Origin of the sequence: Geodermatophilus siccatus (assembly GCF_900103785.1) — a bacterium.
Classification (GTDB): domain Bacteria; phylum Actinomycetota; class Actinomycetes; order Mycobacteriales; family Geodermatophilaceae; genus Geodermatophilus; species Geodermatophilus siccatus.
In genome coordinates this window covers 113,769-170,774 of the sequence record NZ_FNHE01000002.1, presented here as the reverse complement: position 1 = coordinate 170,774, position 57,006 = coordinate 113,769, and the positions used below count along the sequence as shown (strand labels likewise).

Genomic DNA, 57,006 nt, shown 5'->3' with positions numbered 1-57,006 from the left:
TCGCCGCGCTGGCGGGGATCGGCTTCGACGGCGTCCTGACCACCTGCGTCTTCGGCTGGGACGACCAGGCCCGCGAGTCCGGCATCCGCATGCTCGACGCGATCCGCCGGCTGGTCGGCAAGCACTTCCCCGCCGGGACGCTCCCCGACGCCGACGCGGCCGGACCCGACGCCGGCACCTCCCGGCCGAACTTCCCGCAGACCCCGCTGCCCGACGACACCGCCCCCTGAGAGAGGCCCACCATGCCCACGCACATCCCGCACTGGATCGAGGGCGCCCGCCGCGAGGGCGCCAGTGGCCGCACCGGCGAGGTGACCGACTCGGCGACCGGCGAGGTCACCGGCGCGGTCGCGCTGGCCAGCGTCGAGGAGGTCGACGCCGCGGTCGCCGCCGCCTCGGCCGCCTTCCCGGGCTGGCGCGACACCTCGCTGGCCAAGCGCACCGCGGTGCTGTTCCGCTTCCGCGAGCTGCTCAACGCCCGCAAGCCCGAGCTGGCCGCGATCATCACCGCCGAGCACGGCAAGGTCCTCGACGACGCCCTCGGCGAGGTCTCCCGCGGCCAGGAGGTCGTGGAGTACGCCTGCGGCGTGCCCTCGCTGGTCCGCGGCGGGTTCACCGAGAACGCCTCGACCAACGTCGACGTGCACTCGGTGCGCCAGCCGCTCGGCCCGGTCGCGATCATCAGCCCGTTCAACTTCCCGGCGATGGTGCCGATGTGGTTCTTCCCCATCGCGATCGCCACCGGCAACACCGTCGTCCTCAAGCCCAGCGAGCAGGACCCCTCGGCGTCGCTGTGGATGGCGGAGCTGTGGAAGGAGGCCGGGCTGCCCGACGGCGTCTTCAACGTCGTGCAGGGCGACAAGGTCGCCGTCGACCGGCTGCTGGAGCACCCCGACATCCAGTCGGTGTCCTTCGTCGGGTCCACCGCGATCGCCCAGTACGTCTACGAGACCGGCACCCGGCACGGCAAGCGGGTGCAGGCCCTGGGCGGGGCGAAGAACCACATGGTCGTGCTGCCCGACGCCGACCTGGACCTCGCCGCCGACGCGGCCGTGAACTCCGGGTTCGGCTCGGCCGGCGAGCGGTGCATGGCGATCAGCGCGGTGGTCGCCGTCGGCGGGGTGGGCGACGACCTGGTCGCGCGCATCGCCGAGCGGACCCACACCCTGCGCACCGGCGACGGTCGCAAGGGCTGCGACATGGGCCCGCTGATCAGCAAGCGGCACCGCGACCGGGTCGAGTCCTACGTCGAGGCCGGCGAGAAGGAGGGCGCCAAGCTCGTCGTCGACGGCCGCGAGGTGACCCCCGACGGCGCCGAGGACGGGTTCTGGCTCGGCCCGACCCTGGTCGACCACGTCGAACCGGGCATGAGCGTCTACACCGACGAGATCTTCGGCCCGGTGCTGTCGGTGCTGCGGGTGGACACCTACGAGCACGCCGTCGAGCTGATCAACCGCAACGAGTACGGCAACGGCACCGCCATCTTCACCAACGACGGCGGCGCCGCCCGGCGGTTCCAGCACGAGGTGCAGGTCGGGATGATCGGCATCAACGTGCCGATCCCGGTGCCGATGGCCTACTACTCCTTCGGCGGCTGGAAGAACAGCCTCTTCGGCGACACGCACGCCCACGGGGCCGAGGGCGTGCACTTCTTCACCCGGGGCAAGGTCATCACCAGCCGCTGGCTCGACCCCAGCCACGGCGGCCTGAACCTCGGCTTCCCGCAGAACGCCTAGTCCACACACCGCACCGCGATCACGGCGCGGTGACCACCGTCCGGGCCTCCGGGGTGGTCACCGCGCCGTGGTCGTGTCTGGGGGGAGGGCCGTGGCGGACCAGCGGTCCCACCCCCGGGTGGAGCTCGGCCTGCATCTGCACCCGGTCCTCGAGCAGTGCCGGGAGCCGGAGGTGCTGGGGGCCGAGCCGGCCACCGGCACCTGCGACCGGCTCGGCGTCCGGCGCACCGGCACGTGCGTCCCTGGGACGGCCACGGCTGTCCGCCGTCGTCCCGGAGGCGCCGGTGCCGTCCCCGGACGACGCCCGGCACCCGCACCGCGTCGAGCCCCTGGGCCCGCCGCAGTAGGAGGCCCACCCGACGCCCGAGGAGGCCAGGGAGGCCTTCCGGCGGACGGTGGCCGGCGACCCGGTCACGCCGCCGCAGAGCTCCGGCGTCCGGCGCGCGCGGCTGGTGCTCGACGGCCGGTCGGTGGAGGAGCGGCTCGTCGTCCGCCCCTTCCCCCGGGTGGTCCGACCGGCCCCGGACGCGCCGGCGCCCGCCACCCCCGGGGAGGACCGGGGGTGGCGGGCGCCTGTGGGGCCGGGGTGCTCAGCCGCCCCGGACGCCGGCCGGGGCCTCGTGGACGAGGTGCGCGGCGTCGTGCGTCCGGAAGTCGTCCTCGAGCTCCTCGAGCGTGCGGCCGCGGGTCTCGGGGGCGAACTTCCTGGCGAAGAGCCACGAACCGACGTTGATCAGCGCGAAGAGCCCGAAGGTCGGGGTCGCGCCCAGCGCGGCGACCAGCGGCGGGAAAGCGAAGGAGATCGCCGCGTTCACCGTCCAGAGCACGAACACCGCGATCCCCATCGCGAAGCCCCGGATCGTCATCGGGAAGATCTCCGAGAGCAGCAGCCACACCAGCGTGCCGATGAACGTCTGCACGAAGAAGACGACCAGCAGCATCGCCGCCAGGATCAGGTAGCTCCGGAACGCCGACTCGGGGAGCAGGAACGACAGGGCGAGGACGGCGTGCCCGGCCGCGACCCCGGTGAACCCGGTGAGCAGCAGGGGTCGGCGGTTGTGCCGCCCGATGAGGACGATGCCCAGGACGGTCCCGATGATCGCCACGACCCCGACGGTGATGGTCAGGATCAGCGATGCGCTCGCCCCCAGGCCGGTCGACTCGAGGATGGTCGGTGCGTAGTAGTTCACCGTGTTGATGCCGGTCGCCTGCTGGATGGTGGCCAGGCCGCAGCCGATCCACAGGATCCGGCGCATCCACGGGTAGGCCCGCAGGTCGCGCATGGCCGCGCCCTTGTCCTCGCTGACGTCGCGCTGGGCGTGCGAGGCGATGATGGTGTACTCCTCGGCCGCCTCCGCCGGGGCACGGCCGAGCTCGAGGACGCGCCGGCTCTGGTCGAGCCGCCCGCGCACGGCGTACCAGCGGGGCGAGTCCGGGAGGAAGAACATCCCGACGAACAGGGCCACCGCGGGGATGGTGGCGACGCCGAGCATCCACCGCCAGACGTGCGGGTCCTGGATGACCGCGTCCAGCAGCGCGTTCATGGCGAAGGCGAGGAACTGGCCGGTCACGATCATCAGCTCGTTGATCGTCACCATTCGCCCGCGCCGGTCGACGGGTGCCATCTCGGCCAGGTAGAGCGGGCAGGTCACCGCGGCGGCGCCGACGCCGAAGCCGAGCAGGATCCGGCCGATGGTCATGACCACCACGTTGGGCGCGATCGCGCAGATCAGGGCACCGAACAGGAACAGCCCCGCGCAGACCAGCAGGCTGCCCTTGCGGCCGAGGGCGTCGGCGAGCTTGCCGCCGAGGAGGGCGCCGAACGCAGCCCCCGGGAACAGCAGGGAGCTGACCACGACCGCCTCGCTGAGCGGGGTGAGGTTCAGGTCCTCGCCCATGTACAGGAGGGCACCGGAGATGACCCCGGTGTCGTAGCCGAACAGCAGGCCGCCGAGCGTGGAGATGACGGTCAGCTTGATGAGGAAGCGGTTGTTCGCAGGTGAGCGCTGCGCACCGGCGGACGTCCCGCCGGAGTGGCCGCCGTGGGAGGAGTGCATCGCCGACATTGGCGCCTCTTCTCGGGATCAGGCCGGGTACGGCCTGGGATGCGGAATGACTGACAGAGCGGTGGCACGCCCAGCTCCCGCCGTTCTTCGATCGGCGACGCTAAGCGGGCAGAATGGCGGGTTGCAAGACGCGTGCGTGTTCGGGATCGCACATTCGCGGGTGCATGTCGCACATCCCGGTTCAGGGCGCGCGACGCCGGAAGAGGACCCGGCGACGAGTGCTGGCCGGACCCGAGCGCTCAGGCGCCGACGACATGAGCGACCACCCCCAGCCGTCCCAGCGCGGCGTCGAGCCCGGCGGGTGGCCGGCGGTCGCAGACCACCGCCGTCAGCCGGTCCAGCGCCCCGGTGAGTGCCGGCGCGGAGGTCTCGAACACCTCGCGGGTGACGACGAGGACGACCTCGTCGGCGATGTCCATGAGCCGGCGCTGCACGCTGGCCTCCGCCGGCGACTGCGCGTACAGGCCGCGGGAGTCGACGGCGGCCGGCGACACGAAGAAGGTCCGCGCCCGCAGCTGGGCGAGCGCGGCCTCCGTCGTCGGCCCCAGGAAGGCCGACCGCGCCGGGAGGTACTCGCCGCCCAGCGCGACCACCCGCCCCGCGCGCTCCCGGGTGAGGAACGCCAGCGCGGGCATCGAGTGGGTGATCACGCAGCCGGTGAAGGACCCCGGCAGGGCCCGGGCGATCGCCACGCCCATCGGGCCGGCGTCGACGGCGACGGTGTCCCGGCTGCCGACCAGGCCGGCGGCGTGCTGCGCGACCCGCTCCTGGTCCTCGGTGTGCTCGGCCTCCGGGAACGCGGCCCGCCGCAGTTCCCGCGGAGCGAGGCTGGCCCCGCCGTGGACCAGCCGCACCCGGCCGGTCGCCTGCAGGTCGTGCAGGTCCCGCCGGATCGTCATCTGGGAGACCCTGAGCTGCCGGGCCAGGTCGGCGACGGACAGGAAGCCGACGGTCTGCAGCGTGGTCAGGATCCAGGCCCGCCGGTCCGGCGCCCCGCGGCGCGGTCCCGGGGCGGTCACGGCCCGGCCCCCGGCTGCCCGTGCGGCGCGGTTCCCCCGCGGCGAGCCGGTGCGCCGCAGCCCCCAGCACCACCGAGGATGGACCGGTGACTCCCTGGCGCCGACGGGTCGGGCGACCCGTCCGAGGTCGCGCCGCCGCACTGGTCCGCCTGGTCCGCGGACGGGGCCGCACGGCCGCCTTCCGTGCGGCCCGCATGACGGGGGCGACGGTCGCCGCCTTCCTCGTCGCACAGGCGGCCGGGCTGCACACCCCGCCGCCCCTGATCGCCGCGCTCACCGCACTGCTGGTGGTGCAGGCCACGCTGAGCAGCACCCTGGTCAACGGTGTCCAGCGGGTGCTGAGCGTCGTGTCCGGGGTGGCCCTGGCGGTGCTGTTCGCCGCCGTCGTCGGGCTCACCTGGTGGAGCCTGGCGGCGCTGGTCGCGGCGTCGATCCTGGTCGGTCAGCTGCTCCGCCTGGGTCCGCACCTGGTGGAGGTCCCGATCAGCGCCATGCTGGTGCTCGGCGCGTCGGGCGCGGAGTCCGTCGGTGCCGGCCGCGTGGTCGAGACGCTCATCGGGGCGGCCGTCGGCGTGCTGGTCAACGTGGTCTTCCCGCCGGCGGTGCAGACCCGGTACGCCACGCAGGCGCTGGAGAGGTTCGCCGACGAGATCGCCTGCCTCCTGCACGACGCGGCCTCGACCCTGCGCGCCGGCCCCGTGACGCCGGAGCAGTCGACCCGCTGGCTGGAGGACGCCCGCCGGCTCAACCGGCACGCCCCGCGGGTCGACCGGGCGCTGGCCCACGCCGAGGAGAGCCGCCGGCTCAACGTCCGCGCACTGCGGGTCCCGCCGGTGGGCGGGGGGACGCGGACCGGCCTGGACGCCCTCGAGCACGCCTCCGTGTCGCTGCGCACCCTGTTCCGGGCGATCGACGACGCCACGCGGGAACGGACCGGCGTCGAGGAGGACCCCGGGTACGCCGACATCGTCCGCCGCACCGTGGCGAGCCTCCTCGAACGCATGGGCAACGTGGTCCGCGAGTTCGGTCGCGTGCTGGTCACGGAGGCCCGGGACGACGACGGGGCCCACGACGACGGGGCCCACGACGACGGGGCCCACGACGACGCCGGACCGGACCGGCTGGCCGGGGCGCTCGAGGCGCTGCGCAGTGGCCGGGCGCTGATGCAGGACCTGCTCATCGGGGACCCGCGCAGCCACTCGGGTCTCTGGGAGCTCAACTCGACCCTGCTGGCGACCATCGACCGGATGGTGGAGGAGTTCGCGGCGGTCGACCGGTCGCCGGCGCGGCGGGCCGCCGACCCCTCCCGGGCGCGGCGTGCCGCCGTGACGGCGGGACAGCGGCTGCGCATCGCCCGCCGGTCGCCGGCCGGTCAGGGGGCCGGGGCGCTGTCCCGGGAGGACGTCGGCTGATCCCGCGCCGGCCACCGGGACGGCACCGGACGTCGGCGCGCTCGACGGCGCGGGTGCGGACACGTGCTCCCTCCTGGGGACGTGGACGAGCGGGACGGAGGACGGGCGGCCCCGTCCCGGGTCCCACCCTGAGCGTGCGGAGGGTGGGTGGACGGGGTCCTTCTTCAGAGGTCGCCCTCGAGGAACTGGGCGCGCCCCAGGCCGAAGGACCAGTCCTCTCGGGTGTTCGAGGCGACGGAGACGATGAGGTCGTTGGATCGCAGGCCGGCGGCCTCCTCCAGCCGTCGCGCCAGCCCGGCGTAGAGCGCCCGCTTCTGGTCCTCCGAGCGCCCCTGCTGGAAGACCTGCAGGACGACGAGGTCGTCGGTGCGCTCGATGCCCAGGCCGGTGTCCTCGCAGATCAGCTGCCCGGGGCGGTGCTCGGTGATCACCTGGTACCGGTCTCCGGGCGGTGCGGCGAACACGTCGAGCATCACCTCCTGGACCGTGTCGGCCAGGAGGCGGAGCTCGTCGGGGGTGCGGCGACCCTCGACGACGTCGATGCGGACGAGCGGCATGGCGGACCCTCCGTGGGTGGCAGGCGAGCCGGCGTGGCGAATGTCACCACGACTATGTCAGGACATTAAGACTTAGTCGAGAGGTGATCCGGACCGCCCAGTCCGCCCGCGCGGGCGGCGCCGGTCGTCGCCGGGTGCTGACCAGGGGGCCGACGCCCTAGACTCCGGGCCGGTCCGCCGCCGCGGGACACACCCGCCGGGGTCCACCGCGGGACACGACGAGCCGGCGGCCGAGGAGGGGCCCGAGCCCCTCAGCGGCCCGGCACCAGGGGGTGGCGCCATGGGAGCACACACGACCGGCAGGCACCGGGTCGTCGTCGTGGGGGGCGGCTTCGCCGGGCTCAACGCCACCCGCGCCCTCGACCGCGCCGACGTCGACGTGACGCTGGTGGACCGGGCCAACCACCACCTCTTCCAGCCGCTGCTGTACCAGGTGGCGACGGGCATCCTGCCCCCCGGACTCATCGCGCCGGCGCTGCGCAGCGTGACCAAGCGGGAGCGCAACGCCCGCGTGCTGCTCGCGGACGTGCAGGACCTCGACCTGGACCGCCGGGTGGTCAGCGCCCGGGCACCGGACGGGCGGGAGCTCGACCTGCCGTACGACACCCTCGTCGTCGCGGCCGGGGCGACGCACTCCTACTTCGGCAAGGACCAGCTGGCCGAGTACGCCCCGGGCATGAAGACCATCGAGGACGCCCGGTACCTGCGCGACGGGATCCTGGCCAAGTTCGAGATGGCCGAGATCGCCACCGACCCCGCCGAGCGGGCGGAGTGGTTGACGTTCGTGGTGGTCGGGGCCGGGCCGACGGGCGTCGAGCTCGTCGGGCAGATCGCGGAGCTGGCCCACACGGTCCTGCCCCGGGACTACCGCTCCGTGGACACCCGCCAGGCCCGGATCATCCTGCTGGAGGGGGCCGGGGCCGTCCTACCCCCCTTCGCGCCCAAGCTCCAGGCGTACACCAAGAAGCGCCTGGAGGAGATGGGGGTGGAGGTACGGCTGAACACCCTGGCCGTCGACATGGACCACGAGTCCATCACGGTCAAGGGACCGGACGGGCTCGAGACGATCCGGACGCGCACCCGCATCTGGGCCGCCGGGGTCCAGGCCTCGCCGCTGGCCCGGGTGCTCGCCGACGAGGCCGGCGTCGAGACCGACCGGGCCGGCCGGATCCCGGTGGGTCCCGACTGCACCGTGCCGGGACATCCCGAGGTCTTCGCCATCGGCGACATGGCGTCGCTGGACAAGCTGCCCGGGGTGGCCCAGCCGGCCATCCAGGAGGGCAAGTACGTCGCCCGGGTCATCAAGGACCGTCTCACCGGCCGCCAGACGCCGCCGTTCCGGTACTTCGACAAGGGCACCATGGCCACGATCGGCTACCGCTCGGCGGTCGCGGACGCCTTCGGGGTGAAGGTGACCGGCTTCCTGGCCTACGTCATGTGGGTCTTCATCCACGTGATGTACCTGGTGGGCTGGGGCAACCGGCTCGGCGCCATCTACACCTGGGCCCGCGCGCTGTGGCTGTCCCACAACCGCGGCAACCGGATCATCGCCCTCGACACGGCGCGGCAGGACGTCGCCGCCGACCGCACCGGCCCGGTGCGACCGCCGGCGATCCTGCCCCGGGACACGCCTCCGGCCGCTCCTCCTGCGCCAGCTGCAGAGGAGGCCATCCCCAGCACCCCGCGGGAGGCCGGCAGCGCCTGACCCGGGCAGCGGGGCGCCGGGGTCAGGCGGCCGGGGCGTAGGCGGCGCGGAAGCCCTCCAACGCCGCGACCGGGTCGCCCGACGCCCAGCCCTCCAGGGCGACGACGCCGTCGTAGCCGAGCCGCGCCAGGGCGGCGGCGATCGCCGGGTGGGAGATCTCCCCCGTGCCCGGCTCGCACCGGCCGGGGACGTCGGCCACCTGGACCTCCCCAGCCAGCGGCAGCGCCCGCTGCACCAGCTCGATCAGGTTCCCCTCGCCGATCTGGGCGTGGTACAGGTCGAGGTTGAGCCGCAGGTGCGGGCTGCCCACCGCCTCCACCAACGCGATCGTGTCGGCGGCGCGGGCGAACGGCGTGCCCGGGTGGTCGACGGCGGTGTTGAGGTTCTCCAGGGTGAAGACCCGCCCGGCCCGCTCCCCCAGCGCGGCCAGCCGCTCCAGCGTGCGGGCGGCGGCGAGCCACATCGCCGGGGTCACCACCTCGGCGGGGACGACGGGCAGGCCCCGGCCGTCGAGCCCGGTCCCGTGCACGTTCAGCCGCGGGCAGTCCAGCCGCTCGGCGACGGCGAGGGACTGCTCGGCCGTGCGCAGCAGCTCCGCGGCGCCGTCGGGGTCGGCCAGGGTGCCGGTGACGTAGCCGGTCATCGAGGAGAACGTCGCGCCGCTGGCGGCCAGCCCGTCGACGTCCTTCGCCGTCCAGTCCCAGATCTCCACCTCGAAGCCGAGGTCGGCGATCCGCCGCACCCGCTCGGCGAACGGCAGGTCGAGGAAGAGCATCTCCGCCGACGCGGCCAGGCGGTACGCCGTCACTTCTCCACCTCGTCGATCCGCACCGGGCGGCCGGAGCGCACCGACTCCGCGGCTGCCAGCGCGATGGCCAGCGCCGCGCGGGCGTCCTCCCCGGTCACCGGGGCCGGGGCACCGGCGCGGACGGCCTCGACGAAGGCGCCCAGCTCGGCGGTGTACGCGCCGGGGAACAGCTCCTGGTCGCCCCGGACCGTCTCGACCAGCCGGCCGGCGGGCCCGGAGAAGGCCAGTCCGGTGCGCCGCCCGTCACCCATGGTCGCCATCCCGCCGGAGCCGAGGACCTCGCCGCGGACGTCGTAGCCGTAGGACGCCTCGAAGCACGCCTCGGCCACCGCCGTCGCGCCGTCGTCGAAGCGGACCGTGACCACCGCGGTGTCCAGCAGGCCGCGGTCCCGCCAGCCCGGTTCGACCAGCGCGTCGGCCACGGCGTACACCTCGACCGCCTCGGCGCCCGGGTGCAGGAAGCGCAGGGTGTCGAAGTCGTGGATGAGCGTCTCGAGGAAGATCGTGTCCGGCAGCACGCGCGCGGGGTCGAAGCCGCCGGGGTCGCGGGTCAGCGAACGCAGCAGCCGCGGGGTGCCCAGCGTGCCGGCGTCCAGCAGCGCGCGGGCGCCCCGCCAGTCGGCGGCGAACCGGCGGTTGAACCCGACCTGCAGGACCACGCCTGCGGCGCGGGCCGCGTCGATCGCGCGGTCGGCGTCCGGGAGGGTGACCGCCATCGGCTTCTCACAGAAGACGTGCCGCCCGGCGCCCGCGGCGGCCACCACCAGGTCGGCGTGCGACCGGGCCGGCGCGGCGATGACGACCGCGTCGACGTCCGGGTCGTCCCACAGCTGGGCCACGTCGGTGTACGCCCGGCCGGCACCGAGCGCACCGGTCAGCCGCTCGGCGGCACCCGGCGCGGGGTCGGCCACGGCGGCCAGCCGCGCGTGCGGCAGCCGCAGGGCGAGCGTCTCCGCGTGGAAGGCGCCCATCCGCCCCGACCCGATCAGGGCCACCCCCACGGTCCCGTTCGTCGCCACGGTCCCCATCGCGATCTCCCAGCCCTAGAACGTTCTAGACCGCCTCAGCCTGACGTCCGGCGCCTCCTCCGTCAAGGGGATGTCTCTAGAACGTTCTACTGTGTCCGACGCTAGGCTGGCCGGGTGCCCCCTGCCGGACCCGACCGGAGGCCGACCCTGGCCGACGTCGCCGCCCGGGCCGGCGTCTCCACCGCCCTCGTGTCGATCGTCATGCGCGACGTGCCCGGGGCCAGCGTCGCGACCCGCGAGCGGGTGCGGCGCGCCGCGGACGAGCTCGGCTACCGGCCCGACGCCCGCGCCCGCCTGCTCCGCAGCTCCCGCAGCCGGCTGCTCGGGGTCGTCTTCGGGGTCCAGCACGCCTTCCACGGCGACCTGCTGGCCGGGTTGTACGACGCCGCGGAACAGGCCGGGTACGAGCTGGCGCTGAGCGCCGTCACGCCGGGACGCGGCGAGCAGCGAGCGGTCGACAGCCTGCTGCGGGACCGCTGCGAGGCGCTGGTGCTGCTCGGGCCCTCGTCGCCCACCGCGCACCTGAGCGGCCTCGCCACCCGCCTGCCCGTGGTGGTCGTCGCCCGGTCCGTGCGGTCCGCCGCGGTCGACGTCGTCCGGACCGCCGACGACGAGGGCATGCACCTGGCGCTGGACCACCTGGTCGGGCTCGGCCACTGTGACGTGGTGCACGTCGACGGCGGTCGGGCACCGGGCGCCGCCGAGCGTCGGCGGGGCTACCGCGAGGCAGTCCGCCGGCACGGCCTCACCCCACGCGTCCTGCCCGGCGGGCTCACCGAGGACGACGGCGCCGCCGCGGCGCGCACCCTCCTGGCCGGGCCCCTGCCCGGTGCGGTCACGGTCTTCAACGACCGGTGCGCCCTGGGCCTGCTCGACGTCCTCCGCCGGGCGGGGCGCACCGTGCCCGGGGACGTCAGCGTGGTCGGGTACGACGACAGCCGGATCGCCCGGCTGTCGTCGGTCGACCTCACCTCCGTCGCCCAGGACGTCGAGCGGCTGACCGCGCTGGCCGTGCGGCGGGCCCTCGACCGGCTGGACGGGGTCCCCGTCGAGCAGCGTGAGCTCGTGGTCCCGCCCCGGCTCGTCGTCCGGAGCACCACCGCCCCGCCTCGCTGGAGCGGCCGTTCCCGCGGAGACGGCCGCGCCGGGCGGTGAGGGGGCCGACTACAGGTCCAGGACCAGGCGGTCGTCCCGGGCGCGGGAGACGCAGATCATCATGCAGTCGTTCGCCTCCCTCTCCTCGTCGCTGAGGACCGAGTCCCGGTGGTCGGGCCTGCCTGCGAGGACGGCGGTCTCGCAGGTGCCGCACGTGCCCTCCGTGCAGGAGGACAGCACCCCGATCCCGGCCTCCTCGACGACCGACAGGATCGAGCGATCCGGCGGCACGGTGAGGGTCAGCTCGCTCCGCTCGAGGACGACCTCGAACGCCTCCGACCGCACCGGCTCGGTCAACGGCCTGGCCGCGAACCGCTCGACGTGCAACGCACCGGCCGGCCAGGCGGCGCACCGCTGCTCGACGGCGGCCAGCAGCGGCTCCGGGCCGCAGCAGTACACGCGGGTGCCCGCCTGCGGCGTGCCCAGCAGCCCGTCGAGGTCGAGCAACCCGGTCTCGTCCTGCGGGCAGACGGTCACCCGGTCGCCGTGCTCCGCCAGCTCGTCGAGGAAGGCCATCGAGGCCCGCTGTCGGCCGCCGTAGACGAGCCGCCAGTCCGCGCCGGCGGCCTCCGCGGCGCGGATCATCGGCAGGATCGGCGTGATGCCGATGCCGCCGGCGATGAACAGGTAGCGGGGCGAGTCGACCAGCGGGAAGTTGTTGCGCGGCCCGCGCACCCGCACCACGTCCCCGGGCCGCAGCCGCTCGTGGACGTGGGAGGAGGTGCCCCGGCTCTCCGGCTCCCGCAGGACGCCCACCCGCCACACGTGGTGGTCGGCCGGGTCCCCGCACAGCGAGTACTGCCGGGTGGGGGCCCCCTCCAGCGCGGGGTCGTCGAGCAGCAGGTCGACGTGCGCGCCCGGCTCCCACGGCGGCAGGGGGGTGTCGTCGAGCCGCCGCAGCGCCAGGGTGACCACTCCGTCGGCCACCCGGCGCTTGTCCTCGACGCGGACGTCGGCCTCGAACTCGCTGGCCACCACCGTCACCGACGTCGTCCGGTGCTGCACGGTCTCCACGTGCGCCGGGTGGCCGTTCCCCCGCCGGGCCTCCGTGGAGACCGCGAAGGACAGCGGCAGGCGGTCCCAGACGTACATGTTCGGCGTGGTCTTGTAGCGCCTCGGCGACCCGGCCAGCGTGTAGTCGCCCAGCACCGGGAGCGCCTCCTCCAGGGCGACCTTGGCCTCGAGCCGGGCGAGCGGAGCGCCGAGGCACCCGTGCCGGCCCTCCCCGAAGCCGAGGTGCCGCATCCGCCCCCGGGTCACGTCGAAGCGGTCGGGGTCGGGGAACTGGCGCTCGTCGCGGTTGGCCGCGCCGTAGACCAGCACCACCCGGCCGCCCTCGGGGATGGTCACCCCGTGCAGGGTGACCTCCCGGGAGGTGGTCCGGCCGACCAGCTGCAGCGGGCTCGAGTGGCGGATGGTCTCCTCGACGGCGTCCGGGATCAGCGACGGGTCCCGGTGGAGCAGCTCCCGCTGGTCGGGGTTCTCGGCGAGCAGCTTGAACAGGGAGCCGGTCAGCCCCGCGGTGCTCTCCACCCCGCCGAGGAAGAGCACCATCATCAGGCCGAGGATCTCCGACGCCGGCGTGAGGTGTTCGTCGGCGAACGGCCGGCCGTCGATCTCCGCCCGCACGAGGGCGCTGACGACGTCGTCCCGCGGGTGCGCGCGCCGGTCCTCGAGCAGGTCGACGAAGTAGCGCTGGATGCCCTCGGTGGCGGCCCGGGCGACCGGGGTGAGCCGGGGGTCGTCGGGACGGCGGTCCTTGAGCTCGTGCACCCAGCGGTCGAGCTGTGCACGGCCCTCCTCCTCCGCACTCGGCAGCCCGAGCACGGTGAAGAAGACCTCGTTGGGCATCGGCCAGGCCAGCTCCTGGGCGAGGTCGACCGCGCCCCGGTCCCGCCATCGCGCCACGAGCCGGCGGACGACGTCGCGGACGGCTCCCTCCTTCTCGGCGATGCGACGCGGCAGGAAGTGCGGCTGGATGACCGCACGCACCTGGTCGTGGCGGGGGTTGTCGATGTCGGGCAGGAACCCGGGGCCGCTCTGGTCCTTGGCGGTGTCGTCGATGTCGATGCCCTCGTAGCTGAGGAAGGTGTCCGGATCGGTGGCGGCAGCCCGGACGTCCTCGAACCGGGACAGCGCCCACCAGTTCCACTTCTCGCTGTAGAAGACCGGCGCCTCCTCCCGCATCCACCGGTACACGGGGTACGGGTCGGCCTGGAACTCCGGGCTGAAGGGGTCGTACTCCATCGCGGTCGGGGCGGTGGTCATGTCGGTCTCCGCGGTCGCGTGAGGTGGCCAGGACGGCGCGACGGCGCCGGCGCGCCGGACGCTTTGAAGCGCTTCAAACGCCAGGGTGACGGGTGGCGCGCGTCACCGTCAAGAGGCCGTCAGGACGAGGTCGGCGGACCCGTCGTCCCCCGGACGACCAGGTGCGGGGGGACGACCACCTCGCGCTGCTCCGTGCGGCCCTCGTCCAGCCGCTCGACCACCGCCGCGACCGCCAGCCGGGTCAGCTGCGCGGAGTCCTGGCTGACGGTGGTCAGGTCGATGTGGGCCAGCCGGGAGAGCGGGCTGTCGTCGTAGCCGACGACGGAGACCTCCCCCGGCACGTCGACCCCGCGGCGCAGCAGGGCGTCGAGCAGGCCCACCGCGGAGGCGTCGTTGTAGGCGACCACCGCCGTCGGGCGGACGTCCGACCCGAGCAGGGTGCGCGCCGCGCGGGCGCCCGACTCCTCCCCCGGGTCCCCGCCCACGACCTGCAGGTGCTCCCCCAGTCCCCGGCGGCGCATGGCCCGCTCGTAGCCGCGCCGCCGCGCGGTGGCGATCGGTCCGCGACCGCCGTCGACGTGGGCGATGCGCCGGTGCCCGAGGCCGGCCAGGTGCTCCACGGCCTGCGCCACACCCTCGTCGTCGGCAGCCCGGACGACGTCGACGCCGTCGGCCGACACCGGGCGCCCGACAGCGACCACCGGCAGCTGCCGGGCCAGCGCGCTCAGCCGGGCGGCGGGCGCGTTCGGCCCCAGCAGGACCAGGGCCTCGCATCGCGAGTCGAGCAGCGTCTCCACCGCCCGTCCCTCGTCCCGGGTGCGGGTGACCGTGCTCAGGACCAGGTCGTACCCGTGCTCCTCGGCCGCCTCGTGGACGTCCTCGACCAGTTGGGCGTGGAACGTGCTGCGGACGTCCATCACGACGCCGATCAGCCGGCTGCGCCTGCGGGCCAGCAGGCTCGCGGCGCGGTCGGGCCGGTACCCCAGCCGCGCGGCGGCGTCCAGCACGCGCTCACGGGTCCCGCTGCTCGGCCCCGGGGAGCCGCGCAGCACGAGGGACACCGTCGCCGGCGAGACCCCCGCCTCGGTGGCGACGTCCTGCAGCCGGGGACGACGCACCTGCTCCTCGCTGCTCAGGTCGGACCACCCCGCTCCCTTGACACCACCACGGTCCGCTGCTGTGATCGACGCCTCATTAAAGCGCTTCAAGCGCCGTCGGGCGAGCCGACCACCGCGCGCAGCGTGCCACGCCGGCGGGGATCCCCCGCCCGTCGCGCCCCGTGTCCCGGGAGGACGGCCACGTCCCAGCAGCCCCTGTCCGTGGCGGTGGTCGGCCCCGAGACGGCCGGCCGCAGCTCCGCCGCCGGGTACCGCCAGGTGGACACCGTCCTCGGTGGGGGCCTCCGGGCCGTCGTGCAGTCCGGCGGCGCCGCCGTCCAGGTCCCCACCGCCCTCCCGACCCACTGACCGGAGGCCCGTCCCCGATGTCCCTCAAGCTGGGCGCCTACACCGCCTGCCTGCACGACCGTCCGCTGGCCGAGGCCCTCGACGTGCTGCAGGCCGACGGCCTGACCGCGGTGGAGGTCAACACCGGCGGCTTCATCCCCTCCCCGCACTGCCACGTCGATCTGCTGCTCGCCTCCGAGCAGGCCCGCCGGGACTACCTGGAGGCGTTCGCGTCGCGCGGGATGGAGCTGACCGGGCTGAACTGCAACGGCAACCCGCTCAACCCGCTGCCCGGCGTCGGCCCCAAGCACGCCGACGACCTGCGCCGCACCATCGAGCTGGCCGGGCTCCTGGGCGTCAGGGACGTCGTGACGATGTCGGGCACGCCCGGCTCCGACCCCGACGCCAGGTACCCGTCCTGGGTCGTCAACCCGTGGGACGGCGTCTACCTGGACGTCCTGGACTACCAGTGGGGCGTGGCCGCCGAGTTCTGGACGGGGATCGACGCCCTCGCCCGCGCCCACGACGTCCGGGTCGCCATCGAGATGCACCCGCACAACCTGGTGTTCTCCCCGGTCACGCTGCGCCGGCTGGTCGACACCGTCGGCGCGACCAACGTCGGAGCCGAGATGGACCCGTCGCACCTGATGTGGCAGGGCATGGACGCCGTCGCCTGCATCCGCGACCTCGGCCCGCTGGTGTTCCACGCCGCGGCGAAGGACGCGGCCATCACCCCGGGCGTCGGCATCCGCGGCGTGCTCGACACCTCGTTCACGCGGGTGCCCGCCGACGCCCCGGGCAGGGTCCCCACCGGCTACGGCTCCTGGTGCAGCGCCTGGCCGGAGGACCCGGCGTGGCGGTTCGTGGCCGTCGGCGTGGGCCACGACGTGGAATGGTGGACCGACTTCCTCCGCGCGCTGGCCGAGGTCGACCCGGACATGGCGGTCAACATCGAGCACGAGGACGCCGCGTACGACCGCCTGGAAGGCCTCGCCCTCGCCGCGGAGAACCTGCGCGCCGCGGCCGACGAGCTGTAGCGCCGGTCAGGCCCCGGCCCGGTGCGGCTCGACCGCCGCGCGGGGCCGGGGCGGCAGCCCGGCGAGCCGGTAGCACCGGTCGATCAGCGTCATGGTCGCGACCGCGTCGTCCGGACCGGTGGCGACCGGGGTCCCGCTGCGGACCGCGGCCGCGAACGCCTCCAGCTGGTAGGTGTACGACGACCGGGTGCCCAGGTGCTCGGTGCGTCCGCCGGCGGGGGTGCGGACCAGCACGCGGTCGTCCCGGTGGGGCTCGACGAACGCCGGCGCGGTCGCCTCCCCACGGGTGCCGACGACGCGCAGCGAGAAGTCCCGCTCCGGGTGCACCATGCTGCAGCGCACCGTCGCGGTCGCGCCGGACGGGAAGTGCAGGTCGGCGTCGAGCCACTCGTCGACGCCCGGGGCCCCGCCGCGCTCGCCGGCCCGCGCGGCGTCCGGCTCCGGCTCCCCGCCGGTCCAGGGCGCCAGGCTGCGCAGGGCGTGCAGGCCGTAGCAGCCGAGGTCCATGAGCGCGCCGCCGGCGAGCTCGAGCGACCAGCGCGGGTCGCCGTCGTCCGGCGGGAGCATGGCGATGGTGGCCTCGACGGAGACGACGTCGCCCAGCTCGCCGGCGTCCACCAGCTCCAGCAGCCGGCGCATCACCGGGTGGTAGGAGTGGTGGAAGCCCTCCATCACCGTGACGCCCGCGCGCCGGGCGGCGTCGCGGACCTCGGCGGCCTCCGCCGCGTTGGCGGCGAACGGCTTCTCGGACAGCACATGCTTGCCGGCCTCGATCGCGGCGAGGTTCCACGGGCCGTGCAGCGCGTTGGGCAGCGGGTCGTAGACGACCTCCACCTCCGGGTCGGCGAGGACGTCCGCGTACGAGGGCAGCACGCGCTCGACGCCGTGCGTGCGGGCGAACTCCTCGGCCCGGGCGCGGTCCCGGGCGGCGATCACGACCAGCCGGTTGCCGGTGGCCCGGGCGGGGACGGCGATGGCCCGCTCGGCGATGCGCGCGGCGCCGAGCACCCCGATCCGCAGCGGCCCGGTGGCGTCCGTCGTCACCGGTACAGGGCCGGCTGCTCGGGGAGCTCCACCGCCACGCGGCTCCCGGTGTGCAGGGACTGCAGCGCCGCGTCGGAGACGACCTGCGCGACGTGGCCGTCCCAGGCGCTGGGTCCCTGCGGCGGCCGCCCGCCGGCGACGGCGTCGACCCACTCGCGCAGCTCGACGTCGTAGGAGAGGGCGAAGCGCTCCCGCCAGTCGCCCGGGACGAGCCCGGCGACCGTGCCCTCGCGGCGGATGGTCACCGGCGCGGGCTCGGCCAGCTCGACGGTGCCGGTCTCCCCGGACACCTCGCAGCGGATCTCGTAGCCGTAGTGGACGTTGACCGACACCTCGACGTCGACGAGGACGCCGTCGGCCATCTCGAACAGCACCAGCAGCGGGTCCTGCAGCGCGCCGCCGCGGCTGCTCCTGCGCGGGGTCAGGACCCGCACGGCGGCGATCTCGGTCCCGAGCAGCCAGCGCATCTCGTCGATCTCGTGGATCGCGGTGTCGGCGATGGACATGTCGCGGGTGTAGTGCGGCGGCACCGAGGCGTTGCGGTGCGCGCAGTGCACGAGCAGCGGCGCGCCGATCGCGCCGTCGTCCACGGCCCGCTTGAGGGCCCGGTGTGCGGGGTCGTAGCGGCGGTTGAAGCCGACCTGGACCAGGCGGCGGCCGGCGGCGACCTCCGCCGCCACGATCCGCCGGCAGGCCTCCTGCGTGGGAGCCAGCGGCTTCTCGCAGAACACCGGCTTGCCGGCGGCGACGGCCGCGAGCACGTACGGCTCGTGCGTCGGCCCCCAGGAGGTGACGACGACGGCGTCGACCGCGTCCGAGGCGATCAGCTCCTCGCCGCTGGGCAGCGCCTTGGCGGCCGGCAGCTGCGCGGCCACGGTCGCGGCGCGCTCGGCGTCCGCGTCGGCCACCGCCACGACCCGGCTGCCCCCGGGGCCGCCGTCGAGCCGGCGGACGTGCTCCTGGCCGATCATGCCGACCCCGATGACCCCGACGTCCAGCCCCACGACGCCCTCCTCGACTCCGCTGCGCCCCGTCCGGTCCGCGCCGGTCCAGGTTGCGGGCTCCGCGATGTGCAGGTCAACGACCGGGGACCCTCAAGAGGCCCTCAGGACCTCGACGGGGACGTTGTACGGCGTGACCACCTGGACACCGGAGTGCCAGGACCGCGGGGTCCCCGGCAGCGCGCCGTGGGCCTGCATGACCACGTGGCAGGCGCGGCGCAGGTCCAGGGCGAGGTCGTGGTGCAGCACCGCGGACAGCCGCCCCGCCCGCAGCAGCGCGAGGTTCTCGGCGTCCAGGTCGTGGGCGACGAACGCGCGGCAGGCCCGCCCGGCGTCGGCGAAGGCCCCGACGGTCGCGGCGTTGCCGCCGGCGGCGTACATCGAGTAGACCCCGGCGATGCCCGGGTCGGCGGCGAGGGCGTCCCGGACCAGCCCGCGCAGCACGTCGTCCTCCCCGGTGGCGTCCACGAGGTCGACCTGTCGCCGCCCGGGGCGCAGCGACCGGGTGGTCGCCCGGAAGCCCATCTCCCGGTCGTCCTCGCCGCGGAAGGTGCCGGTCCCTCGGGTGACGAGGACGGCGGCGTCCGCCGGCAGCCACTGGTCGAGCAGGTAGGCCGCGGTGGCACCCGCCGCCCGGTTGTCCAGGCCGACGTAGGCGACCCGTCGGCTGGTCGGCAGGTCGGTGACCAGCGTGACCACGGGGATCCCGGCCTCGGCCAGCCGCTCGACCGCACCGACGACCAGCGGGGAGTCGGGGGCCTTCAGGACGACGCCCTGCGACCCGCGCCGCGCGATCCCGTCGAGCGTGGCCGCCAGCTCGGGAACCGGAGGGGCGTCGGCCAGGTGGAACCGCGCCCGGAACGTCGCCGGCCGGACCAGCGGCAGCTGCGACTCCAGGGCCGCCCGCACCGCGGCGGAGAACCGGTCGGGCGCGTCGACCACCAGGTCGAGGAAGAACGTCCGCCCGGTCAGCCGCACCTGCGAGCGCTGCCGGTCCAGGTCGGCGATGGCGCGGTGCACCTCCTGCACGGTGCTCTGCCGCACCCCGCCGCGCCGGTTGAGGACGCGGTCGACGGTCGCCTCGGACAGGCCGGCCTGGCGGGCGATCTCGCGGATCGGGTAGGGGTGCGGCACGCCGACCAGTCTGAGGGGTCCCTGAGGGGGCGCCCAGGTTGACCGGGCGCCGGGCGGCTCACGAGGCTGGCGGGATGACCACGGTCCCGGACGTCCAGCTGAACAACGGTGTCGCGATCCCCCAGCTCGGGCTGGGCACCGCCCGGCTCCCCGACGAGGAGACGCGGCGGATCGTCGGCGAGGCGCTCGAGGTCGGCTACCGGTTCGTCGACACCGCCGCCAGCTACGAGAACGAGCGCGGTGTCGGCCGGGCCCTCGCCGACTCGGGCCTCCCGCGGGAGGAGGTGTTCGTCTCCACCAAGCTGCGCGGCCGCGAGCAGGGCTCGGCCTCGGCGAAGCAGGCGCTGCGGTCGAGCCTGGACCGGCTCGGGCTTGACTTCGTCGACCTCTACCTCATCCACTGGCCGCTCCCCCGGCTCGACCGCTACGTCGAGTCGTGGCTGGCGATGGAGGAGCTGCTGGCCGAGGGGCTGACCCGGGCCATCGGGGTGTCGAACTTCCTGCCCGAGCACCTCGACCGCCTCGCCGCCGAGAGCTCGACCGTGCCGGCGGTCAACCAGATCGAGTGCCACCCGCGGGAGCCGCAGCTCGAGCAGCGCGCCGACGACGCCCGGCGCGGCATCGTCACCGAGTCGTGGTCGCCGCTGGCCAACGGCGGCGAGCTGCTGCGCCGGCCGGTGCTCGCCGAGATCGCCGCGCGGCACGGCCGGACCCCGGCGCAGGTGGTGCTGCGCTGGCACGTGCAGCAGGGGCTGGTGACCTTCCCCAAGGCGTCCTCCCGCGGCCGGCTGGTCGAGAACCTCGACGTCTTCGACTTCGCGCTCTCCGACGAGGACCTGGCCGGCATCGCCACGCTCGCCGACGGCACCCGGGTCAACGGGCAGCACCCCGACGTCTGGGAGGAGTTCTGAGGCCCGTCGGCTGACCGCCCGGGGAGCATCGCAGCCAGGAGCGGACCCGGCGCGGGAGCCGACCGGCAGCACCGCCGGATGACGGGTTCTTGAGGGATCCGCGGCCTTGTGGACCCCGCACCGGCCGGTCAGGCTCGACGACATCCCACCCCGCACAGGAAGGACGCCGCCATGGCCGCACCGGTCACCGCCCGCCGCACCCCCGGCTGGTTCACCGCGCAGGACTGCCGCCTCGAGGACTTCCGCGCGGTCGTCGAGACGACCACCGACCTGGCCGACTACCCGCACGCCGACGAGGTCCGGGAGAACGTCCTCGTCTACGGGTCGCGGCTGCGCGACTCCGTCGCCACCCCCGAGGGGCGCCGGGACGTGCAGGCCGAGCTGGCCCGCGCGCTCGCCGACGGGCCGGGGGTCGTCGTCTTCGCCGGCGCCTTCCCCGAGACCGGGGTCGTCGACCAGGCCACCGCCGTCTTCCAGGCGATGATCGACGAGCAGAAGGCGGCCGGTGTCGTCGGGGGCGACCACTTCGCCACGCCCGGCGCGAACGACCGGGTGTGGGGCGCGCTGGACAAGTTCGCCGTCCGCGACCCGGAGGCCTTCGCCGCCTACTACGCCAACGACGTCATCGCCCTGGTCTCCGAGGCCTGGCTGGGGCGCGGCTACCAGCTCACCAGCCAGGTCAACGTGGTGAACCCCGGTGGCAGGGCCCAGGTCGCCCACCGCGACTACCACCTCGGCTTCATGTCCGAGGAGCAGGCCCTGGCCTACCCGGCCCACGTGCACCGCCTCTCCCCCGTCATGACCCTGCAGGGCGCGGTCGCCCACTGCGACATGCCGGTGGAGACCGGGCCGACGATGTACCTGCCGCACTCGCAGAAGTACGCCCCCGGGTACGTCGCCTTCCACCAGCCGGCGTTCACCGCCTACTTCGACGAGCACTTCGTCCAGCTGCCGCTGCGCAAGGGCGACGCGGCGTTCTTCAACCCGGCGCTGTTCCACGGGGCGGGCACCAACCGGTCGGCCGACGTCCGCCGCATGGCCAACCTGCTGCAGGTCTCCTCGGCGTTCGGCCGGGCGATGGAGACCGTCGACCGGACGGCGATGTGCCGCGCGCTCCACCCGGTGCTGCGCGCCCGCAGGGCGGCGGGCAGCGACGAGCGGACCCTGCGCAACGTGGTCGCCGCCTCGGCCGAGGGCTACGCCTTCCCGACCAACCTCGACCGCGACCAGCCGATCGGCGGGCTGGCCCCGGAGACCCAGGCCGAGCTGGTCTGGCGGGCGCTGCAGGAGGACTGGTCACCCGAGGCGCTGGACGCCGAGCTGACCGCCCAGGCCGAACGGCACGCCAGCGCCCCGTGAGCGAGGGCCCTCCTGCTCCCCACCCCTCGCCGGCGCTCGGGGCGGGCCCCTGCAGGGGGGCCGTTCCAGCACGTCACCAGGCTCGGCGTGGGCCCCTGGGGGGCGGCCGTTCGGTGCCGGGGGGATCCAGGGGCGCCGGTGCGGCCGCCCGGGCAGGATGACCCGGTGCCCGCAGAGCACCGCGCCCCCACCACCGACGTGCTCCTGGTCCGCCACGGCGAGGTCGTGCCCGCGCACCCCGACCACCCCCACGCCCGGCTCGAGGACGGACAGGGCGACCCGCCGCTGTCGCCGCTCGGCCGCACGCAGGCGGAGGCGGTGGGACGGCGGCTGCGCGACGTCGGCGTCGACGCCGTCTACGTGTCGACGCTGCGCCGCACGCTGGAGACCGCGCAGCCGCTGCTCGGCGCCACCGGCATCCGGCCGAGGGTCGAGCCCGACCTGCGCGAGCTGCACCTCGGCGAGTGGGAGGACGGGCTGGTCCTCCAGCGCCTGGCCCAGGGGGACCCGGTGGCCGCGCGGGTCGTGGCCGAGCAGCGGTGGGACCTCATCCCCGGCGCGGAGCCGGCGGCGTCACTCGCCGCCCGGGTCCGCGCCGCGCTGCAGCGGATCGGAGCCGCGCACCCGGGCGAGCGGGTCGCCGTCTTCACGCACGGCGGGGTCGTCGCCCAGGCCCTCGCCCTGGCCACGGGCGCACCGCCGTTCGCCTTCCTGACCGGTCGCAACGCCTCGCTGTCGCAGGTGGTGCTCGCCGGGGAGCGCTGGAGCGTCCGCCGGTTCAACGACACCGCGCACCTCGCCGACGACCTCTCCCGCGTCGGCGTCCCCCTGACCTGACGGCGCACGACGGCGCCCGCCGTCCCCGGACCACGTGGTCCGGGCACGGCGGGCGCCGTGACCGCGGTCCCGTCCCGGGCACCGCCCTGAGTTCGCGAAGGGTGGGGAGGACGGGGTCCTCGTTCAGCGCTTCAGCTCGTGCGAGAGCTCGGCGAGCTCCTGGCCGCCGGCCATCTCGGTGGTGAGCTCCTCGAGCGAGACCTCGGAGCGCTTCTTGTCCAGCACCCGGCGGCCGAGCTTGAGGATGATGAAGTGGTCGCCCACCAGGTAGGCGTGGTGCGGGTTGTGGGTGATGAAGACGACGCCCAGGCCCGCGTCGCGGGCCGCGGCGGTGTACTTCAGCACCACGCCGGACTGCTTCACGCCCAGCGCCGCCGTCGGCTCGTCGAGGATCAGCACCCGCGCGCCGAAGTACACCGCCCGGGCGATGGCCACGCACTGGCGCTGCCCGCCGGAGAGCGTGCCGATCGGCTGGTTGATGTCCTTGACGACGATGCCCATCTTCTGCAGCTCGGCGTCGGCGATCTCCCGCATCGCCTTGATGTCCAGCGGCGCCATCGGGTACTTGCCCTTGCGGATCTCCGACCCCAGGAAGAAGTTGCGCCAGACCTCCATGAGCCCCACGACCGCGAGGTCCTGGTAGACGGTGGCGATCCCGGCGTCGAGCGACTCGCGCGGCGAGGAGAAGTGCCGCTCCTGGCCGTCGACCAGGAGCTTGCCCTCGGTGTGCCCGTGCAACCCGGAGATGATCTTGATGAGGGTGGACTTGCCGGCGCCGTTGTCCCCCAGGACGCAGGCGACCTCCCCCGCGTTGACCCGGAGGTTGATGCCCTCGAGGGCCCGGATGGCGCCGTAGCTCTTGCCGACGCCCTCCATCTCCACGAGGGGCGTGCCGGCCTTCAGGTCCGGTGCGGCGTGCTCCGCGAGCGTGTCGGTCACGTCATCTCCTCTGGGCTGCGTAGTTCTTGATGTACAGGTTGACCAGCACGGCGAGCAGCAACATCACGCCCAGGAAGGCGCGGAACCAGTTCGGGTCCCAGCCGGCGTACACGATGCCCTGGGTCGTCATGCCGAAGATGAAGGCGCCGAGCGCCGATCCCACGGCCGAGCCGTAGCCACCGGTGAGCAGCGCGCCTCCGACGACCGCGGCGATGATGTAGATGAACTCGTTGCCGACACCGAGGCCTGCCTGCACCGTGCTGAAGTTGAACAGCAGGTGCATCCCGAGGAACCAGGCCAGGAACGACACGCCCATGAACAAGCCGATCTTGGTCGCGCGGACGGGCACGCCGACCGCACGGGCGCTGGCCTGGTTGCCGCCGACCGCGGTGATCCAGTTGCCGGTGCGGGTGCGCAGCAGCAGCCAGGTGCCGACGGCCACGAACAGCAGCCACCACAGCACGGTGACCTTCAGCGTGATGAACCCGAGGGGGATGTCGCTGGCGAAGATCGCCTTCGCGGAGGTGAACCCGTCGATGGCGCTGGTGTTCGGCGTGGCCACCGTGCCGGTGACCAGCTTGGTGACGCCCAGGTTGATGCCCTGGAGGATGAAGAAGGTCGACAGGGTGATGAGGAAGCTCGGGATCCCCGTCCGCATCACCAGGTAGCCGTTGACGAAGCCGACCACCAGCGCGATGAGCAGGCTCACCACGACACCGACCCACATGTTCAGGCTGAACTGGTAGCAGATCATCGCCGAGGCGAGTGCCGTCGTGGTCACCGCGACACCGGCGGACAGGTCGAACTCGCCGCCGATCATCAGCAGCGCCACGCCGACCGCGACGATGCCGATGGTCGACGAGGCGTAGAGGACGGTCGCCAGCGCCGGCAGGGTCCGGAACGCCGGGGCGACGGCGTAGAAGAAGGCGAAGATGACGATCGCCGCGGCCAGCGCACCGATCTCGGGACGGCCGAGGACGCGGGAGACCAGTGATCGTTCGGCGCGACCCGCAGGTGCGGCCGGGGGTGCGGTGGACGGCTTCGCCGCCACGGATGAGCTCATGACTGCTCCAGTGCTGGGCGGGAGGGCGGGGGGAGCCGGGTCGCCCCGGCTCCCCCCAGCGGTCAGCGGGTGTTGTTCTCCGCGTACTGGACGATCGGGCCGATGTTGCTCTGGTCGACGACGGACGGGCCGGTCAGCACCGGGCCACCGCCGCCGATGTCGTTGCCGTTGGTGAGGTTCAGCCACAGCGAGGTCACGGCCATGTAGCCCTGGACGTAGGGCTGCTGGTCGACCGAGAAGAGGATGCCGCCGTCCTGGATCTGCTTGGCCACGTCGGCGTTGAGGTCGAAGGTCGCGATGTTGGCCTGGCTGCCCGAGTCGGTCTTGGCCTGCTGGGCGGCCAGGGCGATGTCGGCGCCCAACGCCACCACGTTGGCGACGGAGGCGTCCTCCTGCAGCTTGGCCCCGATGGTCTGCTGCACCGCCGGCAGGTCGCGGCCGTTGACGTAGAGGACCTCGGTGTCGGGCTGGCCCTTCGCCACGCCGGCGCAGCGCGCCTCGAGCTGGACCTGGCCCTGCTCCTGGATGACGCACACCGTGTGCCCGGGGCTCTCCGCCGCGAGCTTCGTGCCGACGGTCTGCCCGGCGAGGTCCTCGTCCGAGCCGAAGTACATGCCCACGCCGTAGTTGCTGTAGTCGTTGATCCCCGCGTTGAACGCGACCGTCGGGATCCCGGCGTCGACCGCCTTCTGCACGTTGGGCCCGATGGCGTCGGGGGTGGGCAGGGTGGTCGCCAGCCCGTCGACGCCCTGGTCGATGGCGTTCTGGATGAGCGTCGACTGCTCGCCGGCGTCCTGGTTGTTGGAGTAGTTCAGCTCGATGTTGTGGTTGGCGGCGGCCGCCTCGGCACCGGCTCGGATCTTGTCCCAGAAGGTGTCGCCGGGCGCCTCGTGCGTGACCATCGCGATGGTGTAGCTCTCGCCTTCCGCGGCGCCGCCGCCGCCGGCGTCCTGCGCGCCGCCCTGGCTGCTGCACGCCGCCAGCGTCACGGTCGCCGCGCTGACCGCCACCGCCGCCTGCAGCGACCTCCGGGTTTTCCTCATGCACGTCTCCTCGTCGGGATGGCCACCTCCCTGGTGGCCGCTGCCTGCCCAGTCCCTGGACGCCGCCCCCCGCGACGAGGTCCGTATGTCTGGACATAGTGACATGAGGAATGTGACATGGCCCACCAGCAGCGTCAAGGGTCCTCTCCGCGCCCGGCTGCGCACAGGGAGGACCGTCCGGTGCGCGGACCTCAGCCGGCCGGGACCTCGACGCGGGTGCCGCTCGCCGCGGAGGCGACGAGGGCGTCGAGGACGACCGCCGCGCGGACGGCGTCGCCCAGGTCGGCGCCGACGGACCGGCCGGCTCGGATCGAGGCGAGCAGGTCGCGCAGCTCGACGACCTTGAGGTCGTCGTAGCCCATCGCGGTCCCCGCGCCGGGCTGGAAGGCGGCGTACTCCCCGGCTCCCGGCCCGACCAGCACGGTGGCCACCGGCTGGTCCTGCGCGCCCGGTCCGCGGCTGAGCTGCAGCTCCCCCATCCGCCGGAAGTCCCAGGCCAGGCGCCCCGCCGTCCCGTGCACCTCGAAGCCGTAGGCGTTCTGCTCGCCCACGGCCACCCGGCTGGCCTCGAGCAGCACCCGGGCCCCGGTCGACAGGCGCAGCAGCGCGGCCACGTGGTCGTTGTTCTCCACCGGTCCGGGCACGCCACCGGCCGCGACGGCGTGCCCGGACGTCGCGCCGGTCGGGCGCAGTCGTTCGGGGACGAAGACCGTGGTGTCGGCGAGCACGGAGGTGATCTCGTCGTGCAGGACGTGCCGGACGAGGTCGACCGCGTGCGAGGCCAGGTCGCCCAGGACGCCGCTGCCGCCCCGCGCCCGCTCGTACCGCCAGGTCAGGGCGCCCTCGGGGGCGGCGGCGTAGTCGCTGAGGAAGGAGAACCGGGCGTGCGTGACCCGGCCGATCGCGCCCTCGTCGACCAGCCGGCGGGCCAGGGCCACCGCGGGGGCGTGCCGGTAGTTGAACCCCACGGTGCCCTGCACGCCGGCCGCGGCGACGGCACCGGCCACCGCCCGGGCGTCGTCGGCGGTGAGCCCCACGGGCTTCTCGATCCACAGGTGCCGGCCGGCCTCCGCGACGGCGACGCCCAGCTCGCGGTGCAGCCAGTTCGGCGCGGTCACCGAGACGAGCTCGACCCGCGGGTCGGCGAGCAGCTCGCGCCAGTCCGCCGTCGCGGAGGCGAACCCGAACTGCGCCGCGGCCGCCTCGGCGCGGCCGGGGACGTCGTCGGCGACCGCGACGAGCTCCGGGACCAGGCCCAGGTCCGGGAAGTGGTGCCGGAGGCGGGCGTGGGCCTGGGCGTGCACCCGGCCCATCCACCCGAAGCCGATGACCCCCACACCGATCGTCCCCATGAACGCTCCCTCCGCGGCCGGCCGAGGAGCGCGAGCCTAGGGCCGGAGGGGACCTGGCCGGGTCAGGAGGGACGCATCGGCCACCGCACCGTCCACGCGCCCGGGGCCCAGGTCAGACCAGGGGTCGCACGGTCAGGAGCTGTTCGGCCCGGCCCACCGGTCCGGTGCGGTCGTGGAGCACGGTCGTGGTGAGGCCGGAGCCGTCCGGGCCGAAGACGACGGTGGTGTCCAGGCCCACCCAGCGGCCCGCGGGCTGCCGGTGCAGGTGGACGGTCAGGTCGACGTTGGGGAACATCCACTCCTCCGGCGACTCCCGCACGGCGATGCCGTTGGCGGTGTCGACCAGGCCGGCGAAGCGGGCCAGCTCGCTGACCGGCTCGTCCGCGACCAGGGCGACCGGGCTGGCGAGCCACACGGTGGCCCGACCCGGCTCGGGTGCGCGCAGCGGGCGGACGTCGAGCGAGGCGATGTAGCCGCCGGGCCACACGCCCGACAGCTCCGCCGACGCCAGCCCGTCCGGCGGGGGCAGCGGGTCGGGAGAGCCGCCGGCCACCGCCGCGGTGTCGTGCCGCGCCAGGCGCCACGCACGGGCACGCAGGACCGGACGCCCGCCGGCGACGGCGACGGCCTCGAGCAGCTCGATGGTGCGCCCGGGGCGCACCACTTCCACCGAGACGTCGACCTCGGCGATCGGGACGACCCCGAGGATGTCGAACGCGATGCGGGCGGTGACCAGTCCGTCGGTCCCGCGCTCGGCCACGAACCGGTCGACCGCGTGCACGAGCAGCCCGTTGAGCGGGCTGATGTGCTGCTCGGTCACCGACCACGCGCCGCCGGTGTGCTCGGTGGCCCGGAACCGGCCGGGGGCGAGACGCTCGAAGTACGCCGGCGGCGCTGCGGGCGGGACGGGCGCGGGCACGGTCGGCTCCCCGGGAGCTGGGTGGCAGGGCCACGCGGACGGCGGTGCCCCGAGGATGCCAACCGGGGACGCGGGCGGTGCACGGTGGGGCGACTCACCGGTTGACCGACGCAACGATCTGGGACCCTGGAGGCCATGACGGTCGCCCGGTCCCCCCGCGCCCTCGTCCCGGTGCTGGTCTTCGTCGGCACGGTCGTCGCCGTCATCAGCAGCCTCGGTGCGCCGCTGGTGCCGGCGATCGCCGAGACCATGCGGACGACGCTGCCGAGCGCCCAGTGGTCGCTGACCGCCACGCTGCTCGTGGGCGCGGTGGCCACGCCGGTCGTCGGGCGGCTCGGCGACGGTCCGCACCGGCGCGGGGTCGTCCTCGCCGTCCTCGCGGTCGTGACGCTCGGCGGCGTGCTGGCCGCCCTGCCGCTGGGGCTGGGGTGGCTGATCGCCGGCCGCGCGCTGCAGGGGGTCGGGCTCGGGCTCACCCCGCTGGCCATGGCCACCGCCCGCGAGGCGCTCGAGGGGCCACGGTCGCGGTCGACCATCGCCGCGCTGTCGGTGACGGTGGTCTCCGGTGTCGGGCTCGGCTACCCCCTGGCGGGCCTGGTGGCCGAGCTCGGCGGGGTGCACGCCGCGTTCTGGGCCGGCGCCGGCGTGAGCCTCGCTGCGCTGCTGGCCTGCGCGGCGGTCCTGCCGCCGTCGACGGCGGCCCCGCGGGGGCGGCTGGACGTCGTCGGCGCGCTCCTGCTCGGGGCGGGGGTAGCCGGGCTGCTGTTCGCCCTCGGCCAGGTCGAGGCGTGGGGCTGGGCATCGCCGCTGCTGTGGGCGCTGGCCGCCGGCTCGGCGGTCGCGCTGGGGGCCTGGGTGGTCTGGGAGCGCCGGACGACCTGGCCCCTGGTCGACCTGCGCCTCGCCCGGGGACGCCCGGCGCGCACCGCCCACGCGGCGGCCCTGCTGGTCGGGCTGTCCAACTACCTGCTGCTCACGGCCGTGCCCGTGCTGGCCCAGGCCCCGGCGTCGGACGGCGCGGGCTTCGGCACCTCCATCGTCGTCGCCGGGCTCGTGCTGCTGCCGTTCTCGGCGGCGAGCGTGCTGGGCGGGCGGCTCGCCCGGCTGCTGGCCGACCGCGCGGGCCGGCACGTCGTCCTTCCCGTCGCGGCGGCGGTGCAGGGCGCCGCGTTCGTCCTGTTCGCCCTCCTCCGCACGGACCTCTGGCAGCTCTTCGTCGTCATGGCCGTCGCCGGCCTGGGGGTCGGGGCCTCGTTCGCGGCGTTCCCCGCGCTGGTCGTCTCGGCCGTCCCGCCCTCGGAGACCGGGAGCGCGATGAGCCTCAACCAGGTGCTGCGGTACGTGGGCTTCGCGCTCGGCAGCGCCCTCACCGCCACCGTGCTCGCCGCGGCCACGCCCTCCGGCGCGGGGGCGCCGGCCGCCGGCGGCTACACGACCCTCGCCGTCGTCGGCGTCGCGGCGTGCGCGACGACGGCGGTCGTCGCCTGGCTGGGGCTGGGGCGCCGCTCGTCCCCGGACCGGCCCGCGGACGCCGCGGCCCGGAGCGGGCAGCTCTCGGCGCGGTAGCCGGACCGGTCAGCGGCGCAGCGCCTCGTCCAGATCGCGGAGCAGCTCCCCCACGCGTCCTCCACCGGGCGGTGCCGCGGGACAGCGGCTGAGCACGTCGACGAGGACCGGTGTCGCGCGCCGGCGAGCTCGCTCGATGGAATCGGCACCGACACGTGGATCACCGCCCGCCGCGAGTTCGGCCGCTCTCGCGGCGTGCGCCGCTGCCCCCAGGACGTGCTTCACCTGGTGGGCGTCTCCTGCGCGCTCTCCGCGGCCCGACCGGTGACCTCACGGAGGTCCTGCGTGCTCAGGACGACGTCGCGGGTCCGGCTCGCCACGGGTACCAGCCTCGTCCACCGCACCGGACACCGACACCCGGCTGCTCGGCCGGCACACCGCGGCGGCACGGGCGAGCGCCCGGTCGCCTACCTCCCGGGTAATCGACCGGCGCCCGGACCCGCGGCAGCGTGTCGGCCATGACCACCACCGTTCGTCCCGTTCCCTCGCTGCTGCGGCTGGCGCTGCGCCTGGACGCCGCCGTCACCGCGGCCAACGGCGCCGCCTACCTGCTCGCCGCGCCGCTGCTCGGCGACCTGCTCGGCCTGCCCGCCGGCTGGCTGCGCGGCGTCGGCGTCTTCCTGCTCCTCATCGGAGCCGTCGTCTGCGCGGTCGCCGCCCGGCCCACGCCCCCCGCCGTCGGCACCGTCGTGGCGGCCAACGTGCTGTGGGCGGTCGGCAGCCTCGTCGTCGCCGGGACCGGCGTGGGCGGCCCCACCGCCGTCGGCGCGGCGTGGACCGTGCTGCAGGCCGTCGTCGTCGCCGCCTTCGCCGGGCTGCAGGTCGCCGGCCTGCGCCGGTCCTGAGCCCGGGCCCGGGGCGACCGGAGCGGCTACGGACGCACCTCGGTCGCCCCGGCTGCGGCGCGGTCGTCGTCGGCGCTCGTGTCGGGGATCGGAGGTCCCCGGCGCGCGTGGGCGGCGGTGATCGCGCATGCTCCGCCTCCTGGTCGCGGACCGACGCCAGTGGTCGCTCCCTCCCACGGACGTCGATCGGCGGCACTCGTCGAGGGTCGTCACCGTTGGGGATGACGGGAGCCTGCCGTCCAGCTCGGCGCGGTCGGGTCGTGCCGTGGCACGTCACTCCAGGAGGTCGAGGACCTCCTGCGGGATGGGCGGGCCGAGCGGCACCACCTCCGGAACCGGCTCCAGCGCCCACCGCGGCGGCTCGATCCCGTTCGCCTGTGCGGCGATCCGGGCGAAGTGACGCTCGAAGCCGGCGGGCGTGCACACCAGCAGGTACCGCACCGGGACGTCGCGGCGGTTGGCGAGCGCGTGCGCGATGCCGCGCGGAGCGAAGGCCAGCTGTCCGGCGGTGCGGGCCAGCAGGGCGTCGCCGACGCGGACGACGAGCTCGCCCTCCAGGACGTAGAAGGTCTCGTCGAAGTCATGGCTGTGCAGTGGCGGTCCCGCGCTGCGCGCCGGGACGACGTTCTCGACGACGGACAGGTGGCCGCCGCAGTCCTCACTGCGCAGGAGCACGGTGCTGCGGAGGTCAGGAGGCATGCTCGTCCTCTCGCTGTCGACGGTGGGCGGCGCGGTCAGGCACCGGCGGGCTCGAAGATCTCCACGGGGTTGCCGGAGGGGTCCTCGACCAGGACCTGCCTGCCCCCGGGCCCGCTGAGGACGTCGTTGCGGAAGGCGACGCCGGCCGCGCGCAGCCGGCTCGCCTCGGCGTCGAGGTCGTCGACGACGAGGTGGATGCGGTTCCAGCCGCCTGCCGCCGGCGTGCGACCGTCGGGCATGGGCCGCCGTGCCGTGCTGGCCGGGCCGCTGAGGATCAACCGGAGCGGGCCACGCACCAGCTCGGCGAGGGCGGGCCTGGCGTCGGCTGCCAGGACGAAGCCGAGCCGGCCCGTGTAGAAGGCGACGGCGGCGTCGACGTCGTCGACTAGGTAGCGGACGCTGCCGCGCTCCTCGGGCACGGCCACCTCCACCACCGCGCCACCCCGACGACCCACCGGGCCGGCCTCGCGCCGGGGAGGCGCCTCACGGTCCTGCCTGCGAGCCTGCACGGCGGTCCTCCTCTGCTGGCTGTCACATCGCCGCGGTCGGCGACGTCACACCACTGACGCACCGGGACCGGAGGATGTGACAGGTGAGCGAGGACGCGGTACGAGCGGAGCTGCTGCTGGCCGAGCAGTTCGAGGTGCACCGCGCGCACCTGCGGGCGGTCGCGCAGCGGGTGCTCGGCTCCAGGGACGAGGCGGACGACGCCGTCCAGGAGGCATGGCTGCGCCTGCAGCGCGCCGGGTCCACCGGCGTGGACAACCTCGGCGGCTGGCTGACCACGGTCGTCGGCCGCGTCTGCCTCGACGTGCTGCGCCGCCGAGCCGCGCGCCGCGAGGAGCCGTTGGAGCTGCACGCGTCGGATCCCGGGGGCGGGCCCGAGCCGGAAGGCGAGGCTGTGCTGGCCGACTCCGTCGGTCTCGCGCTCCTCGTCGTGCTCGACACGCTGACGCCGCCCGAGCGGCTCGCCTTCGTGCTGCACGACCTGTTCGCCGTCCCGTTCGACCACGTCGCGGCAGTCCTCGACCGCAGTCCGGCTGCGGCGCGCCAGCTGGCCAGCCGCGCCCGGCGCCGGGTGCAGGGAGCGGCTCCGGGCGCCGCCGGTCCCACGGACGCCGGGCGCCGTCAGCAGGTGGTGCAGGCGTTCCTCGCCGCTGCGCGCGACGGCGACTTCGCGGAACTGCTGGTCGTGCTCGACCCGCACGTCGTCCTCCGCGCGGACGCCGCCGTCCCCGCCCTCGGCGGGCTCGAGCGGCTCAGCGGTCGCGAGGCGGTCGCCCGCGCCTTCCTCGGCAGGGCCCGGGCAGCACGCGCCGCGCTGCTCGACGGCGCCCCCGGCGCTGTGTTCACCCCGGACGGCCGACTGCGCGGAGCGCTGGAGTTCGTCGTCCCGGGTGACCGGATCACCGCCGTCGAGGTCATCTCCGACCCCGCGGTTCTCGCCGCCCTCGACGTCGTGCTGGTCGAGACCTGAGCGCCGGCCGGCTCGCGACGGGTCGGGCTGGACGTGGCTCTCGCCGTGCTGGTGTGTGCCCGTGGAGCCGCAGGTGTGCGGCGCGGAGGTCGAGGATCCAGGCGAGCCCGTCGGCTGCCTCGGCCCGCCTCGCGTCGAGCCCGTTGACCACCGACGGGAACCGGGCTGCCCTGCGACGATCCGTCCATGACGGGTCCGCAGGGCGCTCCCCGAGCCGGAACCGGCGGCCGCACGATGCGGGCCGTGCGGCTCGTCCGCGCCGGCGGGTCGGTCGCGCCGCGGGTCGTCGAGGTGCCCGCGCCCGCGGCGCCGGAGGGCACCCAGGTGCTGGTCCGGGTGGCCGCGTCGAGCGTCAACGGCACCGACCTCGGGCTGCTGCGCGGGGGGCGGCTGTTCCGCGCGCTGAGCGGCGGCCGCGTCGCCCCCGGGTTCGACGTGGCGGGCGAGGTCGTCGCGTGCGGGCCGACCGTGACGGGCTTCGACGTCGGTGACCGGGTGATGGCCCTCATCGGTCACGCCGGTGGCGGGATGGCCGAGCTGGTCCTCCTGCCGCAGCACCGCGTCGCCCGCGGTCCTCGCGCGCTCGACCTCGAGCAGGCGGCCGGTGGCGGGATGGCCGAGCTGGTCCTCCTGCCGCAGCACCGCGTCGCCCGCGCGCCTCGCACGATCGACCTCGAGCAGGCGGCCGGGATACCGCTCGCCGGCCTGACCGCGCTGCAGGCCCTGCACGGCCGGGCCGGCCTGCACGCGCGGGCCGCCCCGCGGGTGCTGGTCGTCGGGGCGGCCGGGGGGATCGGCGGGTACGCCGTGCAGCTCGCCCGGCTCGCCGGCGCCTCCGTCACCGCGGTCGCCGACCCTGCCCGCGCGGACTTCCTCCGCGACCTCGGCGCCGACGTCGTCGTCGACCGGCACGGGGACGACGTCCTCGCCGGCGACCGGCAGTGGGACGTCGTGCTCGACGCGCCCGGCGCGCTGCGGTTCGCCGCGGTGCGCCCCTCGCTGACCCGTGACGGCGTCCTGGTGTCGACCCGGCCGCTGTCCCCCGACACGGTCAGGGGACTGCGCCTGCGCCACGGGCCCCGGGTGACCGCCGTCGCGACCCGGCGGTCACCGGTCGACCTCGCCCACCTCGCCCACCTGGTCGACACGGCCCGTCTGCGCGTCCCGCTCGACCGCGTCGTGGCGCTGGAGGACGTGGCCTCCGCCTTCGAGCACGCGGGCTCCGGGCAGCTCCGCGGCAAGGTGGTGGTCTCACTGGCCGAGCGGCCGTAGCCGCGGGGGGCGCCCCGCCGGGGGCTGGACCGCGGGAGGCCAGGGACTCAGCCGGCGTCGGCCCAGGACGCGACCACCGACACGTCGAGCGGGAAGTCGACGGGGAAGGCACCGAAGAGCAGCCGGCCGGCCGCCGCGGCGGCGCGGCGCACCTCCTCGGCGACCGCGTCGGCGAGGTGGTCGGGCGTGTGGACGACGACCTCGTCGTGCAGGAAGAAGACCAGGTGCGGCCGCTGCTGCAGCGGGCCGGCGCCGCCCAGGCGCCACAGCCGGTTGCGCAGGTCGGCCAGCCAGCACAGGGCCCACTCGGCACCGGTGCCCTGGACGACGAAGTTGCGGGTGAACCGCCCCCAGGCCCGGCGGTGCCGGTCGCGCTCCTCCCGGGAGCCGGCGACCTCGGCCGGCTCGCCCAGCGCGACGGCGCGCTCGGCCCACGCGCCGGTGGGGCGGGGCGAGCCGCGGCCGAGCAGGGTGTGCACGACCTCTCCGCGCTCGCCGGCCCGGGCGGCCTCTTCGACCAGCCCGATGGCCCGCGGGTAGCGGCGGGTCAGCCGGGGCATGATGCGGCCGCTCCCGCCCCGGGTGGCGCCGTACATCGCGCCGAGGATCGCGACCTTGGCCTGGGTCCGCGTCTCGACCGCGCCGCCGGCCACCATGCCCTCGTACAGGTCGGCGGCCCGAGCGGCCTCGGCCATCGCGTCGTCCCCGCTCATGCCGGCGAGCACCCGCGGCTCGAGCTGGGCGACGTCGGCGACGACGAGCCGCCAGCCGTCGTCGGCGACCGCGGCCGGGCGGACCTGGACCGGGACCGAGAGCGCTCCCCCGCCGCTGGAGGCCCACCGCCCGGTGACCACGCCGCCGGGCACGAACCACGACCGGAACCGGCCCTCGCGGACCCACGCGTCCAGCCAGGCCCAGCCGTTGGCGGTCAGCAGCCGGGAGAGCCGCTTGTACTCCAGCAGCGGGCCCACGACGGGGTGGTCGAGCTGCTCGAGCGTCCAGGAGCGGGTGTCCTCCACGGCCAGCCCCGCCGACTGCAGCGCCCGCAGCAGCGCGCCGGGCGAGTCCGGGTTCAGCTCGGGTGCCCGCAGCGCCGCGCGGACCTCCCGGGCCAGCGCCTCCAGCACCGCGGGGCGGGAGCCGTGCGGCGGGCGCGGACCCAGCAGCTCGGTGAGCAGGCGCTCGTGCACGTCGGCCCGCCACGGCAGCCCGGCGTGCGTCATCTCGGCCGCCACCAGCGCCCCGGAGGACTCGGCGGCCAGCAGCAGCGCCAGGCGGGCGGGGTGCGTCGACGCGGCGAGCGCGGCCTGCTGGCGCTCGTGCTCGGCGACCGGGTCCAGGCCGTCGGCCGGGTCCTCGAGCGGGAACAGCGCCGGGTCGGCGGGGGTCACCGGCTGCAGCGCGTCCCAGGCCGCGGTCTCGCCGGCGGTGAGCAGGGCCTGGTCGACGAGGGGCGAGCGCCGCAGCACCGCGTGGGTGAGCCGCAGGTCGGTGCAGCGCTCGACCCGGACGCCGGCGTCCAGCAGCGCCGGGTACCAGCGGGTGGTGTCGTCCCACACCCAGCGGACCGGCACGCGCTCCCGCTCCCGGACGAACCCCGCGAGCGAGCCTGCGGGCAGCCGCGTCTCGCCGACCGTCGTCCCGTCGTCGCCGAGCTCCCGGGCCGCCACCGCACCCTCGGCCCGGCGCTCGAGGACGACCCTGTTCACCCCCGCAGTCTCGCGGCCCGGTGCGACAGGTCGCGGGTGCGCCGAGGGGGCGTCGGTCACCCCTCGTCGGAGAACCGGTAGACCACGTCGTCGACCGAGTCGGTCGCGAACGCGTACACGAACCGGAGCGGCCCCTCGCCGGTGTTGCGGATGCCGTGCTCGGCGTTCCCGGGGACGAACACCGCCGACCCCGCCGTCACCGGGTGCTCGACGCCGTCCAGGACGACCACCCCGCTGCCCTCGACGAGGTGGTACACCTCGGCCTGGCCGTGCCGGTGCAGCCCCAGCCGCCCGCCGGGCGCCACCTCGGTCAGCCCGGTGTACAGCGCGGACGTCGGGGTGCGGTCGGCGCTGAACAGCACCCGGAAGGAGACCTCGCCGCGCACGGGGTCGTCCCAGACCTGGGGCTCCACCTCGTCGCTGTGCCGGACCTGTGGCTGCACGGTCCCCCCTCGCTCGTCGCTCCCCTGGTCCGTGGGAGGGGAGCCGCCGGGCAGCCACACGACCTCGCGGCGACGGCCGACCGAGGCGGCCGCCTCGCGCAACGCCCGGCCGACCGTCTGCTCGGTGGTCGAGGTCGACAGTGCCACCCGGGCGGCCTCGAGGTCTGTGTCGTCGATCTCCACCAGGCGCTTCGTCACGACGGTCACTGTGCACCCGCGGGCCGGTGCGTACGCGTACGGCGCCGGCGGTCACGGCCACCGTCGCCTCGGACGTCGTCGCGGCGCGGCCGTGCTGCCGCAGCCGCTCCGACCCGGGACGCGCACCGGCCGACGGGGCGGGATCCGCTGGCACGATGGAGCCCGGTGCGGAGGAGGCGGTGTCATGACCCTGCCCGGTCCCCTCACCCGCGGCGTCCGCCGGTTCACGCTCGGCTCGGGCCCGCTCAAGCGGACGAGCCACACGGTGGAGTTCGTGTCGCGGGTCGTCGTCCTGCTCGTGGTGCTGCTCTCGGTGCCGGCCGCCCTCGCCGTGGGGACCGCCGTCCGCTCCGACCTGGCGGCCGTGGCCCGGCAGCAGGCCGACGAGCGCACGCAGGTCCCCGCCGTCGTGACCGCCGACGCGGTGGTCCCCGCCGACGCGGCCCCGCGGGTCCGGGTCCCTGTCCCGGCGCGGTGGACCTCCCCCGACGGGACCCCGGTGGAGGGCCAGGTGCTCGCGCGTCCGACCACCCGCGCCGGCGACACCCTGGTGCTGTGGACGACGTCCGACGGGCGGCCGACCGGCGCGCCGATGACGCCGGCCGCGGTGCGGCGGAGCACGCTCGTGCTGGCCGGGCTCGGCTGGGCCGGCACCGTGGTGACCACCGTCCTGCTGCACGCCGCGCTGTGCCGGCTGGTCGCCTCGCGGGCCGACCGGTGGTGGACCCGCGAGTGGGCCCGCGTCGAGCCGACGTGGAGCCGCCGGGTGCCCTGACCGACGGCCGCCCGCGCACTCCACCGACACGCGCCCCCTGGGAGGACGCCCATGCCAGCCGCCGGCACCGACGAGGTCTCCCTCGGCGTCCTGCGCGCCCGCACCCGCGGGTTGTGCGCGGAGTTCCCTGACGCCTACTGGCGCGAGACCGACCGGGACCGCCGCTATCCGCAGGAGTTCGTCGACACCTTGACCGCGGCCGGCCTGCTCTCGGTCCTGATCCCCGCCGAGTACGGCGGCGCGGGCCTCGGCGTGACCGAGGCGTCCGTCGTCATGGAGGAGATCAACCGTTCCGGCGGGCACTCCGCGGCCTGCCACGCGCAGATGTACACGATGGGCGCCCTGCTGCGGCACGGCAGCGACGCGCTCAAGGAGGCCTACCTGCCGCGGATCGCCCAGGGCGAGCTGCGGCTGCAGGCGTTCTCGATCACCGAGTCCGCGGCCGGGTCGGACACCACCGCCATCGCCACCACGGCCACCCGCGACGGCGACGACTTCGTGATCACCGGGCACAAGAACTGGACCAGCCGGATCCAGGAGTCCGACCTCGCCCTCGTGCTGGCCCGCACGAGCGAGCGGGGGGCCGACAGGACGCGCGGGCTGACCCTCTTCCTCGTCGACCTGCGCCGGGTGCGCGCCGAGCAGCCGGAGACCCTCGAGGTCGTGCCGGTGCGCACGATGTTCAACTACGCGACCAACCAGGTCGCGTACCGGGGTGTGCGGGTGCCCGCCGACCACGTCGTCGGCCAGGTCGACGCCGGCTTCCGGTACGTGATCGACGGCTGGAACGCCGAGCGCATCCTGCTCGCCGCCGAGGCGATCGGCGACGGCTACTGGTTCGTCGACCGGGCCGTCGCCTACGCCAACCAGCGGGAGGTGTTCGGCCGCCCGATCGGCGCCAACCAGGGGGTGCAGTTCCCGCTGGCCGACGCCTACATGAGGGTCCGCGCCGCGGACCTGATGCGTTACGAGGCCGCCCGGCTCTTCGACGCCGGCCGGCCGTGCGGAGCCGAGGCGAACATGGCCAAGCACCTCGCCTCCGAGGCCAGCTGGGCCGCGGCCAACACCGCCCTCGACACCCACGGCGGCAACGGGTTCGTCGACGAGTACGACGTCGAGCGCAAGTTCCGCGAGACCCGCATGTACCAGGTCGCCCCGGTCAACAACAACATGGTCAAGGCCTTCGTCGCGACCAAGGTGCTGGGCCTGCCGCGGTCCTACTGACCCGGGGATGCTCCACCCCTGCTTCCTCAGGGAAGCAGGGGTGGAGCATCCCCGGAGGTGCTCGCGCTGCGCCCCCCAACGCGCAGGCGCGGGGCAGGACCGTCCCCCCGGGCACTCAGGAGCTGCCCACCATGCGGGGCAGGGGCGGAGCGCCCGCGGGGACACACCTGGCGGGGCCTTGAGAGGCTGGGGCGATGGGCACGCCCGCGGGGAACGACGCGTTCACCGAACCCCACCTGGAGACCTCCGCGCTCCTCGTGGTCGACACGCAGGTCGACTTCCTCGACGACGGGACCGCAGCGGTGGCCGGCACGTCGGCCGTCCTGCCCGCGCTGACCCGGCTGGTCACCGCCTACCGGGCCGCCGGGCGGCCGGTCGTGCACGTCGTCCGGCTCTACGCCGGGGACGACGTCGACCTCGTCCGCCGGGCCGCCGTCCGGGCGGGCGCGCCGGTCGTGCGGCCGGGGTCGCCAGGCGCCCGGGTGGCCCCCGGTCTGCTGCCGGCGCCCGGGGTCGAGCTCGACAGCGACGCGCTGCTGGCGGGCCGCCTGCAACCCGTGGGCCCGGCCGAGGTCGTGCTGTGGAAGCCGCGGTGGAGCGCGTTCCACCGCACCCCGCTGGACGGCCACCTGCGGCAGCTCGGGGTCGACACCGTGGTCGTGGCCGGCTGCAACTTCCCCAACTGCCCGCGGGCCACCGTGTTCGACGCCAGCGAGCGCGACTACCGCGTGGTCGTCGTCCCGGACGCGACCTCGCAGGTCACGCCCGAACGGCTCGCCGACGCCGAGGCGCTCGGGGTCCGCGCCCTGCCCGCCGCGGAGGTCGCGCGCGGGGTGACGCGGGCGGCAGCGGCCGGCCGGAGCCGCTGACCGCCCCGGCCTGTCGGTGCCGACGGCGAGGATGACGGACGTGGTGGCCTTCTTCCTCCCCCGGGCGAGCGACGACGAGCAGGCCGAGCGGCTGTACGAGGCCCTGGCCGAGTTCGCCGGCTGCGAGCCGGCTCCCCCGGGACGGCGCGTACGCGCGATCGCCTTCGAGCAGGACGGCGCCCGGTGGGTCGCCGAGGTCGGAGCGGAACTGCGTGGCGAGCGGAGGACGCAGCAGCTCCGGCGCGGTGAGCTGATCGAGCGCACCGAGACGCTGACCTCGACCACCCGGGTGCTCGCCGTCTACCCGGGCACCCCCTTCGTGGTCGTGACCGACGCCCAGCCGATCACCGGCACGCCGTCGGAGTGGGCCAACCCGTTTCCCGCGCGGCCGGACGAGGTGACCCTCTTCGACGCGTCGTGAGCCGCGGGCCGGTGGGTCACCGGCGCCCGGTCAGCCGACCTCCGGAACGCACCCCGGCGGCCGTGGCGAGGGACACGGCGCCCACGACGACCAGCGCGGGGCCCAGCCCGCGGACGGCACCGCTGAGCGCCAGGACGACCAGCGGGCAGACGAACTGGCCGAGGAAGAGCGCCGACGTCCACACGCCGGTCCCGCGGCCGCGCTGCTCGAAGGCCAGCGAGCCCAGCGCCCAGGTCAGCAGCGACGGCAGCAGCAGGCCGTTGCCGAAGCCGGTGACGACGGCGGAGACGACGACCAGCGGGACGGTGGCCGCCAGGCCCATGCCGACGATCCCCACCCCGGACACTCCGAAGGCCAGCGGCACGGTGACCGCGGGGCCCAGCCTCGCGAGCCGGCCGAAGAGGAAGGCCCCGATCGCGGTGCCGAGCGAGGCGATCGCGCTGGCGGCGCCGAGGGTGGCCGTCGAGACGACGCCGATGCCGTCGAGCACGAACGAGAGCTGGACGACGAGGACGTAGAAGACCAGCCCACCGAGCAGCGTCACGCCGACGGGTGCGGCCAGCTGCCGCCACGGCAGCGGCGGCAGTTCCGGAGCGTGCGCCCGGGCCTGGGGCGCGGGCTGCCACACGTACCTCGCGGCGAGGAGGGCCAGCGGCAGGCTGACGGCGTAGAGCCAGAACGGCGTCCGCCAGTCCTGCGCCGCGAGTGCGCCACCGAGGCCGAAGAAGAGGGTGGCGGCGACGGTCGTGAAGACGACCTGGAGGCCGAAGTAGCGCTCCCGCTGCGAGCCGTGGAAGTAGTCGGCGAGCAGCGTGGTGCAACAGGTCATGATCGCCGCCTCGGTGAGACCGAGGAGCACCCGGCTGGCCACGATGAGCTGCAGGGACGGCAGCCACAGCGGCGCGGTGCCCACGACGGCGTAGGCGACCAGCGCGCCGACCAGCAGCCGCTTGCGCCCGACCCGGTCGACGATGCGCCCGGCGACCATCGCGGTCAGCCCGATCACCAGGGCGGGTGCGGTCAGCACGACCGGGGTCAGGGTCTCGACGCCGGGGGTGCTCGCGAAGGCGTCCTGGACGCGCGGGAGCACCGGCGCGAGCAACACCGCCCCGAGCACCGCCAGGCAGCTGGAGAACAGGAGGACGAGGGCCTGCGCCCGGCCGGCGGGACGGCCCGTCGCGGGGTCGGGGGCCACCTCCCCGGCGAGGGGCTCGCGGGCGACCCCGGCGGGGTCGAGGACGTGCTCGGACACGGGCTGCTCCGGGGGACGAGCGCCGGTCCGGTGACCGGCATCACTGGCGAGGCAGTGTGTTCGGGCCCCGGCGCATCAGGGAAGGACGGATCCCTGATGACGATCATCAGTGGCGTCGATGGCCGGGGGCGTCACAGCACCGGTTCGGTGGCCTGGTGGGCGGCGCGCCGCACGAGGTCCCGGAAGAACTCGTGCTCGAGGTCGCGGTCGTAGACCGGGTGCCACCACATGGCCTCGACCAGTGGACCGGCGTCGAAGGGCGGGGGCAGCGCCCGGACGCCGGCGCTCAGCGGCAGCAGCTGCACCAGCCGCTCCTGCAGCAGCGCGATCCGGTCGCTGCCGGCCACCAGTCCCGGCACGGTCAGGAAGCTCTCGGTCACCACCTGGACCCGCGGCTCGATGCCGAGCATCCGCATCTGCCGTGCGGCCGGGGTGGACGCCGTGGGCCCGTGGTAGGTCGCCACCCACGGCATCGTCCGCAGCTGCTCGACCGTGAGCGCCTCCCCCACCTCGGCGTTGTCCGCCGAGACCACGAGCACCCACCGGTCCCGGTGCAGGTCGGCGTGCGGCAGGTCGGTGACGAAGCCGTGCGGCAGCACCAGCAGGTCGGTGCTCAGCAGCGTCTGCTGCGCCTGGTCGACCGCGTCGGGGGTGTTGTGGGCCAGCCGCAGCCGGGCCGACGGCGCCTCCTCCGACAGCAGCTGGGCCAGCGTGTCCCCCAGGACGGCGCACCCGTAGTCGCTCACCAGGACGGAGAACTCGCGGGTCGACTCGGCCGGGTCGAACTCCGGCTGCGCGCTGAACACCCGTTCCACGCCGTCGAGCGCCAGGCGCACCCGCGGCCGCAGCTGTGCGGCCAGCGGCGTCAGCCGGTAGGCGTTGCCGACCCGGGACAGCAGCTCGTCCCCGAAGTGCCGGCGCAGCCGGGCCAGGGACGCCGACAGCGCCGGCTGGCTCAGCCCCAGCTGCTGGGCGGCGCGTGTGACGCTGCGCTGCTCGAGCAGCGCGTCCAGGGACACCAGCAGGTTGAGGTCCAGGTTGGCCAGGTTCACAGCGCGGGACCATAAGCCGCGTCGATGACCGGCATCACCCATCTGGTCTTCCCTGATGGGTCGGCTCCCTCGACCGTGGGAGCCGTGACCGCCGCCACCACACCCCCGGAGCTCGACCGCACCGACCCGGAGGGCGCCATCGCCGCCGCCGCGAAGCGCTGCTCCAACTGGGGCCGCTGGGGTGCCGACGACGTCCTCGGCACGCTGAACTTCCTCGACGAGACCAAGCGGGTGGAGGGCGCGCGGCTGGTGCGCCGGGGCGTGAGCTTCTCGCTGGCGCAGTCGTTCGACGCCAACGGCCCGCAGAGGGGCTGGCGGCGGCGCACCAACCCGGTGCACACGATGCTCGACACCGGCCTGGACGCCGAGCGCGGCCAGGGCTTCCCGCACGGCCTCGGCGGCGCCGACGACGTGGTCTTCATGCCGCTGCAGGCCTCCACCCAGTGGGACGGCCTCGGCCACATCTTCGACCACGGCACCGCGTACAACGGCCGCCGCGCCGGCGACGTCGTCACCAGCGAGGGCGACGGCGTGACCGGCATCGAGACGGTCGCCGCCCTGATCACCGGACGCGGCGTGCTGCTCGACGTCGGCCGCGCGATCGGCACCGACGGCGAACTGCCCGACGGCTTCGCGATCACCCCCGCGCACCTCGAGGCCACCGTCGCCGCCCAGGGCGGGAGCGCCCGGGTCGGCCGCGGCGACCTGCTGCTGGTGCGCACCGGCCGGCTGGCCCGGGCGCGGCGGGAGGGCTGGGGCGACTACGCCGGCGGGGACTCCCCGGGACTGTCCTTCACCACCGCCGACTGGCTGCACGGCACCGAGGTCGCCGGCGTCGCCACCGACACCTGGGGCTTCGAGGTCCGCCCCAACGAGTTCGACGTCGCCTTCCAGCCGCTGCACCAGGTCGCCATCCCGCACACGGGCCTGTTCATCGGCGAGATGTGGGACCTCGACGCGCTCGCGGCCGACTGCGCCGCCGACGGCGTGTGGGACTTCCTCCTCACCGCCGCCCCCCTGCCCGTGACCGGCGCCGTCGGCGCCCCGGTCAACCCGATCGCCGTCAAGTAGGAGGCCGCCGTGCCCGCCGTGAACAGCGTCCTGGTCGTCGGCAGCGGCCTCGCCGGGGCCGCCACCGCCATCCGTCTGGCCGAGTCCGGGGTCGCCGTCGACCTGGTCGAGGTCAAGCCCGACGCCGCGGCGATCGGCTCCGGCATCACCCTCCAGGGCAACGCGCTGCGCGAGCTGCGCACGCTCGGCGTCTGGGACGAGGTGCAGGCGGCCGGCTACGCGTTCGACGTCACCGGCATCCGTGCCCCCGACCCGGCCGGCACCGTCGTCGCCGAGATCCCCGACGCGAGGACCGGCGGGCCCGACCTGCCGGCCGTCATGGGCATGCCGCGCCCACAGCTGGCGCGGATCCTGGTCGATCGGGCGACCGCGGTGGGCGTGAAGGTCCGCTTCGGGACGACGCACACCGAGCTCCGGCAGGACCACGCAGGCGTGGACGTCACGTTCACCGACGGCTCGAGCAACCGCTACGACCTGGTCGTCGGCGCCGACGGCATCCGGTCGTGGACCCGGCGCGCGCTCGGCATCGACCTGGAGACGACGTCGGTCGGCATGGGCATCTGGCGCGCGTTCGGGCCGCGGCCGGCGAGCGTCACCCGCACCGACCTCTACTACGGCGGGCCGTCCTACATCGCGGGCTACTGCCCGACCGGCGAGGACTCGCTCTACGCCTACATCGTCGAGGACGCGCAGGACCGCAGCGCGCTCTCGCCCGAGGAGCAGCTGGCCACGGTGAAGCAGCTGTCGCGGGCCTACCACGGCCCGTGGGACGAGATCCGGGAGACGCTCACCGACCCGTCCCGGGTGAACTACACCTGGTTCGAGACGCACGTGCTGCCGGCGCCGTGGAACCGCGGCCGGGTCGTGCTGATCGGCGACGCGGCGCACACCTGCCCGCCGACGATCGCGCAGGGCGGGGCCCAGGCCCTGGAGGACGCCGTCGTCCTCACCGAGCTCCTCCTCGAGCGCGACGTCCTCGACCAGGACCTGTGGGACGCCTTCTCCGCCCGCCGGTTCGACCGCGCGAGGACCGTCGTCGAGGCCTCCAACCAGCTCGCGCAGTGGCAGATCGACCACGTCCGGGGCGACATCCCGGGCCTCATGCGCTCGATCGCCCACCTCGTCGCCCGACCCGCCTGAGCCCGTCCCCGCGCGAGATCTGCGCAGTGGCTGCCTTCGGACCGCTGAACGGCGCCACTGTGCAGATCTCGCGCCGATCCAGGAGACCCCCCATGCCCCAGCGCCTGATCACCCACCTGCGGCACGTCGACCTCGCCGTGCCCGACCTGCGCATCCAGCAGGACTTCTTCACCTCCACCTGGGGCCTGACCGCCGAGCACACCGACTCGGGGCTGGCCTTCCTCGCCGCCGAGGGCTCGCCGGAGCAGTACGTCGTCCGGCTGCGCGAGGCTCCCGACAAGCGGATCGACCTGATCAGCTTCGGCGCCGCGAGCCGCACCGACGTCGACACGCTGGCCGGCAGCCTGGCCCGCGACGGCGTGCAGCTGGTGCACGAGCCGCGCGACCTGCAGACCCCCGGCGGCGGCTACGGCTTCCGGTTCTTCGACAACGAGGGCCGCACGATCGAGGTCAGCTCCGACGTCGCGGTGCGGCGGCACCGGCCGGTCGAGGCGGGCGAGTCCATCCCGGTGCGCCTCTCGCACGTGGTGGTCAACTCCGCCGACCCGGAGGGCACGGTCGCCTTCTACGAGAAGCACCTGTCCTTCGCCCTCTCGGACACGCTGATGCACCCGCGGATGGGCAACATGATGTGGTTCCTGCGGACCAACGCCTGGCACCACTCCATGGCGATCGCCCGCGGCCCGCACGCCTCGCTGCACCACGCCAGCTTCGAGCTGCGCGGCATCGACGAGTACATGCGCGGCACCGGGCGGCTGTTGCGCCGGGGCGTCGAGAAGATCTGGGGCCCGGGCCGCCACATGGCCGGGAACAACACCTTCAGCTACTTCCTCGACCCGCACGGCAACACCGTCGAGTACACGACCGAGCTCGAGACGGTCGACGAGGACACCTGGCACCCGCATCTCTACGACTTCTCGAACCCCGAGGTCAGCGACCAGTGGGGCACGGCGAACGCGATGAACGAGTTCGTGGCGAGGAGGTCGTTCAACGACCCGGACAAGGGCCTGTTCGTGGCCCCGCCCGTCTGATGCGCCTCGCCACCTGGGAGGCGGACGGCCGGGTGCGCGCCGGCGTCGTGGGGGACGACGGGCTGCACGAGCTCCCCGCGCGGACGACGGTGCTCGACCTCGTCCGCGCGGGGCTGCCCGCCGCGCTGGAGGCGGGCGCCGAGGCGCTGCGCGGCCCGGCGGTGCCGGTCGGGAGCGTGCGGCTGCTGCCGCCGCTGCAGGCGCCGACGGTGCGCGACTTCGTCGCGTTCGAGGAGCACGTCGAGGGTGTGCGCAAGGCGATCGACGGCGTCGCCGGTGTGGTCGACGAGTGGTACCAGGCGCCGACGTTCTACTTCACCAACCCCTACGCGCTGGTCGGCGCGTACGACGACGTCCCGCTGCCGCCGGGCTCGCAGCGCTTCGACTTCGAGCTCGAGGTCGCCGTCGTCGTGGGGAGGGACGGCGCCTCGCTGACGCCGGAGCAGGCCCGCGAGCGCGTCTTCGGCTACACGGTGCTCAACGACTGGTCGGCCCGTGACCTGCAGGCCCGGGAGATGAAGGTCAACCTCGGCCCGGCCAAGGGCAAGGACTCGGCCACCACGCTGGGGCCGTGGCTGGTCACCGCCGACGAACTGGAGCCGTACCGGGACGACGAGGGCTTCCTCGCCCTGGGCATGCGGGTGTCGGTCAACGGCGTCGAGGTCGGCCGGGACCTGCTGTCGAACATGGGCTGGCCGTTCGAGGAGCTGATCAGCTACGCCTCCCGCGGGACGGAGGTCCGCGCCGGCGACGTGCTCGGCTCGGGCACCTGCGGCAACGGCGGCTGCCTGGCCGAGCTGTGGGGCCGCCGCGGTGACGCCGCTCCCCCGCCGCTGGCGCCCGGGGACGTCGTCGAGATGACCGTCGAGGGCATCGGCACCATCCGCAACCGCGTCGTCGAGGGCGTCGAGCTGCCGCCCGTCCGCCCGGCGCGGCCCCGTTCCCGCGCACGCACGCGCACCGCCTGATCGAAAAGAGGAACCCCGTGTTCGAGTACTTCCCCACCGGCCCCTACACCTGGAACCTCAGCGTCGTCGCGACCCTGAACTCCGGCGGGCTCATCGACGAGGTCGACCGGGCGTGCCGCCCGATCAAGGACGCCGCTGACGCCGGTGAGGACGCCGGGACGCCGGACTTCCTGCGCGCCTGGACCGCGCTGACCGACCAGCTCGTCGACCAGGCCGAGCAGGCCGAGAAGGCCGGCCACACCCGCACCGCCGGTCAACTGTGGTCCCGCGCCAGCAACTACCTGGCCCAGGCCGAGCGGATGCTCGCCCACTCCGACCCGAACCGCGTGCCGACCTACCGGCGGATGCTGGAGATCGCGCAGAAGGCGTTCGAGACGCACAGCCCGCGGGTGTCCCGGGTGACGATCCCCTACGAGGGGACGACGCTGCCGGCCTACTTCAGCGCCGCGCCGGCCACCGACGACGGTCCCGCGCCGGTGGTCGTGCTGGTCAACGGGCTGGACTCCACCAAGGAGCACATGTACGCCTCGGGCCACTGGGAGGAGCTGGCCGCCCGCGGCATCTCCTGCCTGATGCTCGACCAGCCCGGCACCGGCGAGGCCCTGCGCCTCCAGGGCCTGACCGCGCGGATCGACACCGAGGTGTGGGCCGGCGCGGCCGTCGACTGGCTGGAGCAGCGGGCCGACGTGGACGCCTCCCGCATCGGCATCGTCGGCTGGTCGCTGGGCGGCTACTACGCCCCGCGCGCGGCCGCGTTCGAGGAGCGGTTCGCCCTCTGCGTGGCCTGGGGCGCCAACCACGACTGGGGTGCGGTGCAGCGCCGGCGGCGGCAGCGCGAGGGCGAGCGCCCGGTGCCGCACTACTGGGAGCACGTGCTGTGGGTGTGGGGCCACACCGACCTCGACGAGTTCCTCGAGTTCGCCGACGCAGTGACCCTCGAGGGCGTCGTCGAGCGGATCACCGTGCCCTTCCTGGTCGCGCACGGCGCGAACGACCGGCAGATCCCGCTGGAGATGGCGCACCGCTCCTTCGACCAGGCGGTCAACTCCCCCCAGCGGGAGCTGCGGGTGTTCACGCCCGAGGAGGGCGCGACCGAGCACATCGGCCTGGACCACCTGCCGCACGTGAGCGTCTTCGTCGCCGACTGGGTGGCCGACACCTTCGCGGAGATCGGTCGCACCGGCGCCTGACCGCGGGAGCTCCGGCAGCAGCGCCGAGGGCGGACCGACGGGGAGCGGGCGGAGCGGCACGGCCGACCGGGACGGCCGGCAACGAGTGGACGCGGTCCGGTGGGGCACCATGCCGGGGTCGGCGGAGGATCCTGGGGAGGTGCGGTCGCTGGACGCGGACCTGGTGGACGTCGCCCCGGCGCCCTGTGCGGACGGGGCGGAGGTGGCCGGCCCGACCGTCGCCGACGTGATGGTCAGCCGGCCGAAGACGTTGCCCGCCGGCGCCTCGGTCGCCGCCGTCCGGGCGGTCCTCGCCGACGACCACGTCGTGATGGTCCTGCTCACCGAGGACGGCGTGCTCCGCGGCACGCTGCTGCGCGATGACCTGCCGGACACCGCGCCGGGCGCGGCGGCGGCGCTCCCGCTGTCGCGGCTGACCGGCCGGACCGTCGCACCGGCCGTCCCGCTCGCCGACGTGCACGCGCTGCTCGTGCGCACCGGCCGGCGCCGGCTCGCGGTGGTGGACGACGAGGGCCGGCTGCTCGGGTTGGTGTGCCTCAAGCGCCGGCGGACCGGCTACTGCACCGACGCCGGCGTCGCCGAGCGGGCCCGCTCGCGCCGGTGCGCGCCGGAGACCCCTGCGCCGCCACGCTGAGACACCGGCCTCGCGCGCCGTCGTCCCGCTCCCGGGAGCCGGAGCGGGAGCACGCCGACGTGTTGGTGCGGCTGTGCGACGTCGACCCCGACGGCGTCTCCCGCAACGTCGTCGACGGCATCCGCGGGCTGGACCCGCGCACCGTCCCGGCCGACGACGTCACCGTCGGGGACGACGGCGTCCTCGCCGTCGACGTCGAGCTTTTCCCCACCGCCTACCGCGTGCGGGCCGGGCACCGGCTGCGGGTCCAGGTCAGCGGCGGCGCCTTCCCCCGCTACGCCCGCAACCACGGGACCGGCGAACCGCTGGCGACCGCCACCGCCGGGCGCACCTGCCGGTTCGAGGTGCGCCACGACGCCGCGCACCCGGCGTGGCTGGAGCTCCCCGTCCTGTCGTGACACCGCGCGGCCCGGGTCCCTGAGGAGGGACCCGGGCCGCACTGAGCCGGGTGAGGTGCTGGAACGGCCCCGCTGCAGGTAGGAGGACCCCCGTCCTCCTCACCGCTCGCACGCTCGCGGCGAGCCTCTGGACGGGGCCTGGCGCGAGCGCGAGCGGTGGCGGGCAGAGGGGCCCTTCTCCTAGGGGACGAGGATCGCCCGGCCCCGGACCTTCCCGGCGTCGAGGTCGCGGAGCGCGTCCACGGCCCGGTCGAGCGGGTACTGCTGGGTGTGCAGGGTGACCTTCCCGGCCTGCGCGAGCACCATCAGCTCGGCCAGGTCGGTGTAGGTGCCGACGATGTTGCCGACGATGTTCTTCTCCCCGGCGACGAAGTCCAGCGTCGGGATCCGGAGCTCGCCGCCGTACCCGATGACGTAGTACGAGCCGGCCGGGCCGGTCATGTGCCAGCCGTCCATCTCCGCGCCCTGCTCGGCGACGAAGTCGAAGACGACGTCCGCGCCCCCGCCGGTCAGGTCCTGGACCGCCTGCACCTGGTTGCCGTCGGCGACCACGGTCTGGTCCGCGCCGATCTGCCGGGCGAGCTCCAGGGCGTCGGGGTTGCGGTCGACGACGACGATCCGGGTGCCCGACAGCGCGGCCAGGCACTGGACGCCGATGTGGCCGAGACCGCCGGCCCCCTGCACGACCGCCGTCGTGCCCGGGTGCAGCAGCGGCAGGGCCTTGCGGACGGCGTGGTAGGCGGTGATGCCGGCGTCCGCGAGCGCGGCGACGTCGGCGGGGTTGGTGGACGGGTCGAGCTTCACGCAGGCACGGGCGGTGGTGCGCAGGTACTCGGCCATGCCGCCGTCGTTGTTCGACAGCCCGGGGAAGAAGGCGTTCTCGCACTGCATGTCCCGGCCGGCGCGGCAGGCCGTGCACAGGCCGCAGCTGGGCTGGGGGTGCAGGATCACGGTGTCACCGACGGCGACGTTGGTGACCCCCTCCCCGACCGCGTGCACCCACCCGGCGTTCTCGTGCCCGATCACGTAGGGGAGGTCCGGGTTCTGCAGGTCGGCCCACTGACCCTCGAGGATGTGCAGGTCGGTCCGGCAGACCCCGGCGCCGCCGATCTTGACGATGACGTCGAGCGGACCCTGGATCTGCGGTTCGGGGATGTCGTCGACCACGGGGTCGGCGTGGTACTCGTGCACGCGGACGGCCTTCACGGGCGGGTTCCCTTCGAGACGGTGAGCGGGAGCAGGGGACGGTCCTCGGGTCGGGGGGTCTGGTCGGCCTCCGACCCGGGGTAGCGGGTGGTGAGCAGACCCCGGCAGAAGTGCGCGTTGCCGCCGACGGAGATGCGCACCGAGCGGGCCCGGCGCAGCACCATCTCCGCCTGCGCGGGGTCGGGGCGGGTGCCGTCGTCGTACACGAGCACGGGGGCCGCGTCGTCCACGGGCAGGCCGAGGGTCGCCCGCCGGCGCAGCAGCGCGTCGGTGGTGTGCTCCCCCGCCGGCAGGTCGCCGAGGGTGAGCGCCGCGACGTCCACCGCGGGGTCGGTGCGGAGCAGCGCGGTGACGGCCCGCTCCATCGCCGCGGTGTGCGCCTTGCGCTGGAAGGTCGCCCGCAGCTCGTCGAGCGACTCCTCCGCCTCGTGGCCGAAGGTGCCCCGGTAGCCCAGCCCGGCGGCCATGCCGCGGTTGATCAGGTCCGAGTCGTGGTGGTCGTCGAGCTCGACCACCACGGACCCCACCCCCGGGACGGCGGACACCGCGTCGTGGGCGTCGGAGACCATCAGCCAGGCGAAGTTCGGCGCGCAGAAGGAGGTGGGCAGCCGCAGGTGCACCTCGACGGCAGCGCCCGGGACGGCAGCGCCCGAGACGGCAGAGCCCGAGACGGCAGAGCCCGAGACGGCAGAGCCCTCGACCGACACCGAGCGGACGAAGCCGACGTCGGTGATCGGCTCGTCCAGCTCGGGGTCGACGACGGTGCCCAGCGCGGCGCGCACCTCGGCCTCGGTCACGGTCAGGTCGGGGAGGACGGCGGTCATCGGCGTCCTCCTCAGACGCCGGCGAGGTCGGCGGCGGCCGGCTCGCGCGGGCCAGTGGCCGTCTCGGCGGCGTCGGGCAGCTGCAGGTGGGCCGGCACCGGCAGGTCGTAGAGCTTGGCCGCGTTGAGGCCGAGCACCTTCTTCTTCACCGCGGTGGTCAGCGGGGCGTACTCGGTCATGTCCTCGGGGATCTGGAAGTCCACGAAGCGCTCGACCAGCCACTTGGGCGTCCACAGCGCGTAGTCGCTGGAGAAGAGGATGCGGTCCTCGCCGAGCCAGTAGACGAGCTCGCCCATGATCTGCGCGAAGTAGCGCGGCCGGGTGTGGATGAACGGCATCGCGACGGCCAGGCCGGCGTACACGTTCGGCTCCTGCGTGGCGATCCAGCAGAAGTCCTCCAGCCGCGGCAGCCCGCAGTGCTCGACCACGAAGTCCAGGTCGGTGAAGTCCGAGGCCGCGTGGTCGACGTCGGCGACGTCGAAGGCGTCGCGGTCCAGCGGGCGGATCGTCGGGCCCTTGTGGATGTGGATGTTCCTGATGCCCAGCTCACGACAGAGCTCGAAGTAGCGGTAGGCCATCGGGTCGGTGAGCTTCCAGCCGCGGGACTCGCCGTGCCAGTCGGCGGTGTAGAGCTTCACGCCCTTGAGCTGCATGCGCTCGGCGTTGGCGCGGAGCTCGTCCAGGCCGTTCTCGCCGTCGCGCGGGTCCCAGTAGTGGTTGTAGGTCAGCTTGTCCGGGTGGGCCTGCGCGAGGGCGAACGCCTCCTCGGTCTGCCCGAAGCCCCGGTGGTAGAACTCGGCCAGCCGGGCCGGCTGGAAGATCGCGTGGTCGACGATGCCGTCGACGAACACGTCGCGCATCAGCCGCTCGCCGCCCTGGTACAGGTACTCCTCGTAGCCCCAGGTCTCGGACTCCGGGCTGAGGTTGCGGTGGTAGTCGTAGAAGCAGTCGATGAACTGCTTGCCGTGGATGTTGCGCTGGTTCTCCGGCCGCGCGTCCCACAGGGCGATGTGGGAGTCCACGACGTAGTACTGCTCGCCGTCCTTGCTGTACATCTCCGGCCTCCGTCGGCTCACTGTGAGAGCGGTCACGCTCCCTGGTCGACGACGCTAGGCACCGGGCGACCTGCTGCGGAGCCGGTCGCTGTCTCACTTTGGGACGCCGCCCGGCGGAACCGACGCGTACAGTCCCGTGACACACGACACAGCGGGTGAGCCCTCGCCCGCGGCCGGCGGAGGTGCCCGTGGACGTGCACCGGGACGAGGTGTCGCGCGCGACCGGGCCGGTGACCGACACCGACCTGGCCGGGCGGGCGGCGGCGCCGCGGCTGCGCGCCTCGTGGCGACGCAGCCAGGGCTACGGCGTCCCCCCGGACGAGGTGGTCCCGGTCTTCAGCGGCTCGCCGGACACCGGGTCGCTGCTCTACGAGTGCGCGCACCGGGTGCTCACCGACCTGCAGGCCACGATCCCCAACGAGCCGGTCAGCCTCATGGTGGCCGACTCCGAGGGACTGGTCCTGGCCCGGATCGGCGACGACCGCGACATCCAGCGGTCGCTGGACCGGGTGCACCTGGCACCGGGCTTCTCCTACAGCGAGCGCAACGCCGGCACCAACGGCCTGGGGCTCTCCCTCGCCGACCGGGCGCCCTCGCTGGTGCGCGCCGAGGACCACTACTGCACCGACCTGCGCGGCTACACCTGCGCGGCGGCACCGGTGATCGAGCCGGTCACCGGCGAGCTGGCCGGCAGCATCAACCTGACGACCTGGTCGAGCAGCTCCTCCGGGCTGCTCCTGGGGCTGGCGCAGACGGCGGCGAACGCCACCAGCGCGCTCATGCTCGTGCGCGCCGGTGGCCGGACGGTCCGGCCGGCGCCGCGCGGCGAGGTCTTCCACGTCATCGGCAGCCACCTCGCCCCGGACGCCGGCGACCCGTGCGTGTCGGCGGGCTGGCGGGCCGCGACGGAGCAGGCGGCGGCTGCCGTCGCCGCCGGCCGGGTGACGGCGGTCGTGGGCGAGCCGGGTGCGGGCAAGGCCACGCTGGCCGCCCTCGCCCGCCGGCGGCTGACCCCGCGACAGCGGCTGCTGCACGCGCGGGCCCCGGAGACCGGCGACGTCGCGGCCTGGCTCGAGCTGTGGACGCCGGAGCTGCGCGACGCGGACACCTGCGTGATCGTGTCCGGTCTGCAGCACCTGCCGGCGTGGGCGGCGGGCGAACTGGCGCAGATCCTGACCGCGGTCCGGCGGGCCGGGTCGGCCCAGCCGTTCGTGCTGGCCGCACCCGAGTTCGCCGCGATCCCCGAGCAGCTCGTGCAGCTGGCCGACGCCGTCGTCGAGGCCCCGCCGCTGCGGCTGCGGGCGGACGACGTCCTGCCGCTCGCGCACTGGTGCGCCCGCCGGGAACGGCACCGCGCGGTCGAGTTCACCCCGCGGGCGGCCCGCGCGCTGACCGGCTACGCCTGGCCGGGCAACGTCCGGCAGCTGCGCCGCGTCGTCCGCGACGCCGTGACCCGCGCCGACGTCGTCGACGTCCACCACCTGGCGCCGGAGGTGCTCGACGGCGGCAGCCGCCCGCTCAGCCGGCTGGAGCGGCTCGAGCGCGACGAGATCATCCGGTGCCTCACCCGGCCGGACACCACGGTGACCCGCGCCGCCGAGGAGCTCGGCATCGGCCGCGCCACGCTCTACCGGAAGATCGCCCAGTACAAGATCACGGTGCCGCGGGCGACGGACTGAGCGGCCCAGGGTCCGCGACCCCGGCGAGCCGGCGGGCGACGTAGGGCAGGATCCCGCCGTGGCGCAGGTAGCGCGCCTCCCGTGCGGTGTCCACCCGGACGGTGGCGGCGAAGCGCACCCGGCTCCCGTCGTCGGACCGGGCCTCGACGACCACGCACCCGGGCCGGTCCCCCTCGCTCAGGCCCTCCAGCCCCGTGATGTCGAAGGTCTCCCGCCCGGTCAGGCCCAGGCTCTCCACGCTGTCCCCCGCGCGGAACTGCAGCGGCAGGACGCCCATCCCGACGAGGTTGGACCGGTGGATCCGCTCGAAGCTCTCGGCGAGGACCGCCCGGACCCCGAGCAGCGCCGTCCCCTTGGCCGCCCAGTCGCGGGAGGACCCGGTGCCGTACTCCCGGCCGGCCAGCACGACCAGCGGCGTCCCCGCCGCGCGGGAGTGCTCCGCCGCCTCGAACACCGGCTTCTCCCGGCCGTCGAGATGGTCGAGGGTCCAGCCGCCGCGCCGGTGCGGCGCCAGCCGGTTGCGCAGCCGCTGGTTGCCGAAGGCGCCGCGGAGCATCACCTCGTGGTCGCCGCGCCGGGACGCGTAGGTGTTCAGGTCCGTCTCGCCCCGCGCCCGCAGGAACTCCCCCGCCGGGCTGTCGGCCGGGATGCGACCGGCCGGGCAGATGTGGTCGGTGGTGACGGAGTCCCCGAGCACGGCCAGGGCGCGGGCGCCGGTGATGTCGCCGACCGGCTCGGGGACCGGCGACAGGCCGTCCAGGAACGGCGGACGCCGCACGTAGGTGGAGTCGGGGTCCCAGTCGAAGGTGGCCCCTCCCCCGGCCGGCAGCTGCGCCCACCGCTCCTCGCCGGTGAAGACGTCGGCGTAGCGGTCGGCGAACATCGCGGGGTCGAGGTTGGCCCGGACGACCTGCTCGATCTCGGCGTCCGGAGGCCACAGGTCGCCCAGGTACACCGGGCGCCCCGCCGGGTCGACGCCGAGCGGTTCGTGCAGCAGGTCGGCGTCCATCGAGCCGGCGAGGGCGTAGGCGACGACCAGCGGCGGCGAGGCCAGGTAGTTGAGGGCGACGTCGTTGTTGATTCGGCCCTCGAAGTTGCGGTTGCCGGAGAGCACCGAGGCCACCAGCAGGTCGCGGTCGGCGACCGCCCGGCTCACCTCCGGGGTCAGCGGCCCGGAGTTGCCGATGCAGGTCATGCACCCGTAGCCGACGGTGTGGAAGCCCAGCTGCTCGAGCGGGGCGTCCAGGCCGGCGCGCCGCAGGTAGTCGGTGACGACCTTCGAGCCCGGCGCCAGGCTGGTCCTGACCCACGGCTTGGCCGCCAGCCCCGCGGCGACCGCGTTCCGGGCCAGCAGCCCCGCGGCGACCATGACGGAGGGGTTGGAGGTGTTCGTGCAGGAGGTGATGGCCGCGATGGCCACGGCTCCGTGTCCGAGCGCGGGCTCCTCGTGCACCCGGGCCTCCGGGCTCAGGGCCGGGGCGTCGCTGGCCGGGAAGGACTCCTCGCCGGCCTCGTCCACGGCGTCGCCGGCGGCCTCCGGCGTCCGCTCGGCCAGCAGCTCGGCGAGCGCACCGCGGAACCGGCTGCGCGAGCTGGCCAGCGGGATCCGGTCCTGCGGGCGGCGCGGCCCGGCCAGGGACGGCTCCACGGTCGAGAGGTCCAGCCGGATGAGGTCGTCGAAGCGCGGCCGCGCCGCCGGGTCGTGCCACAGACCCTGTTCCTTGGCGTAGCGCTCGACCGCCGCGACGTGCTCGGCGTCCCGGCCGGTGAACCGCAGGTAGTCCACGGTGACCCGGTCGATCGGGAAGATCGCGCAGGTCGAGCCGAACTCCGGGCTCATGTTGGCGAGGGTGGCCCGGTCGGCCAGCGGCACGGCACCGACCGAGGGGCCGGTGAACTCCACGAACCGACCGACCACGCCGTGGGCCCGCAGCAGCTCGGCGATGGTGAGCACCAGGTCCGTCGCGGTCACCCCGGGACGCCGCTCCCCGGTGAGCTCCAGCCCCACGACCGGCGGGACGAGGGTGCTGACCGGCAGGCCGAGCATCGCCGCCTCGGCCTCGATGCCACCGACGCCCCAGCCCAGCACGCCCAGACCGTTGATCATGGTGGTGTGCGAGTCCGTGCCGACCAGCGTGTCCGGGAAGGCGCGCCCGTCCCGCCGGACGACGACGTCGGCGAGGTACTCCAGGTTGATCTGGTGCATGATGCCGGTGCCGGGCGGGACGACCGCCAGCCGGCGGAACTGCTGCTGGCCCCACTTGAGGAAGCGGTAGCGCTCCTCGTGGCGCGCGTACTCCCGTGCCACGTTGAGCGCCATCGCGTCCGGGCGCCCGGAGACGTCGGTGACCACGGAGTGGTCCACCGTCAACTCCGCCGGGATCACCGGGTCGACGACGGCGGGGTCGCCGCCCAGGTCGCGCACCGCCTCGCGCATCGCCGCCAGGTCTGCCAGGACCGGGATGCCGTTGGTGTCGTGGAGGAAGACGCGGGCCGGCGCGAACGACACCTCGCGACCCCGGCCCGCACCGGACGCCAGGTCCTGGATGTCCTCGGCGGTGACCGTGACGCCGTCCTCGTGCCGGAGCAGGTTCTCGAGGACGATCTTCAGCGAGAACGGCAGGTCCTCGGCGCCCGGGACGGCGTGCACCGCCCACGTCTCGAACTGCCCCCCACCGAGCTCGAGGACCTTCCGCGCACCGAAGCTGTCGTTCCGGGCCATGCCCACCTCCCCAGGTCAGGTTATAGGCTACAGCCTGGAGCGGTGGACTCACCGCCGCCACGAGAGGGGGACGTGTGGCTCCGCCGGTGTTCACGAAGGCCGACTACGCCTACAGCGAGGTGCGCGAACGGATCATGTCCGGCGCCCTGCCCCACGGCGCGGTCCTCAACCAGGAGGCCCTCGCGGCCGAGCTCGACGTCAGCACCACCCCGCTGCGCGAGGCCATGCGCCGGCTCTCCGCCGAGGGGCTGGTCCTCCTCGGCGCGCACCGGGACGCCCGCGTCGCCCCGCTCACGGCCGCCGAGGCGCGCAGCCTGGTCGAGGTGCGCCAGCAGCTCGACCCGCTCGCCGTCCGGCTGGCCGCCGAGCGGCGCGACGAGCGGGACGCCGCCCGGATCCGCGCGGCGGCCGCGTCGCTCGAGCCCCTGGACGCCGGCAGCGGCCTGGTCGCCCTCGAGGCGCACCGCGCGTTCCACACCGCGCTGTACCGGGCCAGCCACAACGACCTGCTGATCGGCCTGCTCGACGGCCTGTGGGACAAGGCCGACCGCTACCGCCGCGCGGCCCTCGAGGCGGGCGAGGACTCCCCCGACGACCGCGCCCGGGTGCAGGCCGAGCACGCGGCGATGATGACCGCCGTCCTCGACGGCGACCCCGATGCCGCCGAGGAGCAGATGCGCCGCCACGTGGCGGGCAGCCTCGGCCGTCGCGCGATCGGCGTCCTCGCCGGCGGCTGAGCGGGGACCCGTCCTCCCCGCCCCTCGCGGGCTTCAGACCGTGAACTTCACCCCCTGCGCCAGGGGGAGCTCGCCGGAGTAGTTGATCGTGTTGGTCGCGCGGCGCATGTAGCTGCGCCACGCGTCCGAGCCGGACTCCCGCCCGCCCCCGGTCTGCTTCTCCCCGCCGAAGGCCCCGCCGATCTCGGCGCCGGAGGTCCCGATGTTGACGTTGGCGATGCCGCAGTCGGAGCCGTCGGCGGCGAGGAAGCGCTCGGCCTCGGCCTGGTCGGAGGTGAAGATGCTCGACGACAGGCCCTGCGGGACGTCGTTGTTGAGCGCGATCGCCTCCTCCAGCGTCCGGTACGGCAGGACGTAGAGGATCGGCGCGAAGGTCTCCTGCCGCACGATGTCGGTCTGCCCCGGCATGCGCACGATCGCCGGTTCGACGTAGTAGGCGTCCGGCGCCTCGTCGGCGAGCCGGCGCTCCCCGCCCACGACCACCTCGCCGCCCTGCTGCCGCGCGGCCTCCAGCGCGTCCTGCATCGCCTTGAAGGAGGCGTCGTGGACGAGCGGGCCGACCAGCGTCCCCTCCTCGGTCGGCGAGCCGATCGGCAGCCGGCGGTACGCGGCGGCCAGCCGGTCGGTGAGCTCGTCGACGACGTCGACGTGGGCGATGACCCGGCGCATGGTGGTGCACCGCTGCCCGGCCGTGCCGGCGGCGGCGAACAC

53 protein-coding genes (2 of these 53 running past the window's edge) are annotated in these 57,006 nt (G+C 74.8%); 27 read left to right on the top strand and 26 right to left on the bottom strand.

The window, feature by feature from the left end; all coding sequences use genetic code 11:
* Positions 1–230: the 3' portion of a sugar phosphate isomerase/epimerase family protein gene (locus BLS21_RS04095; RefSeq protein ID WP_091214193.1), read on the top strand. The gene continues 727 nt to the left of window position 1, outside the view; 230 of the gene's 957 nt are visible here — the last part of the coding sequence; the start codon falls outside the window, past its left edge; the stop codon is at positions 228–230.
* A gap of 12 nt (positions 231–242) precedes the next feature.
* Positions 243–1,736 carry a CoA-acylating methylmalonate-semialdehyde dehydrogenase gene (locus tag BLS21_RS04090; protein WP_091214190.1) on the top strand — a complete coding sequence of 498 codons (1,494 nt, stop codon included), beginning with the start codon at positions 243–245 and terminating at the stop codon, positions 1,734–1,736.
* A gap of 590 nt (positions 1,737–2,326) precedes the next feature.
* Here the strand turns inward: BLS21_RS04090 and BLS21_RS04080 are convergent.
* Together BLS21_RS04080 and BLS21_RS04075 are read right to left on the bottom strand one after the other, a co-directional pair.
* The gene (locus BLS21_RS04080) at positions 2,327–3,793 is read right to left on the bottom strand and encodes a sugar porter family MFS transporter (RefSeq protein ID WP_245700043.1); all 1,467 of its coding nucleotides are present in this window, start codon (positions 3,791–3,793) and stop codon (positions 2,327–2,329) included.
* Between the two features lie 248 nt (positions 3,794–4,041).
* Positions 4,042–4,821 (bottom strand): DeoR/GlpR family DNA-binding transcription regulator, encoded by a 780-nt coding sequence (locus tag BLS21_RS04075; protein ID WP_175479409.1) that lies wholly within the window; start codon positions 4,819–4,821, stop codon positions 4,042–4,044.
* Positions 4,822–5,015: 194 nt separating this feature from the next.
* Between BLS21_RS04075 and BLS21_RS04070 the strand changes: the two genes are divergently transcribed.
* Entirely contained in the window at positions 5,016–6,233 is a 1,218-nt protein-coding gene (locus BLS21_RS04070; protein WP_091214179.1) for an FUSC family protein, read from the top strand.
* Between the two features lie 164 nt (positions 6,234–6,397).
* On the opposite strand, the gene BLS21_RS04065 is transcribed toward BLS21_RS04070, so the two are convergent.
* Positions 6,398–6,790 (bottom strand): tautomerase family protein, encoded by a 393-nt coding sequence (locus BLS21_RS04065; RefSeq protein WP_091214178.1) that lies wholly within the window; start codon positions 6,788–6,790, stop codon positions 6,398–6,400.
* A 280-nt stretch (positions 6,791–7,070) separates the two neighbouring features.
* Here BLS21_RS04065 and BLS21_RS04060 point away from each other — a divergent pair, with 280 nt between their 5' ends.
* Positions 7,071–8,495 carry an NAD(P)/FAD-dependent oxidoreductase gene (locus tag BLS21_RS04060; RefSeq protein ID WP_091214174.1) on the top strand — a complete coding sequence of 475 codons (1,425 nt, stop codon included), beginning with the start codon at positions 7,071–7,073 and terminating at the stop codon, positions 8,493–8,495.
* 22 nt (positions 8,496–8,517) lie between these two features.
* Here the strand turns inward: BLS21_RS04060 and BLS21_RS04055 are convergent, their stop codons facing one another.
* Complete coding sequence (locus BLS21_RS04055; protein WP_091214172.1) at positions 8,518–9,303, bottom strand: TIM barrel protein; 786 nt, start codon at positions 9,301–9,303, stop codon at positions 8,518–8,520.
* On the bottom strand, positions 9,300–10,322 hold the full coding sequence (locus tag BLS21_RS04050) for a Gfo/Idh/MocA family oxidoreductase (RefSeq protein ID WP_091215085.1): 1,023 nt from the start codon (positions 10,320–10,322) through the stop codon (positions 9,300–9,302). Before BLS21_RS04050 ends, BLS21_RS04055 begins: the two co-directional genes overlap by 4 nt.
* A 123-nt stretch (positions 10,323–10,445) precedes the next feature.
* On the opposite strand from BLS21_RS04050, the gene BLS21_RS04045 reads away from it, so the two are divergent.
* Positions 10,446–11,486, top strand: a complete 1,041-nt coding sequence (locus BLS21_RS04045) for a LacI family DNA-binding transcriptional regulator (RefSeq protein WP_091214170.1) — start codon at positions 10,446–10,448, stop codon at positions 11,484–11,486.
* Positions 11,487–11,495: 9 nt separating this feature from the next.
* Here BLS21_RS04045 and BLS21_RS04040 read toward each other — a convergent pair whose 3' ends face one another.
* Positions 11,496–13,754, bottom strand: coding sequence for a cytochrome P450 (locus tag BLS21_RS04040; protein ID WP_091214168.1), 2,259 nt, complete (start codon positions 13,752–13,754; stop codon positions 11,496–11,498).
* A 119-nt stretch (positions 13,755–13,873) separates the two neighbouring features.
* Positions 13,874–14,872: a LacI family DNA-binding transcriptional regulator gene (locus tag BLS21_RS04035; RefSeq protein ID WP_245700042.1), complete on the bottom strand. Its 999-nt coding sequence runs from the start codon at positions 14,870–14,872 to the stop codon at positions 13,874–13,876.
* Between the two features lie 201 nt (positions 14,873–15,073).
* Between BLS21_RS04035 and BLS21_RS04030 the strand changes: the two genes are divergently transcribed.
* On the top strand, positions 15,074–15,220 hold the full coding sequence (locus tag BLS21_RS04030; RefSeq protein ID WP_175479392.1) for a hypothetical protein: 147 nt from the start codon (positions 15,074–15,076) through the stop codon (positions 15,218–15,220).
* A 17-nt stretch (positions 15,221–15,237) separates the two neighbouring features.
* A complete protein-coding gene (locus tag BLS21_RS04025) occupies positions 15,238–16,236 on the top strand; it encodes a sugar phosphate isomerase/epimerase family protein (protein WP_091214164.1) in 999 nt (332 codons plus the stop codon).
* A gap of 6 nt (positions 16,237–16,242) precedes the next feature.
* Here BLS21_RS04025 and BLS21_RS04020 read toward each other — a convergent pair whose 3' ends face one another.
* The 3 genes from BLS21_RS04020 to BLS21_RS04010 form a co-directional block, all read right to left on the bottom strand.
* Complete coding sequence (locus BLS21_RS04020; RefSeq protein ID WP_091214162.1) at positions 16,243–17,280, bottom strand: Gfo/Idh/MocA family protein; 1,038 nt, start codon at positions 17,278–17,280, stop codon at positions 16,243–16,245.
* The gene (locus tag BLS21_RS04015; protein ID WP_091214160.1) at positions 17,277–18,284 is read right to left on the bottom strand and encodes a Gfo/Idh/MocA family oxidoreductase; all 1,008 of its coding nucleotides are present in this window, start codon (positions 18,282–18,284) and stop codon (positions 17,277–17,279) included. Before BLS21_RS04015 ends, BLS21_RS04020 begins: the two co-directional genes overlap by 4 nt.
* Before the next feature lie 90 nt (positions 18,285–18,374).
* Positions 18,375–19,415, bottom strand: a complete 1,041-nt coding sequence (locus BLS21_RS04010) for a LacI family DNA-binding transcriptional regulator (RefSeq protein ID WP_091214158.1) — start codon at positions 19,413–19,415, stop codon at positions 18,375–18,377.
* 74 nt (positions 19,416–19,489) lie between these two features.
* Between BLS21_RS04010 and BLS21_RS04005 the strand changes: the two genes are divergently transcribed.
* The 3 genes from BLS21_RS04005 (at position 19,490) to BLS21_RS03995 (ending at position 22,522) form a co-directional block, all read left to right on the top strand.
* Complete coding sequence (locus BLS21_RS04005; RefSeq protein ID WP_091214156.1) at positions 19,490–20,326, top strand: aldo/keto reductase; 837 nt, start codon at positions 19,490–19,492, stop codon at positions 20,324–20,326.
* Between the two features lie 171 nt (positions 20,327–20,497).
* Positions 20,498–21,685 carry a phytanoyl-CoA dioxygenase family protein gene (locus BLS21_RS04000; RefSeq protein WP_091214153.1) on the top strand — a complete coding sequence of 396 codons (1,188 nt, stop codon included), beginning with the start codon at positions 20,498–20,500 and terminating at the stop codon, positions 21,683–21,685.
* A 165-nt stretch (positions 21,686–21,850) separates the two neighbouring features.
* Positions 21,851–22,522, top strand: coding sequence for a histidine phosphatase family protein (locus tag BLS21_RS03995; protein ID WP_217635973.1), 672 nt, complete (start codon positions 21,851–21,853; stop codon positions 22,520–22,522).
* Between the two features lie 123 nt (positions 22,523–22,645).
* On the opposite strand, the gene BLS21_RS03990 is transcribed toward BLS21_RS03995, so the two are convergent.
* The 5 genes from BLS21_RS03990 to BLS21_RS03970 all read right to left on the bottom strand — a co-directional run bounded on the left by BLS21_RS03990 (position 22,646) and on the right by BLS21_RS03970 (position 27,838).
* Entirely contained in the window at positions 22,646–23,461 is an 816-nt protein-coding gene (locus BLS21_RS03990; protein WP_091214149.1) for an ATP-binding cassette domain-containing protein, read from the bottom strand.
* Between the two features lies 1 nt (position 23,462).
* A complete protein-coding gene (locus tag BLS21_RS03985) occupies positions 23,463–24,524 on the bottom strand; it encodes an ABC transporter permease (RefSeq protein ID WP_091214146.1) in 1,062 nt (353 codons plus the stop codon).
* A gap of 62 nt (positions 24,525–24,586) precedes the next feature.
* Entirely contained in the window at positions 24,587–25,567 is a 981-nt protein-coding gene (locus tag BLS21_RS03980) for a substrate-binding domain-containing protein (RefSeq protein WP_091214143.1), read from the bottom strand.
* Positions 25,568–25,758: 191 nt separating this feature from the next.
* Positions 25,759–26,919: a Gfo/Idh/MocA family protein gene (locus tag BLS21_RS03975; RefSeq protein WP_091214140.1), complete on the bottom strand. Its 1,161-nt coding sequence runs from the start codon at positions 26,917–26,919 to the stop codon at positions 25,759–25,761.
* Positions 26,920–27,031: 112 nt separating this feature from the next.
* Complete coding sequence (locus BLS21_RS03970) at positions 27,032–27,838, bottom strand: thioesterase family protein (RefSeq protein ID WP_091214137.1); 807 nt, start codon at positions 27,836–27,838, stop codon at positions 27,032–27,034.
* A gap of 135 nt (positions 27,839–27,973) precedes the next feature.
* On the opposite strand from BLS21_RS03970, the gene BLS21_RS03965 reads away from it, so the two are divergent.
* Positions 27,974–29,404, top strand: coding sequence for an MFS transporter (locus BLS21_RS03965; RefSeq protein ID WP_091214134.1), 1,431 nt, complete (start codon positions 27,974–27,976; stop codon positions 29,402–29,404).
* 458 nt (positions 29,405–29,862) lie between these two features.
* Positions 29,863–30,249 carry a hypothetical protein gene (locus tag BLS21_RS03955; protein ID WP_091215082.1) on the top strand — a complete coding sequence of 129 codons (387 nt, stop codon included), beginning with the start codon at positions 29,863–29,865 and terminating at the stop codon, positions 30,247–30,249.
* 273 nt (positions 30,250–30,522) lie between these two features.
* Here BLS21_RS03955 and BLS21_RS03950 read toward each other — a convergent pair whose 3' ends face one another.
* Positions 30,523–30,948, bottom strand: coding sequence for a cupin domain-containing protein (locus BLS21_RS03950; RefSeq protein WP_091214132.1), 426 nt, complete (start codon positions 30,946–30,948; stop codon positions 30,523–30,525).
* 35 nt (positions 30,949–30,983) lie between these two features.
* A complete protein-coding gene (locus tag BLS21_RS03945; protein WP_091215080.1) occupies positions 30,984–31,367 on the bottom strand; it encodes a VOC family protein in 384 nt (127 codons plus the stop codon).
* A 173-nt stretch (positions 31,368–31,540) separates the two neighbouring features.
* On the opposite strand from BLS21_RS03945, the gene BLS21_RS03940 reads away from it, so the two are divergent.
* On the top strand, positions 31,541–32,425 hold the full coding sequence (locus tag BLS21_RS03940; RefSeq protein ID WP_245700041.1) for a sigma-70 family RNA polymerase sigma factor: 885 nt from the start codon (positions 31,541–31,543) through the stop codon (positions 32,423–32,425).
* A gap of 243 nt (positions 32,426–32,668) precedes the next feature.
* Positions 32,669–33,697 carry an NAD(P)-dependent alcohol dehydrogenase gene (locus tag BLS21_RS03935; protein WP_175479407.1) on the top strand — a complete coding sequence of 343 codons (1,029 nt, stop codon included), beginning with the start codon at positions 32,669–32,671 and terminating at the stop codon, positions 33,695–33,697.
* Positions 33,698–33,744: 47 nt separating this feature from the next.
* Here the strand turns inward: BLS21_RS03935 and BLS21_RS03930 are convergent, their stop codons facing one another.
* Both BLS21_RS03930 and BLS21_RS03925 read right to left on the bottom strand, forming a co-directional pair.
* Positions 33,745–35,406, bottom strand: a complete 1,662-nt coding sequence (locus BLS21_RS03930; RefSeq protein ID WP_091214127.1) for a bifunctional 3'-5' exonuclease/DNA polymerase — start codon at positions 35,404–35,406, stop codon at positions 33,745–33,747.
* Between the two features lie 56 nt (positions 35,407–35,462).
* On the bottom strand, positions 35,463–36,047 hold the full coding sequence (locus BLS21_RS03925) for a cupin domain-containing protein (protein WP_245700040.1): 585 nt from the start codon (positions 36,045–36,047) through the stop codon (positions 35,463–35,465).
* Positions 36,048–36,231: 184 nt separating this feature from the next.
* Between BLS21_RS03925 and BLS21_RS03920 the strand changes: the two genes are divergently transcribed.
* The 4 genes from BLS21_RS03920 (at position 36,232) to BLS21_RS03905 (ending at position 39,336) form a co-directional block, all read left to right on the top strand.
* Positions 36,232–36,822, top strand: coding sequence for an Rv1733c family protein (locus tag BLS21_RS03920; protein WP_091214125.1), 591 nt, complete (start codon positions 36,232–36,234; stop codon positions 36,820–36,822).
* 51 nt (positions 36,823–36,873) lie between these two features.
* Positions 36,874–38,046 carry an acyl-CoA dehydrogenase family protein gene (locus BLS21_RS03915; RefSeq protein ID WP_091214123.1) on the top strand — a complete coding sequence of 391 codons (1,173 nt, stop codon included), beginning with the start codon at positions 36,874–36,876 and terminating at the stop codon, positions 38,044–38,046.
* A gap of 194 nt (positions 38,047–38,240) precedes the next feature.
* Positions 38,241–38,915, top strand: a complete 675-nt coding sequence (locus BLS21_RS03910) for a cysteine hydrolase family protein (protein WP_091214121.1) — start codon at positions 38,241–38,243, stop codon at positions 38,913–38,915.
* Between the two features lie 40 nt (positions 38,916–38,955).
* On the top strand, positions 38,956–39,336 hold the full coding sequence (locus BLS21_RS03905) for a hypothetical protein (protein ID WP_139177009.1): 381 nt from the start codon (positions 38,956–38,958) through the stop codon (positions 39,334–39,336).
* 16 nt (positions 39,337–39,352) lie between these two features.
* On the opposite strand, the gene BLS21_RS03900 is transcribed toward BLS21_RS03905, so the two are convergent.
* Both BLS21_RS03900 and BLS21_RS03895 read right to left on the bottom strand, forming a co-directional pair.
* On the bottom strand, positions 39,353–40,588 hold the full coding sequence (locus BLS21_RS03900) for an MFS transporter (protein ID WP_091214117.1): 1,236 nt from the start codon (positions 40,586–40,588) through the stop codon (positions 39,353–39,355).
* 131 nt (positions 40,589–40,719) lie between these two features.
* Complete coding sequence (locus BLS21_RS03895) at positions 40,720–41,640, bottom strand: LysR family transcriptional regulator (protein ID WP_091214115.1); 921 nt, start codon at positions 41,638–41,640, stop codon at positions 40,720–40,722.
* A gap of 84 nt (positions 41,641–41,724) precedes the next feature.
* Here BLS21_RS03895 and BLS21_RS03890 point away from each other — a divergent pair, with 84 nt between their 5' ends.
* The 7 genes from BLS21_RS03890 (at position 41,725) to BLS21_RS03860 (ending at position 48,072) form a co-directional block, all read left to right on the top strand.
* A complete protein-coding gene (locus BLS21_RS03890) occupies positions 41,725–42,711 on the top strand; it encodes a cyclase family protein (RefSeq protein ID WP_245700039.1) in 987 nt (328 codons plus the stop codon).
* Positions 42,712–42,720: 9 nt separating this feature from the next.
* The gene (locus tag BLS21_RS03885) at positions 42,721–43,851 is read left to right on the top strand and encodes an FAD-dependent oxidoreductase (protein WP_091214109.1); all 1,131 of its coding nucleotides are present in this window, start codon (positions 42,721–42,723) and stop codon (positions 43,849–43,851) included.
* A 92-nt stretch (positions 43,852–43,943) separates the two neighbouring features.
* On the top strand, positions 43,944–44,882 hold the full coding sequence (locus BLS21_RS03880; protein ID WP_091214107.1) for a VOC family protein: 939 nt from the start codon (positions 43,944–43,946) through the stop codon (positions 44,880–44,882).
* A complete protein-coding gene (locus tag BLS21_RS03875; protein WP_091214104.1) occupies positions 44,882–45,850 on the top strand; it encodes a fumarylacetoacetate hydrolase family protein in 969 nt (322 codons plus the stop codon). The genes BLS21_RS03880 and BLS21_RS03875 overlap by 1 nt, the downstream gene beginning before the upstream one ends.
* A 17-nt stretch (positions 45,851–45,867) precedes the next feature.
* A complete protein-coding gene (locus BLS21_RS03870; protein ID WP_091214103.1) occupies positions 45,868–47,040 on the top strand; it encodes an alpha/beta hydrolase family protein in 1,173 nt (390 codons plus the stop codon).
* Positions 47,041–47,179: 139 nt separating this feature from the next.
* Positions 47,180–47,674: a CBS domain-containing protein gene (locus BLS21_RS03865; protein ID WP_175479406.1), complete on the top strand. Its 495-nt coding sequence runs from the start codon at positions 47,180–47,182 to the stop codon at positions 47,672–47,674.
* Positions 47,572–48,072 (top strand): CocE/NonD family hydrolase C-terminal non-catalytic domain-containing protein, encoded by a 501-nt coding sequence (locus BLS21_RS03860; RefSeq protein ID WP_091214098.1) that lies wholly within the window; start codon positions 47,572–47,574, stop codon positions 48,070–48,072. Before BLS21_RS03865 ends, BLS21_RS03860 begins: the two co-directional genes overlap by 103 nt.
* A gap of 180 nt (positions 48,073–48,252) precedes the next feature.
* On the opposite strand, the gene BLS21_RS03855 is transcribed toward BLS21_RS03860, so the two are convergent.
* Genes BLS21_RS03855 through BLS21_RS03845 form a run of 3 tightly spaced genes read right to left on the bottom strand, consistent with a single transcriptional unit; the run spans position 48,253 to position 51,157 of the window.
* Positions 48,253–49,278: an NAD(P)-dependent alcohol dehydrogenase gene (locus BLS21_RS03855; RefSeq protein ID WP_091214095.1), complete on the bottom strand. Its 1,026-nt coding sequence runs from the start codon at positions 49,276–49,278 to the stop codon at positions 48,253–48,255.
* A complete protein-coding gene (locus BLS21_RS03850) occupies positions 49,275–50,102 on the bottom strand; it encodes an iron-sulfur cluster assembly protein (protein ID WP_091214092.1) in 828 nt (275 codons plus the stop codon). Before BLS21_RS03850 ends, BLS21_RS03855 begins: the two co-directional genes overlap by 4 nt.
* An 11-nt stretch (positions 50,103–50,113) precedes the next feature.
* A complete protein-coding gene (locus tag BLS21_RS03845; protein ID WP_091214090.1) occupies positions 50,114–51,157 on the bottom strand; it encodes an amidohydrolase family protein in 1,044 nt (347 codons plus the stop codon).
* 188 nt (positions 51,158–51,345) lie between these two features.
* Between BLS21_RS03845 and BLS21_RS03840 the strand changes: the two genes are divergently transcribed.
* Positions 51,346–52,836, top strand: coding sequence for an AAA-type ATPase lid domain-containing protein (locus tag BLS21_RS03840; protein ID WP_245700038.1), 1,491 nt, complete (start codon positions 51,346–51,348; stop codon positions 52,834–52,836).
* Here the strand turns inward: BLS21_RS03840 and acnA are convergent.
* Positions 52,811–55,558, bottom strand: a complete 2,748-nt coding sequence (gene acnA / locus BLS21_RS03835; protein ID WP_091214087.1) for an aconitate hydratase AcnA — start codon at positions 55,556–55,558, stop codon at positions 52,811–52,813. The two genes, BLS21_RS03840 and acnA, sit on opposite strands and share 26 nt — an antisense overlap.
* Positions 55,559–55,632: 74 nt before the next feature.
* On the opposite strand from acnA, the gene BLS21_RS03830 reads away from it, so the two are divergent.
* The gene (locus BLS21_RS03830; RefSeq protein ID WP_245700037.1) at positions 55,633–56,295 is read left to right on the top strand and encodes a GntR family transcriptional regulator; all 663 of its coding nucleotides are present in this window, start codon (positions 55,633–55,635) and stop codon (positions 56,293–56,295) included.
* A 33-nt stretch (positions 56,296–56,328) separates the two neighbouring features.
* On the opposite strand, the gene amaB is transcribed toward BLS21_RS03830, so the two are convergent.
* Positions 56,329–57,006, bottom strand: partial view of an L-piperidine-6-carboxylate dehydrogenase gene (gene amaB, locus BLS21_RS03825; RefSeq protein WP_091214084.1) — the 3' end only. The gene runs 852 nt beyond the window's last position; only the last 678 of its 1,530 coding nucleotides appear in the window; its start codon lies off the right edge, out of view; it ends in the stop codon at positions 56,329–56,331.

What these genes read in the sequence shown, in the direction of transcription:
- BLS21_RS04090 (WP_091214190.1), top strand. Translation starts at nt 243, where the DNA reads ATGCCCACGCACATCCCGCACTGGATCGAGGGCGCCCGCCGCGAGGGC.
- BLS21_RS04080 (WP_245700043.1), bottom strand. Translation starts at nt 3,793, where the DNA reads ATGCACTCCTCCCACGGCGGCCACTCCGGCGGGACGTCCGCCGGTGCG.
- BLS21_RS04070 (WP_091214179.1), top strand. Translation starts at nt 5,016, where the DNA reads ATGACGGGGGCGACGGTCGCCGCCTTCCTCGTCGCACAGGCGGCCGGG.
- BLS21_RS04065 (WP_091214178.1), bottom strand. Translation starts at nt 6,790, where the DNA reads ATGCCGCTCGTCCGCATCGACGTCGTCGAGGGTCGCCGCACCCCCGAC.
- BLS21_RS04060 (WP_091214174.1), top strand. Translation starts at nt 7,071, where the DNA reads ATGGGAGCACACACGACCGGCAGGCACCGGGTCGTCGTCGTGGGGGGC.
- BLS21_RS04040 (WP_091214168.1), bottom strand. Translation starts at nt 13,754, where the DNA reads ATGACCACCGCCCCGACCGCGATGGAGTACGACCCCTTCAGCCCGGAG.
- BLS21_RS04025 (WP_091214164.1), top strand. Translation starts at nt 15,238, where the DNA reads ATGTCCCTCAAGCTGGGCGCCTACACCGCCTGCCTGCACGACCGTCCG.
- BLS21_RS04005 (WP_091214156.1), top strand. Translation starts at nt 19,490, where the DNA reads ATGACCACGGTCCCGGACGTCCAGCTGAACAACGGTGTCGCGATCCCC.
- BLS21_RS04000 (WP_091214153.1), top strand. Translation starts at nt 20,498, where the DNA reads ATGGCCGCACCGGTCACCGCCCGCCGCACCCCCGGCTGGTTCACCGCG.
- BLS21_RS03985 (WP_091214146.1), bottom strand. Translation starts at nt 24,524, where the DNA reads ATGAGCTCATCCGTGGCGGCGAAGCCGTCCACCGCACCCCCGGCCGCA.
- BLS21_RS03980 (WP_091214143.1), bottom strand. Translation starts at nt 25,567, where the DNA reads ATGAGGAAAACCCGGAGGTCGCTGCAGGCGGCGGTGGCGGTCAGCGCG.
- BLS21_RS03975 (WP_091214140.1), bottom strand. Translation starts at nt 26,919, where the DNA reads ATGGGGACGATCGGTGTGGGGGTCATCGGCTTCGGGTGGATGGGCCGG.
- BLS21_RS03965 (WP_091214134.1), top strand. Translation starts at nt 27,974, where the DNA reads ATGACGGTCGCCCGGTCCCCCCGCGCCCTCGTCCCGGTGCTGGTCTTC.
- BLS21_RS03955 (WP_091215082.1), top strand. Translation starts at nt 29,863, where the DNA reads ATGACCACCACCGTTCGTCCCGTTCCCTCGCTGCTGCGGCTGGCGCTG.
- BLS21_RS03950 (WP_091214132.1), bottom strand. Translation starts at nt 30,948, where the DNA reads ATGCCTCCTGACCTCCGCAGCACCGTGCTCCTGCGCAGTGAGGACTGC.
- BLS21_RS03920 (WP_091214125.1), top strand. Translation starts at nt 36,232, where the DNA reads ATGACCCTGCCCGGTCCCCTCACCCGCGGCGTCCGCCGGTTCACGCTC.
- BLS21_RS03915 (WP_091214123.1), top strand. Translation starts at nt 36,874, where the DNA reads ATGCCAGCCGCCGGCACCGACGAGGTCTCCCTCGGCGTCCTGCGCGCC.
- BLS21_RS03910 (WP_091214121.1), top strand. Translation starts at nt 38,241, where the DNA reads ATGGGCACGCCCGCGGGGAACGACGCGTTCACCGAACCCCACCTGGAG.
- BLS21_RS03880 (WP_091214107.1), top strand. Translation starts at nt 43,944, where the DNA reads ATGCCCCAGCGCCTGATCACCCACCTGCGGCACGTCGACCTCGCCGTG.
- BLS21_RS03875 (WP_091214104.1), top strand. Translation starts at nt 44,882, where the DNA reads ATGCGCCTCGCCACCTGGGAGGCGGACGGCCGGGTGCGCGCCGGCGTC.
- BLS21_RS03850 (WP_091214092.1), bottom strand. Translation starts at nt 50,102, where the DNA reads ATGACCGCCGTCCTCCCCGACCTGACCGTGACCGAGGCCGAGGTGCGC.
- BLS21_RS03845 (WP_091214090.1), bottom strand. Translation starts at nt 51,157, where the DNA reads ATGTACAGCAAGGACGGCGAGCAGTACTACGTCGTGGACTCCCACATC.
- acnA (WP_091214087.1), bottom strand. Translation starts at nt 55,558, where the DNA reads ATGGCCCGGAACGACAGCTTCGGTGCGCGGAAGGTCCTCGAGCTCGGT.